This is a genomic window from Cytobacillus solani (assembly GCF_001420595.1).
In the GTDB taxonomy this organism is placed as follows: domain Bacteria; phylum Bacillota; class Bacilli; order Bacillales; family Cytobacillaceae; genus Cytobacillus; species Cytobacillus solani.
This window is the reverse complement of sequence record NZ_LJIX01000006.1, coordinates 4,843,794-4,884,401: the sequence shown is the minus strand read 5'-3', so window position 1 is coordinate 4,884,401 and position 40,608 is coordinate 4,843,794. Positions and strand designations below refer to the sequence as shown.

Genomic DNA, 40,608 nt, shown 5'->3' with positions numbered 1-40,608 from the left:
ATTTCGAGAATGTTGTTTTGGGGAAACAGCAAGTAAAAGAACGATTTCTCGACCAATTGCACATGAATTGTTGGAAGCAAATACTCAGAGGGCAAAAACTAGTGAATATAAAGCATTCCAAAAGCTCCGAAGAGTTTGGTGTGAAGGTTCCTTCGGAACATTGAAATCTAAGCATAACCTGTATAAAACATATAAGAGGGGCATTGAAAAAATTTCTGAACAATGCCTTTTTTCAGCGTTGGCATTAAATTTAAAAAGAATTATAAAGGTAATGAATTAAGACAAAAATTATAAAGAAAACTAATAAATATACTCTTAAAAAGAGAATGGGAAAGGAGCAAAGCTCTTTTCCCATTTTGTCAACAGCCCCAACTATTGAGAGGATTTTTTAATGAGTGATTAAGATCTGTCCTTCATTGGATTATGGATATAAGGTCCTTTAATAGATAGATTCATTAATTGAAAGGCAATTTCTTCCTCAGATAAATGCATCCCTTTTTCTATCCACCAAATGATTACTTCTAAAAAAGCAGATTCCACATATTTAATAATTAATTCTCGATTGGCTGTAAGATTTTGATCGTTAGGTTCCATTTGATTCATTCCTTCAGAAATAAACTCATGGATAAATGCTAATAGCCCTGAGGTCAAAGTAGGGATACGATTGGTTACGAGTAATGCTCTGTAGAAAGGGTAATTTTCACCTATTTGATGAAATAATTGTACAAAACTAGGATGAGGCTGATCTTCCAGGAAATCAAAATTACCTAGAAATGACACTTGTTTGCTCACCTTTTCATGTAAATCATTTAAGGTTTCATCTATACATTGGTTCATCAAATCAGTTTTGTCCTTATAATGAAGGTAGAAAGTCGCTCGTTTCACTGTTGCACGTTCCGAAATATCCGCAACAGTAATTTGTTCGAATTCCCTTTCTTCCATTAACTCAATAAAAGCGCGCTTCAATAAACTTTGTGTTCGAACCGCACGAGGGTCTTTTCTTTTTGTTGACATGGAATACTTTCCTTTACGAAAAAGTTTTGGATAAAATTCTTCATTAAGTTTATCATTAGTCTTTATAGATGGAAAGAACCGGAAAACTTTATTATAGAATTTGCCTTGTTAGGGTATATAAAGAATACAGATGTAAATGCAATTTTTACCGATAGAACCTATGCAGGCAAAAGAAATTACTCTGTGTAGTCGATAAAGACAGTGGTAATAGGGAAAGACGTGTATGAAGCCCAGTTGAATAAAATGAAAATATTGTCAAAATGACACCCCTCTCTATTTAGGCTATAATAATAAAGTTCTAATCACCTTTCAAACAGTGGAAAGGGGTTTTTTTATGATTCATTTACATAAGGTTAGTAAAAGTTTTTCACATTTTCAGGTCATTAAATCGGCATCTTTAACGATCGATAAAGGTGAGATATATGGAATTATTGGGGCAAGTGGAGCGGGAAAATCGACTTTGCTGCGGCTAATGAATTTATTGGAAACACCGGACGAAGGCCAAGTAGAAGTGAATGGTCAAGATTTGACCAAATTGAACAGCAAAAAACTTCGACAAGCTCGACAATCGATCGGGATGATCTTTCAACATTTCAATTTAGTGGCGAATAAAACGGTTTACGACAATGTGGCTATTCCTTTAGAACTAGCAAAAGTTCCAAGACAAGAACGCCGCAACCGAGTAGTTGAGTGTCTTCAATTTGTTGGATTGGAGAGTTTATTGGATAAATTTCCTGCTGAATTAAGCGGAGGACAAAAGCAGCGGGTGGCTATTGCACGGGCATTAGCGAATCACCCGCAAGTTTTGTTGTGTGATGAGCCCACCTCCTCTCTTGATCCTAATACAACGGCTGAAATATTAGGTGTATTAGAAAATGTAAATAAAAGTCTCGGTGTGACGATTGTTATTGTCAGCCATGAGATGGAAGTGATTAAAAGTATATGTAATCGCGTAACTGTCATGGCAAATGGTGAAATCTATGACACGGTATCCATTGAACCAGAGGGGATCAAACAATTAAGTAAACGTCCAAATTGGTTTATCGAACAATTAATAAAGGATGGTGAGAAAAGCCATGCCTGAGATTTTAGTTCAATATCAAGCCGAGATTTGGACGGCAATCATCGAAACGTTCGTAATGGTTGGTGTCTCTATTGTTGCTGCTGTCCTAATAGGACTCCCAGTTGGGACGCTGCTATTTCTTTGCAGGAAAGGAAAAATACTTGAAAATCCATTCGTTTTTTCAGTTTTAAATTTATTAGTAAATACAATCCGTTCCTTTCCTTTTTTACTGCTTGTTGTTTTTTTAATTCCATTTACAAGATTAATTATTGGAACGGCGATTGGTACAGCAGTTGCAACTGTACCATTATCGATTATTGCGATTGCTCATTATTCACGTTTAGTCGAACAATCTTTATTGGACGTACCTAAAGGTGTGATGGAAGCGGCCATTTCGATGGGGGCTTCTGTTAAAGATATTATTTTTAAATTCCTTTTTGTTGAGGCTCGTTCTGGCCTTGTTCTTGGGTTAACTACATCCATTATTAGCTTTATTTCTTATTCAACGATAATGGGCGTAGTCGGAGGCGGCGGGATAGGAGACTTCGCCATTCGATACGGTTACCAGCAATTCAAAACAGATTTAATGATCTATATGATCGTTATTATGGTAATATTAGTACAGCTTATTCAATTTACTGGTACAACTGTATCTAGAATAATTGATAAAAGATAATAGTAAGGAGAAAAGACAAATGAAAAAGGTAATATTACTAGTAACGTTGTTTCTAATTCTTTTAACTGGCTGTGGCCAAGGGAATGAAACAAAGGAAAAGGACAGTAAAAAAACTGCAGCAGATAACGAAGAAGTAACATTAAAGGTAGCGTCATTAATTCCGCCAATGACGGAAATTCTTGATCTTGTTAAACCAAAGCTAGCGGAGGAAGGCATTAATCTAGAAATGGTTGTATTAGGTGATAACGTGCAGCCCAATACAGCATTAGCTGCAAAAGAAGTAGATGCAAACTTCTTCCAGCATGTTCCGTATATGGAAGAATTCAATAGAAACAATGATGCAGAGCTCGTTCCAATTGTCCCTATTTATTTTGCTAACTATGGGGTTTATGCAAAAGACTACAAGTCAATGGACGAACTGCCAGAGGGTTCCGTTATTGCCATTGCGAATGATGTTTCGAATATTGATCGTTCCCTATCTTTGCTGGCTCAGCATGGGGTAATTACTTTAAAAGAAAAAACAGGTCCCTATTATACACAAGCAGACATTACGGACAATCCTAAGAATTATAAATTCGAAGAGGTAGACTTGTTAATGCTAGCTCGAATGTATGATGATGCAGACGCAGTTGTTATGACACCTGCCTATGCTGCACCGCTTGGATTGACACCTAAAAGTGATGCGCTCCTTACAGAAGGAGTAGAAAATAACTTTGCCATTACTCTCGTAGCACGAAAAGACAATGCTGACTCAGAGGCAATCCAAAAGCTCGCCGAAGCGATGACAAGTACAGAGGTACGTGAGTTTTTAGAAAAAAATTATGACGAGACGGCTATTCCAGCGTTTAAATAGGATTTTTAAGGACCATTCGAGTTGTTATCTACAACGAGAATGGTTCTTTTTTATAGGGTCAGACAGGTTTAAGGGAAAAGCTGAACTAAGTCCGAAGTCAACCTGAGTTCAGACAGGTTTAAGAAGAAATAGCTAAACCAAGTCCGAAGTCACCCCAGGTTCAGACAGGTAGAAGAGGAAAAAGCTGAACTAAGTCCGAAGTCAACACGAGTTCAGACAAGTTCAAGAGAAAAAAGCTGTACCGAGTCCGAAGTCCACCTGAGTTCAGACAGGTTTAAGTGAAAAAAGCTGAACTAAGTCCGAAGTCGATACGAGTTCAGACAAGTACAAGAGGAAAAAGCTGAACCGAGTCCGAAGTCGATACGAGTTCAGACAAGTACAAGAGGAAAAAGCTAAACCAAGTCCGAAGTCGACCCAGGTTCAGACAGGTACAAGAGGAAAAAGCTGAACCAAGTCCGAAGTCACCCCAGGTTCAGACAAGTACAAGAGAAAAAAAGCTAAACCAAGTCCGAAGTCCACCCGGTTTCAGACAAGCTCAAGAAAAAAGGTCTCAATCAGTTCTGAAGGATTATATATGGGATTACTCACAAACCAACCATGACAAGGTTCTTATTCAAAATAAGTATCACTGGTAATTCCAAATGCAGTATAGTTTTTCTTTAAAATCCTGCTGATTGTTCTTTTATTTAAATCAACCTTACACCACTCATAAATGTTTTGGGTAGTAACCCGGTGATCTGGAAATAGGAGCTTAAATTCCTCCACATTTCGTAAAATAGCTGAGTCAATCTTTTCGTGTTCTCCACACTTTTCGGCATACAAAGTGATATCTTTTTCTGCAGATCATGAAAGACTTACAACACCTACAATATATCCCCTTTTGAAGTTGCCCATAGGTATACTCTGGCAATTTCATAAATGGATTTATCGTTTGGTGTAACGAAACTAATCTTTGAGCTAGTTTTCTATGTCCATCATTCAGTTTAGAGGGTGTTTTATTTAAATCTTTTAAAAAACGATTTACCTGGGTTGGAAGAATAACCGGTTGGTCCATTGGGGCCTGATACAAAGTGAATTCAGAGTTCACAAAGATAACGGAGGCTTCAACGAGGTAATTTTGTTTGAGGTTTTGGAGTAATTGGCGGAAAAGAGTAGTACTTCTTTTTAACTGATCTACAGGGTTCTTATATTCACGTCTGGTTGTGATAGAATAAAGCTTGTCCGATTCGAAGTAACAATCCCCCTGATAATTTTTTATATCTAAAAAATGAATAACGCCCTGTGAAATAATCAAAGTATCAATTTGAAAATAGGAGTTGTTAACCTCAAGTAGTAAATCGTTTATGATATATCTTTCTTCTAGAAGGCTTTCGGCAAGCTGATCAAATATTGTCTCCCCTTCATATCCCCTTTCAAGATTTATATAGTAGAGCTTTTCCTTTTCAGTTAATTCCATTCTTGTGTTTAAATAGCGCAATATCATTAATTCATCTGATTCTCCTCGAGCCTTAATTAACATAAGACCACTCCCCTTTCTTAACGTTTCTTTAATTATATTAAAAAATAGTAAGATTCCCTTAAGAGTATATGATTATTCAGTTAACATTTGTTCGTTTCGCAGATCCATAAATGGTAAACTCTCTGCCGTAGTATAAGAAAGGATAAGTGATACCGCGATTTTTCACGTGCAAAAACTCTATATCGTGGATGAACGGTTAAGTTCGAGCAAACGGGTATTTTAAAAAAATAAAGCTGACGAGGCTATATCCCCTTTGTCAGCTTTTCCAATTTAAAGCGTAAAGCGGGAGACTTGTTCGTCACTGATAATCAGCCCATCTACCTCTTGGAAACCTACTTTTTCGTAAACACGTTTTGCATGTACATTCGTTGGTTCATAGGACAGTGTAATCGTTTTGTGATGCTCCTCTTTTATATTCCTTATATCATCTATAACTAGTTTGACCGCTTCCTTTCCATATCCCAGTCCTTGATATTTATGATCAATCATCATGCGATAAATCCAGTACTCATGATCGTCTTCATCAATGCCATATAACGCCAAACCAATCATTTCCTTGTCATGATAGATTCCTTTTGCATGGAAGTTTTCTAGAAAGTTTAATTGAGCAAGGGATACAGCATTTGATGCCACAAACTTCACTTGATCTTCTCGGACGCGGAGTGAAATGGCTGTAATCCAATTGTCTTTCGTAATCGTATCTAAATGCAGCATGCTTCATCTCTCCTTTCATTAATTATACATAATTGTTAGTTAATTTGGATTAGTTGAATTACATTTTTATCTATAGGTCTTCCTTTTCAATTTTCAGTGACATAGGCTTAAGCAAAAAGATGATCATGCTTAAATTTTAGTGAACTTTGCAAAGCTGGGAGGTAGAAATTTACAATTCCCGAACAATTCAGTTGGAGCAAGGAAAGGGAAAATTAGAGATGAATAAAGACAAAGCAGGGAAAAAGCCGTTCAAAAGATTATGAAAAGAGGTATGTTAGCTGCAGCAGTACTTGTAATAGCTATCTCTATTACCGTTGCTGCGGCCCATAATACGGATTATTTCAAGATGCTTTTTGGTGTGTGAAAGGGATGAGTAGTAATCCCACAGATCAAGTGACCATTGATTAAAATGAAGGTAGAAGAAAGTATAAGTGGAGGGAAAAGCGTGATTATTATGGCTTCCTTTGAGAGAGGACAGATCTGCTTTTCCTGAAGACGCAGTCATCGCCACTCTAGAATTATACGTGAAAAATGGAGCAAGTTACATGGTTGATTAGCAAGTAACGGAGGATGGCAAGAAGCTTATAGTCATGTTTGGTATGAAGTAAAAAGTACTTTTGGGAAAACAGCCTTCATTGTTAAGCATAGGAAAACTTAATAATTTTTATAAATAAAGACCACCTTTCATTGATAGGTGGTCTTTCCTTGTTAATTGTTGAAGTTATTAAGAACATTGAAGTTGGTGGGAAAAGGATCTTGTACCCTTGTCTCACAGTAATTAAAGTGCTCGCAGTACAGCGCGTACTGGGCTGGCGTCTGCGCCTTCAATGGCAAGCGGCAAGGCAATGAGTTCATAATCGGCCGGCTCAATATTGGTTAGGACGATATTCTCTAAGATATATACACCGTTCTGATTCAATGAGTGGTGTGCCGTCATTGATTTACTGTCGACTGCATCCACAGATGGCCCGTCCGTTCCAAGCAGGCGAATTCCTTTCTCTTTGAGGAAAGGTCCGATGTTTTCTTTAAAGACTGTGAAGCTTTCGGGGAATTGCTTTATATTCCTTTTCCCGCTTGTTTTTAGAAGGAGCCGTTCGATCCCCTCCAGATTATAAGACTCCAACTCCTCTTTTCCAATAGCTTCGAGGCCCGTTACATCGATGACCCGTGCTTTTCCAACATATATATTCACATCTAACTCATGCACTTTCTCTCCGTTCCCATCGAAGTGATAGGGGGCATCGATATGTGTCCCTGTATGAACACCAGTATGGATTTGGCCAATATTCACTGACCCTGTTTGTTCCTTTGTGAAGCTTAACTTGAATGTAAATGGCAGATCTCCTGGCCAAACAGCTATGTCATTTGTGAGAGGCTGTGTAATATCGATCCATTTTTCTTCTTTCATAAAAGCACCACCTTGAGTCATTTTTTTCGCAGATTAACAGAATGTAAAACCCACTTTTAAGTTAAATGATGCCGAGCGTATTCAGGAATACAACAATGATCGTAATGGGTGCCACACATATCATTAGAAAGCGCCAAGCGGGATATAGCTTTGGTGCTGCTGTGCTGTTTAATTCAAATTCATGCTTAACAAGTGACTTATCCGCGCTATAGATGATGAAGAATGAAATCAGCAGGCTGCCGAATGGAAGCAGGATATTACTGACAAGGAAATCTGTCGCATCAAAAATGCTTTTTCCAAAAATCATTAAGTCGCTTAGACTGCTTGAAGATAAAGCGGCTGGAATGGCTGCTAGGAAAATAATGAGCCCAGAGATCCATGTCACCTTGCTTCTTGATCTTTTTCCATTTGCTGTAAAAGCGGCTACAATGATTTCATACAAACTAAAGGAGGAGGTCAATGTAGCAAATAAGAATAATAATAAGAATAGGCTCAAGAATACTTCGCCAAATGGGAGCTGAGAAAAAACGGACGGCAATACCATAAACAGTAATCCAGGTCCCTCTGCTGGCTCATAGCCGAAAGCAAATACGACTGGGAAGATGGCAAGTCCAGCTAATAAGGAAACGAAAATATTCATGCCGACAACCGCACTGGCAGAAGACGTTAAGCTTACATCCTTTTTTAAATAAGAGCTGTAGGTAACCATACAGGAAAATCCGACCGCTAATGAGAAGAATGACTGTCCCAGCGCATATAGAATGGATTCACCAGTTATTTTTGAAAAGTCGGGCGAGAGGAAGAACTTTACTCCTTCCAGTGCGCCTTCAAGAGTCAAGGCACGCACAACTAAAATAATAAAAAAGATGAATAATAGCGGCATCATATATTTATTTGCTTTTTCAATTCCGTTTGAGACACCAAGCGAAATGACGAGAACATTAATTAAAGAAAAAATAAGCAAGCCAAGAATCGTAATCCATGGGGTCCCAATGATCGAACCAAATAAATCAGGATAGCTTGCCCCATCAGCAATAATATTTCCGGGAATAGACAAACCACTATAAACAAGAACCCATCCGCCAACGACACTGTAAAAGGATAGGAGCAAAAAACAGCCGAGGACTCCTAGTCGGCCAACCCACACCCACAGGCTGTTTGGTGCCAAGTTCTTATACGCGCTGACCGCTTCTTTGCCTGATCCCCTGCCAATAATAAATTCAGAAATAAGCAGAGGCAGGCCGATTAGCAATGTAAATGCGACGAATAGGAGAAAGAAAGCGCCCCCGCCGCTCATTCCTGTTACATACGGAAACTTCCATATGGCGCCAAGACCAATAGCCGCCCCAGCAGACGACAAAATAAATCCAATCTTGGATGTCCACTGATCCTTATTTACCTCCACTTCACATCACCCTTTTCTAAATTAACGAAATAAACGTTAAAAATAATCACCGGTCCGTCTCACAGACCGGCGATAGGAGTTCAATTTTATCATAGATTATCGGACCGTTCGCCTCCTATCTCAAAACTTTTAGACCGGAAATGAATGGTCTGTTTACGGCCGAACGTCTTACTAACATTCGGGAAGGATGAAAATCGACTAGGAACCTTGCTGAATAAAGCTTATAGTTCTGTTCGTAAATCCCAAAGCTCTGGGAAGAATCGGTGATCAAGCACCTGCTTCAAATAATTCACCCCTGAAGAACCGCCAGTTCCTACTTTGAACCCGATAATTCGTTCTACTGTCTTCATATGGCGGAACCGCCACTGCTGAAGCCAATCTTCTATATCAACAAGCTTTTCGGCCAATTCGTATAAATCCCAGTATTGGTCGACATTGCGGTAAACCTCACGCCAAGCTGCGGCTACACTTGGGTCTCCTGCATATACATTCGAAAAGTCCCGATCGAGCAATTCTGGATTAATGTCAAAGCCTGCACGGGCTAATGCTTTAATCGAGACATCATAAATGCTTGGCGCCTGAAATGCAGTCTGAAGTGCTGCATGAACAGCAGGATCCTTCTCATAGATTTTTAGAATATGAGTGGACTTATAGCCAAGAGCAAATTCGATGAGTCTGTATTGGTAAGACTGGAAGCCAGAAGCCTTTCCAAGTGTGTCGCGGAATTGCAAATACTCAGCAGGTGTTAAGGTGGACAAAACATCCCAAGCTTGAATGATTTGCGTCTGGGTTTTAGAGACACGGGCAAGCTTTTTAAAGGCAGAATGCAGCTCATCTTGTTCAATTTCTTTAATTGCTGAGGAAAGCTCATGCAAAATAAGTTTCATCCAAAGCTCGCTTACCTGGTGGATAATGATGAACAGCATTTCATCATGATGGTCTGATAGTCGCCGTTGGCTTGTAAGAATTTTATCAAGATGCAAGTATTCCCCATATGTCATATTCTCTTTGAAATCTGTATGAATTCCTTTTTCTTTTTCAAGATTTTTATAAAGATCTGAGATGGATTTTGACATTGTGTTCTCCCCCTTTGGAGTTGAGTATCATGTATCATGGCTACTAGCGGCTGATGGAATCTATCGAGTGATTCTATTCTATTTTACGCAACTACATCGCGCTTGTTCTCAAATTTCTTATACTGCTCTTCTTCCATGATTTTTTTCAAAATCTGCACAACTTCCCGTACTTCTTCAAATGTATTGTATAAAGCAACAGGAGCAAGTCGAATGCCATTCGGTGTACGGAAGTCAGGAATGACCCCGTTATCTTTCAAAGCTTTACAAATGCGAGCTGCCTCTTCATGTTCAAGAAATACATGGCCGCCCCTTCGGACTGCATCAAGCGGGTTTCCAATCTTGAACCCAAAACAGCTTAATTCAATGTTAATGAGATCAAGCATATAATCGGTTAACTTTAAAGATTTTGTGCGGATTTTTTCTATTCCTGCATCAGCAAACATCGATAGAGAACCTAATAGCGGTGCTGCACTCAGTAAATTAGGCGTGCCCATTTGCATAGCTCCTGCAGTTGGTGCCGGAGTTAAGTCATGCTCCATGTCAAATTGTTTGTCCTTATCCGAACTAAACCAGCCTGCAAGCCCGGGATTAGCCCCAAAGTGCGTCTCGTTTACATAGATGCCGGCTACAGCTCCTGGTCCGCCATTTAAATGCTTATATGAGCACCAGAAGGCAAAATCTACGCCCCACTCACTTAATGAATGTGGAATGGAGCCAATGGAATGGCATAAATCAAAGGCAACTATGATCCCTCTTTTGTGTGCTTCCTCGGTTATCCGCTTCATATCTAGTATTTGGCCACTGCGGTAAAGAACGCCTGCAAGGACAATCAGTGCCACTTCGTCTGTCATTGCCTCAATAATATCCTCTTCACGGATTGTTAGCCCATCCCTGCTTTTCACTTGCACTAAATGTTCATCTGGATTGAGTCCGCGAATGTTCAGCTGGCTTTTTAAAGCATAAATATCGGTTGGAAAATTCAACTCATCTGCAAGAATCTTTGTTTTTTTTTCTTCCGGCTGATAAAAGGTAGAAAGGATTTGATGTAAATTAATTGTCGTGGAACCGGTTACAATTACTTCTTCAGGCTTTGCACCGATAAGTGGTGCTGTCATCTCCCCAAGCTTTTCAGGGAGATAGAACCACGGATTTTCCCCCTTTAGCCAGCCGTCAATGCCATAAGTCTTCCATGATTCAAGTACGTTATGAAGTGCTTGCTCAGCCCTTCTCGAAAGAAGTCCAAGAGAGTTCCCGTCAAAGTAAATGGTTCCTGTCTGCAGGTAAAATTCGTTTCGATACTGTTTTAGTTCATCCTCAGAATCAAGCTTTTGGGCATAGGCCTTTGTTAAAAACTCCTTTTCACTCATATGGACCAGCTCCCTTTCTTATGGAATGTTCTTTATAAAAATAGAATGAAGTATTTAATTGATATTATGTCAATGATATAATATCAATTAACAGATTGTAAAGAAAATACTTAAAATTTAGAATATGTTAAAAATTGTTAAGACGAGGTGAAATGAGTGAATCATGAAGACGGTTTATCCAAGAGACAGCAGAAGGCACTGCAAACCCGATTAAATCTACTGAATGCCGGTAAAGTCATTTTTCTAAAAGAAGGCTTTCAAAAAGCAACGATGACGGAGATTAATAAACGGGCAAATACTGGCTATGGTACGGCCTATGTGTATTTCAAAAATAAAGATGAGCTATTTGCTGAGCTAATGGAAAATATAGTAGAGAAAATGTATGATGTTGCAAGCATGCCCTTTGAGCCCACGACAGTGGAAGAAGCGTATTCGCAAATAAAAGCGCAGGTAAGATTATTCATCCAGGCGGCATTAGATGAACAAGAGACGATGAAGGTTATAAAGGAGGCCATCGGAATTTCAGAAATGGTAGAAAGAAAGTGGAGTCAGATTCGTGCCCGATTTATTGCTGAGATAACAAAGGATATTACTTTCGTTCAGACGGCCGGAATGGCTAACAAGGATATAGAAGCTTCTTTGATTGCTAGAGGCTGGTATTATATGAATGAACAGCTGATGTGGGATATCGTGCTTGGGGAGGTTGTAGAAGACCTCACTATTGTAGCTGAAAATCTAGCTTTACTTTATACAAGGGGCCTCTACAAAGTTAGGTAATCTTCAAAAATCAAAATAGAGCCTTACCAGAGCTTTCTGATAAGGCTCTATTCCTTTAGAGATTACTTCCTCCCAGCCGTCCAATTCATCCCCCATTTATGGGCACGGTCCATTTGCTTATGTCCATCATAGTATTCTACAAGCCTTTTAACATTGAAGGATTTGTTTTGGACATTTTCAATCATGGCGATGGCACACATAATCTTGCCATTTCGATGTTCGTCCATTTTTACAACAATGTCTTGTCCGTTCTGATACTTAAGGGTTACCACGCCATCAACTAGATTCGCCCCTTTTTGTTAACTGAATCATTTGTACCACTCCTAATATTGAATTTTAATAGACTGGATGCATACATAATCTTTCTAAAGTAAGATTGTAAGTGGGTAAATCTGATGCGAAGGTCGTGGTGTTCTTAGTTACGAGGTGTAAGAAAATGTATTATCACGTAGTTACCCCCATTTTACAAAAAATGATAGAAAATATATACCTTCGTGTGAAAACTTCTCTAGTGACAGGAAAAGGTATATCATTGAAGGAAAGAATAACTTGAACGGATTTATGGAACAAAAAGTAAAAAAAGCAGGTGCTATATGAACACATTGTTATTTGTCGTCATCATCCTAACAGCTTCCATCCTTCAAACAAGTACAGGTTTTGGTTTTTCCATATTGGCTACTCCCTTTCTTCTACTGCTCTTTGAACCAACTGAAGCGATCCAAATGAACTTACTATTATCGCTAGTGATTTCTATTGCTTTAATAAGGAAGGTTAGAAAGGATATTGATTTTGGAATCGTGAAAAGATTTGTGATCGGAAGTGGAATAGGCCTGCCAATAGGAATCATCATCTTTATGCTAATAGACATCAATAAGTTAAAGTTAGTCATAAGCCTTATTATTTTGGCATTAACCATTTTGCTTATCCTTAAGTTTCGCATGAAACAGGGGAAGAAGAGAGACCTAGCTGTTGGCGGACTTTCAGGTGCTCTTACAACGAGTATAGGCATGCCTGGACCGCCATTGTTGTTATACTTTTCAGGAACAGATACGCAAAAGGAAAAGCTGCGAGGGACTACGCTGGCATTTTATATGTTTATTTATTTGATCAGTTTAGTTATCCAGGTTATTTTTGCTGGGACGAATAAAACAGTCTGGGTATCAAGCGCTGCTGCACTTCCATTAGTATTTATCGGTTTGTATGTGGGGCAGCTTTTATTTAAAAGAATTAACCAGCAAATTTTTCGTATCTTCACGTATATTATTTTATTGTTTACTGGTGTTTATTTGTTTATTGAAAGTTTGCTATAACTTAAATCAAGAAATGATTAAAGGCAGTTCCTATTTTCATAGGTGCTGCCTTTTTTGCATACAGTAATAATTTATTTAAACTTCATGGGTGGTTGGGCTGGAGAGAAAAGATTGTGAAAACAAAATGTAATCGAGCGTTTTACATAAAGTGAACCTTTGAAAAGCAGCAATGAAACAACAAGTGATACAGGAATGCTTAAAGCGATAGGAAGATCAATGCCATGCCAAATACTCATTTTTATTTGTTCGAAACCGATGGTTCGTAGTATCCCGGCTATTATGGAGATTAGTGCACTCAACATCATTCCTAGATAAAGGACAGAAAGGACAGGGATTGTTAACGACAATAAGAAGGAAAGGATCGTTTTTTTTATATTCATGGATTCTCACTCCGTATAATCTGTTGGACTTTAGCATTCGGAGAGATGGTACAGCTTTTTGTATAGGTAAGTGTTTGAATATTGCACTGGCTGCCAACATCCACAACATCCCCCTCAACGATTTCCGCATCTGTATAGGCAAGCTGCAATTGTCTTCCTTTAATAAACTGGCAGATTAGTTTTTTCTTTAATGAAATGGACTTTCTATCCTTTTCTATAAACGCTGTATCTGTAATTAATCGGTTGATCCTGCTCTCACCTGATAATTTTAGCTGAAAGTGTTTTGTGTGAATTTCTTTTACGGTAATCAGCCCAATGGAATCAAGGTGTTCTGAATGAAGCATTTGTTCAATGGTAAGCTTTCCTGAACTGGAAAGCTTCGCTGCACGCACATTTTTCATTTTTAAATTTCCGGCATTGATGATCTCTTTTACCTCGCAATTGCCTTTTATGACACATGATCCAGAGCTTTTTAACAGATCTGCTGCAACATGAGAATGAAAGGTACTAAAGCCATGAGTGGAGATCTCTTTGAGGTGGATTTCTTGGTGTAATGTAACAGAACCACGTATGTTCAATCGTTCGCAGTCTTTAGCTAATTCCTTGATATGACCGCTTGTCAGAGTGATGCTTCGGGGCTTTTGAGCCTTTTGGTTTTGCATTCCTTCACACCGCCTTATTTAATTAATATATATTTTAATAATTAAAATATATATTAATTAAAATACATTGATTGGTGATTTGTCAAGAAGGGATTAGATTAATCACCTATACTATCTGGTTGTATGAGGATATAAAAAGCTTTTTCCATAATTGGACAATAAAAAAAGGATTTCAATATAGATGAAATCCTTAAAAAATGGCACTCATTAATGAATTAACTTCTTTTAATATTTTTGCCATATCTGTTAGCTTCTCGGATGGGAATTTCAAAAAGATGGCATGGACTTTTTCTTCACCCATCCTCGTCAAGACCATTTTTACAACTCTGCGGTCTTCAGTTTCTCTTACACGCTGAACTACATTTAATTTTTCCAGTTTATCGCACATCGATGTAACAGCTCCAGGGGTTACATTAAAGAAATCAGCAATTTCAGTTGCTTTCATTCCATTATTGATTTTTAGCTGAAGCAGAAGTATAAGCTGATTCTGGGTGAGTGACTCCCCTTCTGATAGCAGGTTGACAAACATTTTAGACTTTTGTTGTATATCAAGCATTTCTTTCATAATGATTTCCACATTATGTATCTGTTCATTTTTTGCCATTGGATCACAGCCTAATATAGTATTTTACTTATTAAAATATATGGTAAGTATATAATTAATCTTTGCCAATGCCAATAGATCTTCCCAAGAGTACTACGTATAGATATTTATTTAACTGTCACTTTTTTCAATAAAGTAATCTTTTAGCTTTTGTTATTTACATACGATCTATTGACCTATAGATTATTCTGAAATAATTAATTCAGTGTTCGTATGTCTAAATTCATTAATTAAATCTTTATTAACGTTTTCATCCGTAATAATGTAATTAATTTGCTCAATAGGAGCTATTGCAATAGTGACATCTTTTCCGAACTTTGTACTATCGGCAGCAACGTATATTTCTTTGGAGCGTTCAATGATTTTTTTCCGGGTAAGAGCTTCTTCAACATTATAGTCGGAAATACCTCTTTCAAGCGTAATGCCGCTTGTACAAATAAATGCTTTCAATATATTTAATTCATTAAAATTAAATAAATAGTCAAAGGTTACAACAGATTGCTCATTTTTCCTTATCTTTCCGCCAATGATGATTAGTTCAACATCCGTATTCATCAGCTCGGTTATTACAGGAATGGAATTTGTTACGACAGTTAAGTTTTTCTTGTTTTTAATGTATTTTGCAATTTGATAAGTTGTTGAGCCGCTATCAATAAATATACAATCCCCGTCGTTAATCCATTCACTGCATGTTCTCGCAATGCTCTCTTTTTCTTCTAAGTGGCTAATCATCCGTTCATCGATCGCAGATTCACCAAATTTTGATTCTACTATCTTAACCCCACCATAAATCTTTTCAATTTTCCCTTGTTTCGTAAGGAGATTTAAATCTCTGCGAAGTGTATCAACGGAAACGTTTAGTTTATCCGTTAGTTCAGATATTTTAAGGACTTTTTTTATCGTTAATAAATCAATAATTTTTTTTTGCCTTTCAAGTGGAAACATATTTTCACCCATTTAAATTTAATTAGATGCAGCTATAGTAATTCCAGTTTACTGATAAATCTCGGCGTACTCAATAGATTTATATAAATGACAATAAGGAAAACAGCGAAAGTTAGTAACGATTTGGTATTAAGTTAGTAAAGATATAGGCAAAATTTACATAAACTATACAAAAATCTTTATTCAAATTTACATATCATTTTTATACTGAAGTTGTATTTAGGGAGGTGAGCCGTTTGCTGAAATTGCAAAATATAAGCAAACAATTCGATCAAAAGATCGTTTTAGAAAATATAAATCTTGAAATAAACACTGGCGAGATTGTTTCCCTACTAGGTCCAAGCGGAAGCGGAAAAACAACATTATTAAATATCATTCTCGGATTAACAAAAATGGATGAAGGAAAAATCATTTTTAATGGGCGGGATGTAAGCAATGTACCAATGAAGGACCGGGAATTTAATATTGTTTTCCAAGACTATGCACTTTTTCCTCATTTAAATGCCTATGAAAATATTGTTTATGGGTTAAGAAATAAGAAGGGAATGGATTCTGAAAAGGAGCTTCAGGAATATATCGATTTCTTAGAATTAAAGCCGCATTTAACAAAGAAAATAGGGGAATTATCAGGCGGGCAAAAACAAAGAGTTGCTCTTGCAAGAACACTGGTTACAAAGCCGAAAATATTGCTATTAGATGAGCCGCTGAGCGCACTGGACGGGGTAATAAAGGAATCAATTAAACAGCGTATTCAATCCATTGCAAAAGAGTATAAGCTTACAACAATTATTGTTACGCATGATCCGGAAGAAGCTTTAACACTGTCTGATAAGGTATTAATTATTAATCGGGGGAATATTTCGCAGTTTGGTACTTCTAGGGAGATTATCAATCAGCCAAGTAATGATTTTGTAAAGGATTTTATTTTAAAACAGCTACAAATAAAGCGGCAAAATATATTCAATTTATTTGGTGAGAAGTATGCCTAATGTAAGACCAGAAATGCGCATCGTTTATTTCCTGTTAGCATTATTATTTGCTGGTTTTCTCCTATTGCCTCTGTCCGTGTTATTTATTCGATCCTTTGAAACGAGCAGCGGGTTTGATCTTTCCAATTATCTTTCGGTTCTGTCGAATAAAGAGATAATAGAGTCAATTGGAAATAGTTTCAAAGTTTCAAGTGCGACAGCGGTGATAACGACTATTCTAGCATTTACATTGGCTTATTCGATTAACTGTACGAGAATCTATCAGCCACTAAAAAGAGTGATTGGAACGGTAATTATTCTCCCGATGCTCCTGCCTACGATTACATATGGATTTGCTATTATGTATTCATTTGGAAACCAAGGGTTAATAACAAAGATAATCGGCCATGGATTTTTTGACATATACGGCTTTAATGGTTTATTAATCGGCTATGTGATCTATACATTGCCAGCTTCCTTTCTTCTTATTAATAATTCCTTTAAATATGTTGATAAGAAATTTATCATCGTTTCCAAGTTAATGGGTGATGGGACGTTAAGAAGCTTTTCGAATACGATTGTTCGTCCATTAATCGGAACCTTAGGCGGTGCCTTTGTTCTTTCCTTTATTTTAAGCTTTACAGATTTCGGAATCCCTGCATCAGTTGGGGGAACGTACTCTGTTGTTTCAACCCAACTGTATCAAGTAATGCTAGGGTCCATTCCTGACTTTAATCATGGGGCTGTCATTGCCGTTCTTATGTTATTACCAGCAGTGCTAGGCGTTTTTCTGTTATACTTCCTTGAAAAATTTAACTTTCAATACGAAAAGATTACCGACATAGAGTGGACGCAAAATAAATATCGGGATACTTTTCTAGCAATGATTTCATCGATCTTTTTATTAGGGATGCTGTCTATTTTTGCCGTTATGTTTATTGCGCCATTTCTTAATAGTTTTCCTTATAATCTATCGTTTACCTTTAAGCATATTTTGAATGTGTTTCAATCGGGTGATTTAGTAGCTGTTTATAAAAATTCATTTGTAGTTTCTATTTTAACAGCCATTATTGGCACTGTTATTGCCTACAGTTCTGCAATTCTAAATGTACGCACACAATTAAAAGGAAGAACAGCAATCGATATCGTTTCAATGATTACAAATACTGTTCCAGGTATGGTGCTTGGCTTATCGTATTTGCTTCTTTTTAATGGCAGTAGTTTAAAAGGAACATTTATCATCATCATCCTATGTAATATTGTTCACTATTTTACTACTCCCTATTTAATGGCCAAAAACTCTTTATCTAAAATGAATCGATCTTGGGAAACGACGGGAGAGTTACTTGGAGATAGCTGGATTAAGACCATTTATCGGGTCATTCTGCCAAACTCAGTATCTACTGTTATTGAGATGTTTAGTTACTATTTTATCAACTCAATGGTAACGATTAGTGGAATTATCTTTCTAGTTACAGCTCAAACTTCATTAGTTGCGAGCAAAATTAAAGAACTGCAGCATTTTGCAAAATTCAATGAAATATTTGTTTTATCTTTACTCATCTTTTTTACTAATCTATTAATCAAATTCCTTTGTGATTATTTGCAGAAAAGGCAAGTAGTAAATGGTAAAAAAATATATAGAAAAAGTGAGGCGGCATAATGATGAAAAAAATGATCCTGATTCTATTCGCTTTAGGTTTTGTGATTGCGTTAGCAGGTTGTAACAGTCAAAAAGAAGAGGAAGTCGTTATTTATACGAATGGGGATGAAGAAGCTGTTGCGGCAATGGAAAATGCCTTAAATAAGGCTGGCTATGAGGGAGAGTATGTTTTTCAATCGTTAGGAACGTCTGAATTAGGCGGGAAGTTAATAGCAGAGGGTAAGGAAATCGAAGCTGATTTAGTGACAATGAGTTCTTATTTTCTTGAAAGCTCACAAGAGGAGCATTCGATGTTTAAAGATTTAGCTTTTGATGCGAAGGCATTAGAGGAATATCCATCCTTCTATACGCCGATTTTATCCAATTCAGGTGCCATTTTTGTCAATACGGAAGTACTGAAGGAAAAAGGGCTGGAAGCACCAACATCTATTAAAGACTTAACAAAACCAGAATTTAAAGGATTAGTGTCTATTCCGAATATCGTTGATTCTTCAACAGGCTGGCTGTTAATCCAAGCGATTATAAGTGAGTACGGGGAACAAGAAGGAAAAACGATTCTTCACGAGTTGATTGCTAATGTGGGCCCACACTTAGAAAGCTCTGGCTCAGGTCCAATTAAAAAAGTCCAGGCTGGAGAAGTGGCGGCAGGTTTTGGACTTCGCCATCAAGCGGTCCAAGCAAAGGAATCAGGTGCACCGATTGATTATGTCGATCCAGTGGAAGGCAACTTTTCTCTTACCGAATCGATTGCTGTTATTGATAAAGAGGGTGAAACAACAGATTTAGCTATGAAGATGGCAGAGGTAATTATTAGCGATGCAAGGAAGGAATTATTGTCATCCTATCCGGTTGCTCTTTACAAAGGGGAGACAGTTGATGAGGTGAACAAGCCAGCTCATTCGATGACATTCGCCCAACCGTTAACAGTAAAGTTATTGGAACAGCACCAAGCATTTTTTAATTCAGCAAAATAATAATTGGAGTGTGAAGGAACATGCATAATTATAAGCTTTTGACACCGGGTCCGCTGACAACTTCTCGTACAGTGAAAGAGGAAATGCTTTATGACCGCTGCACTTGGGATGATGATTATAAAGGAATTACGCAAAAGATTCGTATACAGCTGCTTGAATTAGCTGGTGTATCGCAGCAAGATTACTCGGTTGTGCTTATGCAAGGAAGCGGGACATTTGCGGTTGAATCTGTGATGACATCAGCCGTTTCGGATGAAGATAAGGTTCTCATTGTGACGAACGGTGCTTATGGAGAGCGGATTGTAAAAATCGCACACTATATAGGGCTTAATTACCGTGAATATCGTGCCGCCTATAATGAGTACCCAAATGAAGATGAAATTAAAGAGATTTTAGAAGAAGATCAAGCGATTACCCATTTGGTTATGGTTCATTGTGAAACAACGACAGGCATTTTAAATCCGATGGAGATGATATCGAGATTATCAAAGGAATACGACAAAACGTTAATCATCGATGCAATGAGTAGTTTTGGAGGGATAGATATAAATATTCCTGAACTTGGAATTGATTATCTAATTAGCAGTGCGAATAAATGTATTCAAGGGGTTCCGGGATTTGGCTTTGTTATTGCCAAACGGGATAAACTTGCAGCTTGTGAAGGAAATGCTCGGAGCTTATCATTAGATCTATTTGATCAATGGAAGGAAATGGACAAGGACGGGAAATGGCGATTTACATCCCCAACGCATGTTGTAGCTGCCTTTTCGAAAGCTATTGATGAATTGCTTGCAGAAGGCAGGATCCCAGCCAGACATCACCGCTACCAAAATAATAACCAAATTTTGCGGGATAGACTTGAAAGGATTGGCATTCACACGTATATTACAGCAGAAAAACAGTCACCGATCATTACAACCTTTCTTTTCCCAAGCGAACAATTCTGCTTTGAAGATTTCTATTTGTATGTGAAAGAACGAGGATTTGTCCTTTATCCAGGAAAGCTGACAGATGTGGATACATTCCGAATTGGCAATATTGGGGAAATTTATGAAGAAGATATAGAGGCATTATGTAATATTATTGAGGAATATCTGGAGGGATGCCAGCATGCATAAAGTTGAAGGGGTTATCTTAGATTGGGCTGGAACAACTGTTGATTTTGGATGTTTTGCTCCTGTAAATGTATTTATTGATATTTTTAAACATGCAGGCATTGATGTAACGATGGAAGAGGCAAGAGCACCCATGGGCATGCTAAAGATTGATCATATTCGTGAAATGCTAATGATGCCAAGGGTTTCCGGATTATGGGAAGCTAAGTTTGGGAGAAGATTCAATGAGCAAGATGTAGAGGATTTATATGCCGAATTTGAGCCTGCATTAATGTCCTCCTTAAAAGAATATACGGATCCCATTCCTAGGGTGGTAGAGACAGTACAAAAGTTGAAGGAGATGGGGCTGAAAGTTGGTTCGACAACAGGGTATACCCAATCAATGATGGATGTTGTTGTTCCTCATGCAGCTAGTAAAAGCTATAGTCCTGATTTCTATATAACTCCTGATGGAACAAATTCTCTTGGAAGACCGTATCCTTATATGATTTATCGTAATATGGAGGCATTGAAACTTTCTGCTGTGTGTAAGGTTATCAAAGTGGGTGATACGGTTTCAGATATTAAAGAAGGGGTTAATGCAGGGGTTTGGTCAGTTGGTGTCATTATAGGAAGCTCTGAACTAGGTTTAAGCTTAGATGAATTTAATGCTTTATCAAAGATAGACCAAGAAACAGCTATCGCTAAAACCGAACAAACCTTTATCCAAAATGGGGCCGATTTTACAATGAAATCAATAAGTGAATTGCCGCAGTTAGTCGAGAGGATTAACCACCTTATTGCAGAAGGGAAAAGACCATATACAAGAGTTGAAAAGATCGAGTAGATTTAGCATAGTACATTACATAAATTTCTATTTGACGTTTTCCGCTGCATTCTATATTATATTGAAAAGATACCCGAACTTGATCGGGAGAGGTTCATAGCTTATACCCTCTATAAAAAACTATGGATACATGACAATACGCCATGTCCATAATAGGACATGGCTTTTTTTGTTTTATCCTATTTGTTTGCAATAGAATGGTTGAACGAGCCTCTTTTGAAAAGTGTTGGGAAACATTTTACAAGGAGGCTTTTTTATGTCTGGACGCAAGCTGGAAGAAGGATTAAAGGATTTAACACTCTTAGGCAATCAGCAAACACAATATCGATCTGATTATGCACCTGAGGTATTGGAGGCGGTCGATAGCCTGCATTCTAATCGGGATTATTTTGTAAAATTTAACTGCCCGGAATTTACAAGCTTATGCCCCATAACAGGTCAGCCTGATTTTGCAACGATGTACATCTCGTACATCCCAGATAAGAAAATTGTGGAAAGTAAGTCTCTGAAGCTCTATTTATTCAGTTTCAGAAATCATGGTGATTTTCATGAGGATTGCGTCAACATTATCATGAACGATTTAATTAAATTACTAGATCCACGGTATATTGAGGTTTGGGGAAAATTCACACCGCGCGGGGGCATATCGATTGATCCATGGTGCAATTATGGGAGACCCGGCACGAAATATGAAGAGATGGCGAATCATCGGCTGATGAACCATGATCTCTATCCTGAAAAAGTAGATAATCGATAAGGCAGGTAAAGGACATGATTTTATATTTAAATGGTATATATGTCGGGCTTTTAATTTTGGCTAATATTGTGGCTGTTAAGCTATTTAGTATTGGGGACTTTGCGATCTTGCCAGCAGCTGTTATTATCTATATTTTTACGTATCCAATTATCGATGTGATTGTCGAGGTTTATGGAAAAAAGGAAGGGCAGAAGACAGTTCATGCTGGTTTGATCATGCAAGTTCTAGCCGTTCTATTTATTACAATTGCGATTCATTTGCCAGCAGCTCCCGTATTTAAAAACCAGGAGTCCTTCGAAACAATCCTAAACGGAAGCTTTCGAGTGATTATCGCGAGTCTAATTTCTTATGCGATTAGTCAAAATCTAGATGTTTTTGTATTTAATCGATTAAAGAGCAAGCATGGACAGAAAAAACTTTGGCTTCGTAATAATGCCTCCACCATGCTGAGTCAATTGGTCGATACAACTATTTTTATTACGATTGCTTTCTATGGAACAATGCCTGTTGCTATCCTAGGAAGCCTAATTCTAACCCAATATGTTTTTAAGTTTTTTGCATCGATTTTTGTTACTCCGCTTGTTTATTTATTGGTTCATCTTATTAGGAGACAAGAAACAACATCTATCGTTCAAAAGGAAATTTAATATTTTTGAGTGAAAAAATTAGTAGAAATAGTCCATTCCATATTGAACTGCACCCCCATTGCTAGATACATCTAAACGATTGGAGGTGCAGTTTTTCTATGACTAAATATTCATTTGAATTAAACCTAGAGGCTGTAATATCCTATTTAGAAGGGAACCGACGCTGCGTTTTATGCAGGAATCTGTCTTGCTTTTACCTGGGACAGTAAACCTGTCCACATGTCCCTACCATTCTGTATGAAAGATCCCTTCTCTGTCATTTCTTTCATAAGTGTGGGCACCGAAGTAGTCGCGTTGTGCCTGTAATAAGCTGGCATTAGATGTGCCTGTGCGATAGCTGTCATAGTAAGTGAGTGAGGCACTTAAGCAAGGGAATGAGACCCCAGAGTTAATGCCCTCGCAAAGTACTTTACGCAAGCCTGATTGATATGCCTTTGCTTTTTTAGCAAAATACGGTGCAATTAACAAATTCGCCAAATTTGGCTGAGACTGATATGTTTCACTAATGACATTGAGAAATTCTGCACGAATAATGCAGCCGCCACGGAAAATGAGGGCGATATCCTTTAAAGGTAAATCCCAGCCATACAGTTCAGAAGTCATTTTATATTGTGTAAACCCTTGTGTGTAGGCACAAACCTTTCCCATGTATAACGCTTGTCTAACATACTCAATCCAAACCTCTTTATCTAATGGCTGCTGATTCATATTTGGGTCAGCTAGGATGCTTTCTGCAGTCAATCGTTCTTCTTTTAAAGAGGATAGATATCTTGAAAATAATGATTCCGTAATAATAGAAGAAGGGATTCCGTTATTAATCGCTTGAACACTTGTCCATTTTCCTGTTCCTTTTTGTCCTACTCTATCAAGAATGACATGGATGAGGGGCAATCCTGTTAATTCGTCTTTTTTTCTTAAAATGTCTGCAGTGATTTGGATTAAATAACTATTTAGTTCTCCTTGGTTCCATGTGTCGAAAATGTCTGCAATTTCATGAACGCTCAAATGGAGTCTGTCTTTTAAAAATGTATACGCTTCTGTAATTAATTGCATATCTGCATACTCGATCCCGTTATGTACCATTTTTACAAAGTGACCAGACCCTTTTGGACCAATATAAACACAGCATGGGGTGTTGTCCACTTGTGCTGCTATTTTTGTAAGAATGGGAGCCACTTTCTCATATACTTCTTTATCCCCGCCTGGCATGATAGAAGGTCCCTTTAAAGCACCGACTTCGCCACCGGAAATCCCAATTCCTAAATAGTCAATTCCTTTAGACTTCAGCTCATCGTATCTGCGTTCTGTATCGTCGTAATGAGAGTTCCCGCCGTCCATAATGATATCGCCTGCTTCAAGAACAGGCATTAATGAACGAATCACTGAATCAATCGGTTTGCCTGCTGTAACCATAAGAAAGATTTTTCTTGGCGTTTTTAATGACTGAACAAAGTCTTGGATTTCGTAGTATGGATGGATTCCCTGTCCTTCACTTTTTTGAACAAGCTGATCGGTTAAATCCCTCGTATAGTTATAAACGGCTACTTGTTCTCCTTTACTAGCCATGTTTAAAGCGAGATTACTGCCCATTACGCCTAAACCAATAATACCGATTGTATTGAACATTCTTCTGAGCTCCTTTTAACTTAGATTAATAGGCAGTAAAACTCCGATTTCAATCGAGAGGTTTTACTGCCTAGAAAGGATAAATTTATATTGCCTTTAGAAAAAAATTATACGAATAAGCTTAGGAGTAGAATGAATCCTAATCCAGCTACAGAAATAATCGTCTCAAGTAATGTCCATGTGGCAAACGTTTCCTTCATGCTTAATCCAAAATATTCTTTAAACATCCAGAAACCTGCATCGTTTACGTGGGAAGCAATTAAACTGCCCGCGCCTGTTGCAAGTACAACTAAAGCAAGGTTAGCATCAGATTGTCCTAACATTGGAATAACTAAACCAGCAGTTGTTAAAGCAGCAACTGTTGCAGAACCTAAGGAAATCCGTAAGATGGCTGCGATGATCCAAGCGAGTAAAATGGGTGATAGGGAAGTACCACCGAATAATTCAGCCACATAGTCACCTACACCGCCATCTATTAATACTTGTTTGAAGGCACCGCCGCCCCCAATAATTAACAGCATCATCCCAATTTGTGTAATAGCTGTGGTACATGATTCCATAACCGTTTTTATAGGAATTTTTCTTGCCAGACCCATTGTATAAACGGCAACTAATAAGGAAATCAGCATGGCGGTACCAGCTTCGCCAATAAACCGGATCGCAGCTAGAAAACTATTGTCTTCAAAGCCCATTGTCTTTTGAAGAAGAGTAATAATGGTTGAGATCGACATGAGGATAACTGGAAGTATAGCAGTAAAAACACTAATGCCAAATCCAGGAGTATCCTCCAGTTTGAACGTTTTTTGCTCTCCTAAGGAAGCAATATTACCTGTTTTTGTAAATGATGCAGGGACTATTTTTTTAGCAATTTTCGTAAAAATAGGTCCAGCTAAAATAACTGTTGGAAGAGCAATAATAAAACCGTAAAGCAATACTTCACCAATGTTTGCACTGTATTCACCAGCAATAACGGTTGGTCCCGGATGCGGCGGCAAGAAACCATGGGTGACAGATAAAGCGGCAGTCATCGGTATTCCAAGATACAAAATGGATACCTTTAATTCTCTTGAAATGGCAAAAACGATTGGAATTAATAAAACTAATCCCACTTCGAAAAATAATGCTACCCCAATAATGAATGAGGCAACAACGACAGCCCACTGAATATTTTTTTCTCCAAATTTGTTGACGAGGGTCATCGCAATTCGTTGGGCTCCTCCAGAATCAGCGATTAATTTCCCTAACATGGCCCCGAGTCCAAAGATTAATGCTAAATGGCCAAGCGTTCCTCCTAATCCTGCTTCAATCGTTTTAACAATTTCCTCTAGTGGCATTCCAAGGGCTAAAGCAACGCCAAAAGATACGATTATTAATGAAATAAAGGTGTTTAATTTTAGTCCCATTATTAAAATCAGTAATGCAATGATCCCAATGGCTACAATGAATAATGGCATGTTCGCCCCTCCTAATTATTTATTTGTGTCTATTAAGCCGCGTTGATAGCTGGCAATTTGTGTATATTCATTTGCTAATGCTCGAGAAAGGTTGATGAAAATCGGCAGTAATTGTCGATATTCTTTAACAGCTTCCTCATTTGGTGTGTGCTTAAAAGTGCTGCCAATCATTTCAGTTGCTACTTCAAATGACTGGATTGTGCCTGTCGCATAAAGCCCCAAAATGCAAGCACCTAAACAAGAGCTTTCATAGCTTTCAGGAACGACTACTTCAGATTCAAAGATATCAGACATCATCTGTCTCCAAACCTCAGATCTAGCAAAGCCGCCAGTTGCTTGAATTCGGGTAACAGGGCTATTCATACATTCCATTAAAGCCAAAAATACGGTATATAAATTGTAAATGACACCCTCTAATGCTGCACGTATCATATGTTCTTTCTTATGTGAAAGTGTGAGACCGAAAAATGAACCTCTCACATTCGGATTCCAAAGTGGTGCGCGTTCACCTGCAAGGTAAGGGTGAAATAATAATCCATCAGCACCTGGTCTAACACGCTGAGCGATCTTCGTTAATACCTCATAAGGATCAATACCTAGTCTTTTTGCTGTTTCAATTTCTGAAGAGGCAAATTCATCCCTTATCCAGCGGAGGATCATCCCCCCATTATTAACTGGTCCGCCAATTACCCAATGCTTTTCGGTGAGGCAATAGCAAAATATTCTGCCCTTTTCATCTGTTTGCGGCTTGTCAATAATCGTTCGAATGGCACCGCTTGTCCCTATTGTTACCGCAATCTCGCCTTTTCTTATTGCATTTACCCCTAGATTAGAAAGCACACCATCGCTTGCACCAATAATAAATGGGGTTTGCGGATTGATCCCAATCTGCTTTGCTAAATGAGGGTGACAGTTCTGAAATATTTTGGTTGTCGGTACAAGCATAGATAATTGGGCACGTGTTACACCAGCAATTGCGAGAGCTTCCTCATCCCAATCCAGTGTTTTGAGATTCATCATGCCCATCGCTGAAGCAAGAGAGTAATCGACAACATATTGATCAAAGAACTTTTTAAAGATGTATTCTTTAATTCCAATATACTTTTTAACTTTGACAGCGATTTCAGGATGCTCATTCACAAGCCAAGCAATTTTTGTTAATGGTGACATGGGATGATTGGGTGTGCCTGTCCGTTTATATATTTCATGTCCATTCAACTCATCTTTTATTTTATGTGCCCATGCTTCGCTGCGATTATCTGCCCAAGTAATACAAGGGGTCAGTGGATGGTCATGTTCATCCATCGCAATGACACTATGCATGGCACTGCTAAATGAAATAAACGATAGCTTTTTTTGCGGATGCTTCTTCGTTATATTCGAAATAGCTTGTAAGAAAGCTTTGAAAATCTCTTCAGGGTCTTGTTCAGCTGTAGAAATATCCGGTGTGTAAAGGGGATAACCAATATTCTCTTGTTGAATGACCTCTCCCTTTTCAGTAAATAGAACAGCTTTCGTACTTGTCGTGCCGATGTCTATACCTAACATATAGTTACTCATCTTCTAGCTCGGCTCCTTTAGATAGCATTTGTTGAGACATCCATAAATCCTCTATCTTTCCTTGGACATCATCAAAGTTTTGGTGCAGGGATTTAATCATCAGCGTTCGATCTCTCGTTTTTATTGCTTCAATATACAGCTCATGATTTTCCAAAATCCGTGGGAAGTCTTCGTATTTTTCCTTAAAGCGAGCACGCATCGATAAAAGAATGAGGGATTCCATAACGGGTTTTAAATTATTCCAGATCATCAGCATATAGGAATGATTAATGGCACGAATAATTGTTTCATGGAATAAGACATCTTGATAAGAAAATTCATCAGCGTCTTGGAATTTGATGGCTACTTTCATCATTTCATGGATTTTGCTGAGCTCATTTACTAACTCATGAATATCCATTTTGACAAGTCGTTCAAACACAAACGTTTCTATTAGTAAACGTACATCGTAAATTTCTTCAATTTCTTTTTCTGTTAAGCCGATAACGACGGCACCCATTCTTTCTAATCGAATCATATTTTCCGAAGCAAGTATTTTTAATGCTTCACGAATGGGTGAGCGGCTCACAGCAAAATCAGCTGCTAATTTATTTTCAGAAAGGATGGTACCGCTTTCAATTAAGCCGGAAATAATTTGCATTCGAAGCTCACATGCTACACGATCACCAGCCGAAGCTTTAGAAAGCCATTTTCCTGGATAGAGAAATTCTTTGGGTTCAGTCATAAAATCACCTTCTTATTTTTAAGGTATACTTGTATACAAGTATTATAACTGAGATTTATAATTGTGCAAACGCTTTTAATTCGTCTGCTTCTATGCATATTTTGGAAATTTAATTGTTATATGTAATGAATAATGTAGAATTCCTGCCTGACGTTTTCCTTCATATTCTATGTTATATTGGCGAAAATACTCGAACTTGATCAAGAAAGGCTTATAGCTGATACCCTATAAAAAAACATGAAAACATGACAATACGCCTTGTCCATATTGGACACGGCGTATTGTCATGTTTTATTCTCTTTGTTTTCAATTGATGGTTATGATTGATTAGAATAGGAGAGGAGCAATTTAAGGAGTTCTTTTCCTTGTTTTTGTTTGCAAAATGAATGTAATATGAACATAATTTTCATTTCTTATTAAAACATGTACGATCAAAATTCTTCCTCTTACTTTTTCTGAACAGCAATAAATACATCAATTTCATTATCGGAATCATCTGGCTTGTATCGTTCATCCCATCGTTCCATATCATATCTAATGGGTGCGTAGCCGTTTTCCCTTAGCCATTTCCCGTATAAGTAATCATAAGTTTTATACAATTCTGCTTCAGGTCCTTGATGAGTATAAGTGACATAGAAATTCTCCGGAATGGTGTGGAGAATGGCTCCTTCAGGGACATCAATTGCATTAGATACCTCATAGCCAATGATTTGAGTGAATTTATCCTCAAAGGCATTAAAGTCTTCCTTCATAGGATATAGCTGAACTAAATAGACGTGATTGCCGCATTTATTCAGAATGCTTCCGGCATTTTCTTGTAATCTAGCCAATGTTTTCTTTCCTAGATCTCCTTCTTCTATTCCCCGCAGATTTGCTTCAAATTGATAACCAATTACATGAAATGCTTCCTTTTTCATTACTTTTGGTTCCATCATGTGAAACTCTCCTTTCTCATTTACTATGATTCATTCTAAATAGCCGTACATATCTGTGATTTCAATTCTGCAAAAAGGGATTCGTATGTGGGGTCTAAGAGGTGAAAGGTAAAAAGCAGTTCCTATAAGATTAAATTTCTCTTTCTTTTTTTCTTTTCCTTCTATAAATGGGAAATATTGATTTTATAATTCTTTCAAATGTAACTATGAGGGATACCTTAAGGTCAGAGTCAAGGTTTGTTAATAAGGAATATTTAAGAGAAAATAGAGATGATATAATGATTAAAAAAAGTGCAATCAGGAGATTTCAATGGCTTTTTCAAAAAAATATGTAAGTAAGCATTTTTATCAAACGGATGGATTTATAGTAGCTATTATTGCTTTACTGACGTCAATTCTAAGTGAAGTGAAGGTAGTGCCCTTCGATGGAGAGGTTTTTCGTTTTGGTCTTGGAAGCATCACCTTTTTTCTGCTTATTCTTATTTGGCCTCCGGTTTCACTTATACGTACAGGGATTGTCACAGGGATAACCGTTGTTGGCTTTCGTTTAATCGAGGATTATTTTTTAAGTGATATATCTTTTTCGGTAAGTTTCCTTAGTCATTTGCCGGCCCTACTATTTTATTTTGTATTTGCACTTGGTTTACATACAATTAAAATCGAACGGTATAAAACATTTCCGCTTATTTTGGGAGCCTGGGCTTCCCTGTTTGAATTGATCGGAAACGTTTTAGAATACATCATGCGACATGGGCTGCTGCATCAAACGAATGATTTCAGGGATTGGATACTATTATTTGGAGTGGCATTGTTCCGCAGCTATTTTGCTGTAGGATTATACAGCTCCATTACGGTTTCAGAACAAAAGAAAAGAATGCAAGAGATGCTTGAGGTCGGATCTGAATTATATGGAGAAGTGCTCTACTTGCAGAAATCAATGAACCATATTGAGCAAATAACTGCTGAGAGCTTTGATTTATATCGAAAATTAAAAAAGCTTGAGCAGCACCCATTAAGTGTTCAGGCTCTTCGCATTGCGCAAGAAATCCATGAAGTGAAAAAGGATTCACAAAGGATTTTAGCCGGGCTTACGAAAGTAACGGGAAGAAAAAATAGTGACACTCTTTTTCTAGCAGATGTGCTGAACCTTGTCGTGATGGCAAATGAAAAATATAGTGAAATGTTAAAGAAAAAGATCACCTTTTATGTGAATTTATCTGCTGATTTTGAGACCAGTCAGCTTATTCCGCTTCTTGCTTTATTAAATAATCTGACTGCCAATGCGGTCGAATCGATAACGGAGACCGGGGAAATTCATTTTGATATAAAGGATGAGTCGACACATATTTGTTTTGTTATTAAAGATACAGGCAAAGGAATTGCGGAAGAGGATGTATCCATTATTTTTGAACCGGGGTATACAACAAAATTTGATGATGATGGTGTTGCTGCAACAGGGATTGGACTATCCCATGTCAGCGAAATTGTTCAAAAGTTAGAAGGGCAAATCCAAGTGGAGACTTCTACTAAGGGAACGGTTTTTCAAATTCGCATTCCAATAAAAAATGTACGAAAGTGAGTTGAATGATTCTGCGTTATTTCATTGTAGATGATGATCCAGCAAGCCGAACAATGCTGAAAAATATAATTATAGATGGAGATTTGGGAGTTGTCATAGGTGAAGCAGAAAGCGGTGCCTCTGGACTTCAAACCATCCTTACAATTAACCCGGATGTTGTTTTAATCGACTTACTAATGCCGGAGTTGGATGGAATTGAAACGATTGAGCTTTTGGGAAAGAAAGGGTTTAAGGGCCAATTTATTATGATTTCCCAGATTGAAAACAAAGAAATGGTAGGGGAGGCATATGAAAAAGGAATAGAGTTTTTTATTCATAAGCCAATCAATCGTGTGGAAGTGCAAAGTATCTTAAAGAAAACAGCAGAACAATTTCGGCTAAGAGGTTCGCTGCTAACGATTCAGGAATCATTAGCCAATATCGGATTGGTGAATCAAATGAAAAGGCAGCCAAGTGTAAAGGAAATTGTCTTAACGATTTTAAATGACATGGGAATCATTGGGGAAGCGGGAAGTGATGATATTATAGCGATCATTGAGTTTCTGATGAGCCAGGAACACAAGGTTTCTCAATTGCCGCCTTTAAAAGATTTATATGAGGCTGTATCTAAAAAACAAGGATTTGCTGATTCAGATATAAATAAAGAAAGTAAAGCAATGGAACAGCGAATTCGCAGAACACTTCTTACAGCAACGAATAATTTGGCTTCATTAGGGGCTATTGATTATACGAATCATGAGTTTGAATATTATGCCCCACGATACTTTGACTTTCAGGAAATAAGAAAACAAATGATATTTATCCAGGAAGGAAAAGAGGAGGTAGTAAGGATAAAAATTAATAGCAAAAAATTTCTTCAAGTGCTTTATCTTGAAACACTGGAAAAATACAACCAGAATTAGTTAAATAATGGCTCATTTTAAAATTATTAAAAAATATAATTGTCGGATTTTGTAGGATTGAGTAAGTCGCCCATAAAATTATTTTAATAAGCTATCTCAGCTAGAGAAAGCGTTTTCATTCGTATAAAAGGGGTGACTTCTTGATGAAGAAAAAGTTTAAATTTTCTTTGGCATATCAAATACTTACCGGTCTGGTACTGGGGATTATTATTGGAGCCATTTTCTACGGAAATCCTGCAGTAGAAACGTATTTACAGCCTATTGGTACGATTTTCCTTAATATGATCAAGATGATTGTTGTGCCAATCATTATTTCTACTTTAATTCTAGGTGTTGCTGGAACTGGAGATATCAAACAGCTAGGGAAGCTTGGCGGGAAAACACTGATCTATTTTGAAGTTGTTACAACGATTGCCATTATTGTTGGTGTATTGGCAGCAAATATTTTTCAGCCTGGTCATGGGATAGACATGTCGTCTCTTTCAAAGGGGAACATTGACCAATATGTTGAAACGACAGAAGAAGTACAAAGTGAAAGCCACGGGGTTTTGGATATCCTTGTCGACATCGTTCCAAGTAACGTGATTAAATCGATGTCTGAAGGCGATATGCTGCCGATTATTTTCTTTTCCGTGTTATTCGGTTTAGGGATTGCAGCCATTGGTGAAAAGGGGAAACCAGTGCTTGCATTCTTTGAGGGAATGGCAGAGGCGATGTTCTGGGTGACAAACATGATTATGAAGTTTGCCCCATTTGGCGTATTTGCTTTAATTGGTGTAACGGTTTCTAAATTCGGATTGGAATCCTTACTTCCATTAGGAAAATTAATGATTCTCGTTTATGTAACGATGGCATTCTTCATTGTTGTTGTACTTGGCGGGATTGCGAAGCTGGTCGGCATTAATATTTTCCATCTGATCAAAGTATTGAAGGATGAGCTGTTATTAGCTTATTCAACTTCTAGTTCGGAAACTGTATTGCCTAAAGTCATTCAGAAGATGGAAAAATTCGGATGTCCGAAAGATATTGTTTCTTTTGTTGTTCCAACAGGTTATTCCTTTAACCTGGATGGGTCTACGCTATATCAGGCGCTAGCGGCACTGTTTATTGCGCAAATGTATAATATTGATTTAAGTATTACGCAGCAAATTACATTAATATTAGTATTGATGGTTACATCTAAAGGAATCGCTGGTGTACCAGGAGTATCTTTTGTTGTTTTACTAGCAACACTGGGAACAGTAGGAATTCCTTTAGAAGGTCTTGCATTTATTGCGGGAATTGACAGACTTCTTGATATGGCACGCACAGTCGTAAATGTGATCGGCAATGCACTGGCTACTGTTGTCATGTCTAAATGGGAAGGCCGATTTGACTCTAAGAAAAAGGTAGAGTACTACTCATCTATTAATCAACCAGAGGAAACGGTTCAAGCGTAGCTAAATTAACTCTTATAACTATAGGATTCTATTTAATTGTATAAACATAGTGAAAAGCTGATATTGACAATAAAGTAGTTTCCTGCAATAATAAAGTCAATTAAATATTGGTACCTTTAATTCAGTCCAGAGAGGCTGACAAGGACAGCGGAAGTTAACAATCATTCATGGGATGCGTATATATAGGCAGCCTGTGTTTATTGTGAACGAAAGGGGTTTATTGTCAGATATGGCGATAAACCCTTTTTTGTTTTGTCCGAGCTTATTCGAGGACCAATTTCAACACAAAATTGGAGGAATATGCATGGAAAAGATAGATTTAGAGTTTTCACTACAGCCTGTACCAAAGGAACATCGAACGGGGTTTTGGAAGATTCTCGCTGTTATGCTTGGCTTTACATTCTTCTCAGCAAGTATGTGGTCTGGCGGAACGCTAGGGAACGGTCTATCATTTATCAATTTTATCTGGATTGTACTAGCAGGTAATTTAATTCTTGGAATCTATACAGGTGCATTAGCGCACATTGCGGCGAAAACTGGATTATCGACTCATTTGCTGACTAAATATGCTTTTGGTGAAAAAGGTTCCTATTTATCCTCTCTTTTGCTAGGTGTTACACAAGTCGGCTGGTTTGGTGTAGGAGTCGCCATGTTTGCCGTGCCGGTTCAAAAGGCAACAGGGCTTAATGTTTACTTTTTGATTATCGTTTCAGGAATTTTAATGACAATCACAGCGATATATGGAATTAAAGCACTAGCTATATTAGGAGTTGTTGCTGTACCTTCTATAGCTATTTTAGGAAGCTACTCTGTTTTAGAAGCTACAGAGACAGCTGGTGGAATTCAAGGTCTATTGGATTATCAGCCACTTGAAGCAATGGGACTGGCAACGGCTATAACCATTTGCATCGGCTCATTTATCAGTGGTGGGACACTTACTCCCGATTTTGCCCGGTTTGCAAAGACTGCACGCTCTGGGGTAGTTTCAACAGTTATTGCTTTCTTTCTCGGAAATTCATTAATGTTCTTATTTGGTGCAGTAGGAGCGATTGTCTATAATAAATCGGATATATCCGATGTGATGTTTTTACAAGGATTAATTATACCAGCTATTATTGTACTCGGCTTAAATATTTGGACGACAAATGAAAATGCTTTATATGCTTCAAGTTTAGGATTCGCCAATATCACAAAAATCTCTAAAAAGAAGATCGTTGTATTTAACGGGACAGTTGGGACAATCACAGCGATGTGGCTATATAATCACTTTGTTGGCTTTTTAACTATACTAGGATCTACCTTGCCTTCCATTGGAGCGATCGTATTAGTCGACTATTTCTTGTTAAAGCGTGGAAAGTATAAGCCGTTTAATGAAATGAAATTTAAAGCGGTGAATTGGCTTGCGATTATTGCATGGGTAGGCGGAGTGGCTGCAGCGAACTTGATTCCGGGCATCCCGCCGATTAATGGACTTTTAGGTACGGCGATTCTTTATGCTGTTTTAATGAAGTGTATCCCACAACATGAAGAAGTTGTGAACCATTTGGATATTAGAAAAGGCGGGGAAATAAATGATTATTAAACAAGCAAAGCTTAGAGGAAAAGATGGATTATGGAATATTGTTGTCCAAGACGGAAAGATAAGCAACGTGGCACAAACCTTGGAAGAGGTTTCTGGTCATGAAATCCTTGATGTAGAGGGAGCTCTTGTTCTTCCTCCTTTTATTGAACCACATATCCATTTAGATACAACTTTAACGGCAGGTGAGCCGGAGTGGAATCAAAGCGGTACTTTGTTTGAGGGGATCCAAAGATGGTCACAAAGAAAAGAAACATTAACATTTGAAGATGTTAAGAAAAGATCGAAAACTGCGTTGAAATGGCAGATCGCTCAAGGAATACAGCATGTCCGTACACATGTAGATGTAACAGATCCAAAGCTTACAGCATTGAAAGCCATGCTTGAAGTGAAAGAGGAGATGGCTCCTTATATAGATATTCAATTAGTTGCTTTTCCGCAGGAGGGCATTCTTTCTTACCCAAACGGAGTTGAACTGCTAGAAGAGTCGTTGAAGATGGGAGCAGATGTAGTTGGAGGCATCCCTCATTTTGAATTTACTCGCGAATATGGAGTGGAATCATTAAAAAAGGCATTTGACCTAGCAGAAAAATATGATCGATTAGTGGATATTCATTGTGATGAAATCGATGATGAACAATCGCGTTTTGTTGAAGTGGTAGCAAAAGAGGCATATGAGCGTGGAATAGGTGCTCGTACAACAGCAAGCCATACAACAGCAATGGGTTCATATAATGATGCATACACATATAAGCTATTTAGATTATTAAAGCTATCGTCTATTAACTTTGTATCGAATCCACTTGTCAATATTCATCTACAAGGGCGATTTGATACGTATCCGAAAAGAAGAGGCCTGACAAGAGTCAAAGAGCTTCAAGAGGCAGGGCTAAATATTTGTTTTGGTCATGATGATATTTTTGATCCATGGTATCCGCTTGGAACAGGCAATATGCTCCAAGTATTGCATATGGGGATTCATGCTTCACAATTAATGGGCTACGAACAAATTGTAAATTCGATTGATTTAATCACAAGTAATAGTGCGAAAACACTGCAAATCGAAGAAGTCTACGGAATAGAAGAAGGAAAACCAGCGAACTTTATCGTGCTATCTGCAGAAAACGAATATGAAGCAATTCGCAAGCAGGCTTCAGTAAGATATTCCTTCAGAAACGGAAAAATAATCGCAGAAACAAAACCAAGTGAAACAAGCATAACACTCAACCAGTCAAAAGAAAGCGTAAATTTTAATAGATAATGGGACAGATGGACAGGTTCATTGTCCCAGCTGATTTTATAGAAACAAGGAATCTGTCAGAAAAATATTAAAGTAGCACATTTTTTACTTAATATATAACCCCCCAACCTAGTAATAGCTTGATTACCGGGTTGGGGGGCTTTTTTTCTATTTGTCTTAGGTTTCTTTTGAAATTATTTTAATCTAAATTTTAATAGTTTTACCTGCTACAAAGGATAAAATGATAGCAAAAAAATAATTATACAGAACTTAATGAAGCTATGCCTATCCAAAATAAAAATTTCATAGCAATTGCAACAACACCCAAAATAATCGATGCTATCGACATGCCTCTCTTTACTGACTTCATCATCCCTACACCACCAAAAATAATGGCTAATGCCCCTAGGATGTAAGGTAAAAATGGAATTATATTTAATACGACTCCGATAATACCTAACACTAATCCAGCAACGGCTAAACCATTACCTTCAGCCTTTTGCACTATAACTGTGTGTGTTTGTTCATTATTCATAATTTTCACTCCCTCCCGTTTTTAGAAATAAATATCTATATAGGGAAATTTTACTATATATATTATAAATCTAAAGATATTATGGATATATGTCAATAGAATTTAGAAAATTTAAAAATTACATACTATAATTAATATTACTTTATTATTTTTAAAGATGTTAGTTTAATAAAATTAGATAAATTTCTTTTAGAAAATTAGCTGCCATTCTCTCAATCTAGCACGATAATAAAATCCCCTCATTTTTTGCCCCAAATAATAACCTCTCATAATTCTATAAAAACTCATTATGAAGACTGGGAAATTAAAAGAATTTAGTGTAGAGTTTTTTTCCTAGCTCAGACCATAAGAGCAAGAATGAGGATGAAATGATTGCTGCCACATTGATAAAATGAAATACACAATAGTATCCTCTATAATTCCTCCTCTTTACCTAAGTGAGACAAATGTAATAAGCTTGAATTAGTCATGCTTTAGAGCGGGAGAGGATGTGAAGGGTTCTTCATATTGCCCATAATGGGAAAGGAGATCAATCGGTGGCTATTATCTGTCTTTCATTCGATGAAATGTGGGAGAAAATTATCGCCTGTGACCGAAAATATGACGGATTATTTTATACAGCCGTGAAAACGACCAAGATTTATTGCCGTCCTTCATGCAGATCTAGAAAACCAAAGAAAACGAATGTTTCCTTTTATTTGGATATCAATGAGGTTGAGCAAGCTGGTTTTCGTGCATGCAAGAGATGTCAGCCAGAAGTAGAGCATTCTCCGCATATTGGGCTGGTAAGAAAAACAATTACTTTTTTAGTGAATCATTATAAACAACAGCTTGTATTACAGGATATTGCCGATCATGTAGGTGTCAGTCCTTATTATCTTGAACGGCTATTTAAGCAGGAAACAGCTGAAACACCAAGAACCTATTTGGAAAAAATTCGAGTGGATAAAGCAGCGTATCTACTTATAAGCACAGATCAAACAAATCTAGAAATTTGCTATGAGGTTGGATTCCAAAGTCCATCTAATTTTTATCGGGTTTTTCGGCGGTTAAAAAGTTGTTCACCAAGTGAATATCGAGACCTTGATAGGTAAAGGAGACCGAATAAGTGAATTGGATGGACCATGAATACTATATTGAAATATATCCGCCACTTGAATTTAACTATAAAGAATGTTTAGTGTTTTTGTGCAGGTCAGATCAAGAGGTGCTGTACAGGGTGATGAATGGATTTTTATATAAGCTTATTAAAGTAGGAGAGGAATCCATTTTATTAAAAATAGGGTATGATCAACATGTGCTGTATGTTGAATTTCCGATAAGTCATCCATCTGAAAGTGCACGTAAAGAAGCAGCTATGTATGTATGGGAATGGTTTGATCTTGAACAGGATTTATCATCTTTTTATGAGGTAGCTTGTAAAAGTGAGGTTTTGCAGCCGCTTGTTCAAAAATATGCTGGGCTTCGGGTGGTATGTATGCCTGATTTGTTTGAAGCTCTTGCTTGGGCAATTATTGGACAGCAAATTAATTTACCCTTTGCTTATTCTTTAAAGAAACGGTTTGTAGAATCCTTTGGTGAAGGACTGTCATTTGAAGGCGAGCGATTTTGGTTATTTCCCTCATTTGAAAAAGTTGCAGAAATAGATGTTGAGGAATTGAAGAAGCTTCAATTTACTACTAGGAAGGCTGAGTATATCATTGGTGTTGCAAAGGCGATGTCAAATGGAGAAATAACAAAGGAAAGCATGCTAAAGAAACAAGATTTTCAGCAAGCGAAACAATCATTAATGGTGATTAGAGGCGTAGGAGCATGGACAGCAGACTATGTGCTGATGAAGTGCTTACACTATACGTGTGCCTTTCCAATCGCAGATGTCGGTCTGCATAATGCACTAAAGGAGCAAATGGGGCTTGAAAGAAAGCCGACAATAGAAGAAATTAATCAAATAGCAACAAATTGGGAAGGCTGGCAAGCATACGCAACATTTTACCTATGGAGGTCCTTATATGAATAATCAGCAAATGGAACGGAGGGACAGGTCCCTGAGTCCCGCTTTATATACACTAGACTACGAATCTCCGGTTGGAGTACTTGAAATAATAGGCAGTGACGAAGCAATTTATTCTATTTTGTTTTCTGATTCGGAGACACTAGTGAATTTCAAGAAAGCCGATACACCTAAAGTGTTGCTGGATTGCTATGAGCAGCTTGATGAATATTTTAACGGGAAGCGCCATGATTTTACTTTTCCTTATGTATTTGAGGGAACAGCCTTCCAAAAGGATGTTTGGAATGCGTTAACAACTATATCCTATGGGAAAACAGGCTCTTATAAAGATATAGCGGTTGCAATCGGAAATGAAAAAGCAATCAGAGCAGTTGGAAGTGCAAATGGAAAAAACAAATTAAGCATTGTCATCCCGTGTCATCGCATTATCGGCTCCAATGGAAAATTGACCGGCTATGCAGGCGGGTTATGGAGAAAAGAATGGCTGCTCCAGCATGAAAAATCTTTTAAGAAAGAATAATGTGGGTCAGAGGGGCAGGTCTCGTGTCCTAATTAAAATAGGAAGAGACAGTAAACCTGTCCCCATGTCCCTTATGCTGTGAAGTTTCCATCATAGCTTAGCATAATGGCTGATTTAACACCTTTCATGTCGGAAATATTATTGATGAAGCTTGTAGTTTATTTTATTTAGTATCAAAGGTTCATTCGTTTGCCATTATGGTAAAATAGTAAAATTGAAAATGATATTGAAGGTTTAAACGAATGAAAGGCGGGAGCATCATTGGACATTAAACATATGCAGTATTTTATGGAGGTTACGCGTACTGGCAGCTTTACGAAAGCAGCAGAAAACCTGTACATTACTCAGCCCGCCCTGAGCAGAATTATCAAATCTTTGGAGGATGATGTGGGTGCGCACCTTTTCATCCGTTCCCGGAAAAAGCTGATGTTAACGGATGCTGGAAATGTTCTATTTAGACATGCACAAGTGATTGAAAAGCAGCTGCAGCTTTTGGAAACGGAGCTTGCTAGTATGATTAAATTAAGAAAAGGTCATATTCGTATAGGTCTGCCTACGATCGTCAACTCCTTCTTTTTTTCCAAGCTCATTGCGAGCTTTCATCAGGAGTATCCTGAAATTACATTCCAATTAGAAGAGGATGGATCCAAGCGGATTGAAGAAAAGATTATGAGTGGCACACTGGATTTTGGCGTCATTGTTTTGTCTGATAAAAATGATCGGCTAGATGATTATACATTTGTTAATGAGAAACTTACACTTGTTGTTCCTTCATCCCATCATTTAGTTGAGAAAAAGGAGGTAGCCTTGCATGAATTAAAAGATGAAGCGTTTATTATGTTTAACCAAGACTTTGAACTGAGAAATCTGATTCTTAAGGCATGCAAGGAGGCTAATTTCCAACCGAGAATTATATCAGAAACCTCGCAATTAGATTTTATTGAAGAATTGGTTGCCTCTAATTTGGGCATTACACTTCTGCCAGAAAGTACAAGCAAGGAACTGACAGCAGACGTCCAAACCATTGCGGTAACGAATCCAGTGATTGAATGGAATCTTGCTATTATTTGGAAAACGGATGAATATTTATCCCAAATAAATAAGGAATTTATTCATTTTGCAAAAGATAAACTATCCCACATCAAGAACAACATATGATGGTCGAATGATCGCCTTCTCCCATTTTGGAGAGGGCTTTTTTGTTTGGGGAAATGTACACGTTTACATAACATTTTCTTATAATTGGCATGTATGATTGGCATTGTACTTCGATTGAACACGGGTACTATAATGGTTTCTGTGATTAAAATGAATGCACAAAGGCTCATTCTTCAAATATGCAAGGATAGACAAGGAGATGGATATATGGAGCCAAAAAAGATTAAAGAAACACGCGTTGTTCAAACAGATCAGGTACTTATTAATGATTTAAATAATTATCATACATTATTCGGCGGCGTTCTTATGAAAAAGATGGATGCCTGTGCAACTCTTTCTGCCCGAAGACATTCGAGAGTGAAGGAATGTGTAACGGCATCAACAGACTCCGTACACTTTATTGAACCAATTCGGCAAAGTGATTCCGTTTGTATTGAATCATTTGTTACTCATACTGGAAAAAGCTCGATGGAAATTTTCTGCAAAGTAATTGCTGAGGATCTAGATACAGGTATTCGTAGATTGGCAGCCACTGCCTTCCTTACCTTTGTTGCTTTGGACGAAAACAAAAGACCAGTGGAAGTGGCGAAAGTCGTGCCGGAATCTGAAGAAGAAAGGTATCT

The 40,608-nt window shown here is 37.7% G+C and carries 41 protein-coding genes and 1 riboswitch (1 of these 42 cut by a window edge); of the genes, 23 read left to right on the top strand and 18 right to left on the bottom strand.

From position 1 onward, the window contains the following. Positions 1–280, top strand: a 280-nt coding sequence (locus AN957_RS27265; RefSeq protein WP_218970984.1) for a transposase, incomplete at its 5' end; no start/stop codon positions are given. A 119-nt stretch (positions 281–399) separates the two neighbouring features. On the opposite strand, the gene AN957_RS26035 is transcribed toward AN957_RS27265, so the two are convergent. Continuing rightward, on the bottom strand, positions 400–1,014 hold the full coding sequence (locus tag AN957_RS26035) for a TetR/AcrR family transcriptional regulator (RefSeq protein ID WP_056686949.1): 615 nt from the start codon (positions 1,012–1,014) through the stop codon (positions 400–402). 334 nt (positions 1,015–1,348) lie between these two features. On the opposite strand from AN957_RS26035, the gene AN957_RS26030 reads away from it, so the two are divergent. The 3 genes from AN957_RS26030 to AN957_RS26020 are packed head-to-tail and all read left to right on the top strand — an operon-like array spanning position 1,349 to position 3,606. Then, positions 1,349–2,098: a methionine ABC transporter ATP-binding protein gene (locus AN957_RS26030; protein WP_056686945.1), complete on the top strand. Its 750-nt coding sequence runs from the start codon at positions 1,349–1,351 to the stop codon at positions 2,096–2,098. After that, on the top strand, positions 2,091–2,753 hold the full coding sequence (locus AN957_RS26025) for a methionine ABC transporter permease (protein WP_056686943.1): 663 nt from the start codon (positions 2,091–2,093) through the stop codon (positions 2,751–2,753). Before AN957_RS26030 ends, AN957_RS26025 begins: the two co-directional genes overlap by 8 nt. A 19-nt stretch (positions 2,754–2,772) precedes the next feature. Next, positions 2,773–3,606 carry a MetQ/NlpA family ABC transporter substrate-binding protein gene (locus AN957_RS26020; protein WP_053478379.1) on the top strand — a complete coding sequence of 278 codons (834 nt, stop codon included), beginning with the start codon at positions 2,773–2,775 and terminating at the stop codon, positions 3,604–3,606. 784 nt (positions 3,607–4,390) lie between these two features. Here the strand turns inward: AN957_RS26020 and AN957_RS26015 are convergent. From AN957_RS26015 to kynU, 6 genes are all read right to left on the bottom strand, one after another. After that, the gene (locus AN957_RS26015; RefSeq protein ID WP_321172081.1) at positions 4,391–5,125 is read right to left on the bottom strand and encodes a nuclease-related domain-containing protein; all 735 of its coding nucleotides are present in this window, start codon (positions 5,123–5,125) and stop codon (positions 4,391–4,393) included. 270 nt (positions 5,126–5,395) lie between these two features. After that, entirely contained in the window at positions 5,396–5,839 is a 444-nt protein-coding gene (locus AN957_RS26010; protein ID WP_053478380.1) for a GNAT family N-acetyltransferase, read from the bottom strand. Positions 5,840–6,617: 778 nt separating this feature from the next. Then, complete coding sequence (kynB, locus tag AN957_RS26005) at positions 6,618–7,247, bottom strand: arylformamidase (RefSeq protein WP_053478381.1); 630 nt, start codon at positions 7,245–7,247, stop codon at positions 6,618–6,620. 61 nt (positions 7,248–7,308) lie between these two features. Continuing rightward, positions 7,309–8,652: a sodium-dependent transporter gene (locus AN957_RS26000; RefSeq protein WP_053478382.1), complete on the bottom strand. Its 1,344-nt coding sequence runs from the start codon at positions 8,650–8,652 to the stop codon at positions 7,309–7,311. A gap of 221 nt (positions 8,653–8,873) precedes the next feature. Further along, positions 8,874–9,728, bottom strand: coding sequence for a tryptophan 2,3-dioxygenase (gene kynA, locus AN957_RS25995; protein ID WP_053478383.1), 855 nt, complete (start codon positions 9,726–9,728; stop codon positions 8,874–8,876). Between the two features lie 83 nt (positions 9,729–9,811). Beyond that, the gene (gene kynU / locus AN957_RS25990; RefSeq protein WP_053478384.1) at positions 9,812–11,095 is read right to left on the bottom strand and encodes a kynureninase; all 1,284 of its coding nucleotides are present in this window, start codon (positions 11,093–11,095) and stop codon (positions 9,812–9,814) included. A 156-nt stretch (positions 11,096–11,251) separates the two neighbouring features. Here kynU and AN957_RS25985 point away from each other — a divergent pair, with 156 nt between their 5' ends. Further along, entirely contained in the window at positions 11,252–11,872 is a 621-nt protein-coding gene (locus AN957_RS25985) for a TetR/AcrR family transcriptional regulator (protein ID WP_053478385.1), read from the top strand. Positions 11,873–11,934: 62 nt separating this feature from the next. On the opposite strand, the gene AN957_RS25980 is transcribed toward AN957_RS25985, so the two are convergent. Next, on the bottom strand, positions 11,935–12,144 hold the full coding sequence (locus tag AN957_RS25980; protein ID WP_053478386.1) for a hypothetical protein: 210 nt from the start codon (positions 12,142–12,144) through the stop codon (positions 11,935–11,937). A gap of 321 nt (positions 12,145–12,465) precedes the next feature. On the opposite strand from AN957_RS25980, the gene AN957_RS25975 reads away from it, so the two are divergent. Beyond that, complete coding sequence (locus AN957_RS25975) at positions 12,466–13,182, top strand: sulfite exporter TauE/SafE family protein (RefSeq protein WP_053478387.1); 717 nt, start codon at positions 12,466–12,468, stop codon at positions 13,180–13,182. Positions 13,183–13,253: 71 nt separating this feature from the next. Here AN957_RS25975 and AN957_RS25970 read toward each other — a convergent pair whose 3' ends face one another. The 4 genes from AN957_RS25970 to AN957_RS25955 all read right to left on the bottom strand — a co-directional run bounded on the left by AN957_RS25970 (position 13,254) and on the right by AN957_RS25955 (position 15,773). Continuing rightward, positions 13,254–13,562, bottom strand: coding sequence for a hypothetical protein (locus tag AN957_RS25970; protein WP_053478388.1), 309 nt, complete (start codon positions 13,560–13,562; stop codon positions 13,254–13,256). After that, positions 13,559–14,224, bottom strand: a complete 666-nt coding sequence (locus AN957_RS25965; protein WP_056686941.1) for a hypothetical protein — start codon at positions 14,222–14,224, stop codon at positions 13,559–13,561. Before AN957_RS25965 ends, AN957_RS25970 begins: the two co-directional genes overlap by 4 nt. Positions 14,225–14,414: 190 nt before the next feature. Continuing rightward, positions 14,415–14,828: a MarR family winged helix-turn-helix transcriptional regulator gene (locus tag AN957_RS25960; RefSeq protein ID WP_053478390.1), complete on the bottom strand. Its 414-nt coding sequence runs from the start codon at positions 14,826–14,828 to the stop codon at positions 14,415–14,417. A gap of 183 nt (positions 14,829–15,011) precedes the next feature. Next, complete coding sequence (locus AN957_RS25955) at positions 15,012–15,773, bottom strand: DeoR/GlpR family DNA-binding transcription regulator (RefSeq protein WP_053478391.1); 762 nt, start codon at positions 15,771–15,773, stop codon at positions 15,012–15,014. Between the two features lie 236 nt (positions 15,774–16,009). Here AN957_RS25955 and AN957_RS25950 point away from each other — a divergent pair, with 236 nt between their 5' ends. The 7 genes from AN957_RS25950 (at position 16,010) to AN957_RS25920 (ending at position 22,723) form a co-directional block, all read left to right on the top strand. Continuing rightward, complete coding sequence (locus AN957_RS25950) at positions 16,010–16,762, top strand: ABC transporter ATP-binding protein (protein WP_056686938.1); 753 nt, start codon at positions 16,010–16,012, stop codon at positions 16,760–16,762. Beyond that, a complete protein-coding gene (locus AN957_RS25945; RefSeq protein WP_053478393.1) occupies positions 16,755–18,404 on the top strand; it encodes an ABC transporter permease subunit in 1,650 nt (549 codons plus the stop codon). Before AN957_RS25950 ends, AN957_RS25945 begins: the two co-directional genes overlap by 8 nt. Further along, the gene (locus AN957_RS25940; RefSeq protein ID WP_053478394.1) at positions 18,404–19,378 is read left to right on the top strand and encodes an extracellular solute-binding protein; all 975 of its coding nucleotides are present in this window, start codon (positions 18,404–18,406) and stop codon (positions 19,376–19,378) included. The genes AN957_RS25945 and AN957_RS25940 overlap by 1 nt, the downstream gene beginning before the upstream one ends. 20 nt (positions 19,379–19,398) lie before the next feature. Continuing rightward, positions 19,399–20,496 (top strand): 2-aminoethylphosphonate--pyruvate transaminase, encoded by a 1,098-nt coding sequence (locus tag AN957_RS25935; RefSeq protein ID WP_056686936.1) that lies wholly within the window; start codon positions 19,399–19,401, stop codon positions 20,494–20,496. Beyond that, positions 20,489–21,319 (top strand): phosphonoacetaldehyde hydrolase, encoded by an 831-nt coding sequence (gene phnX / locus AN957_RS25930; RefSeq protein WP_056686933.1) that lies wholly within the window; start codon positions 20,489–20,491, stop codon positions 21,317–21,319. Before AN957_RS25935 ends, phnX begins: the two co-directional genes overlap by 8 nt. 83 nt (positions 21,320–21,402) lie before the next feature. Further along, a riboswitch (PreQ1 riboswitch) is annotated at positions 21,403–21,449 on the top strand. A 126-nt stretch (positions 21,450–21,575) separates the two neighbouring features. Continuing rightward, positions 21,576–22,076 (top strand): preQ(1) synthase, encoded by a 501-nt coding sequence (gene queF, locus AN957_RS25925; protein WP_053478397.1) that lies wholly within the window; start codon positions 21,576–21,578, stop codon positions 22,074–22,076. Between the two features lie 14 nt (positions 22,077–22,090). Continuing rightward, positions 22,091–22,723, top strand: coding sequence for a queuosine precursor transporter (locus AN957_RS25920; RefSeq protein WP_056686932.1), 633 nt, complete (start codon positions 22,091–22,093; stop codon positions 22,721–22,723). 225 nt (positions 22,724–22,948) lie between these two features. On the opposite strand, the gene gnd is transcribed toward AN957_RS25920, so the two are convergent. The 5 genes from gnd to AN957_RS25895 all read right to left on the bottom strand — a co-directional run bounded on the left by gnd (position 22,949) and on the right by AN957_RS25895 (position 29,022). Next, the gene (gene gnd / locus AN957_RS25915) at positions 22,949–24,349 is read right to left on the bottom strand and encodes a decarboxylating NADP(+)-dependent phosphogluconate dehydrogenase (RefSeq protein WP_056686929.1); all 1,401 of its coding nucleotides are present in this window, start codon (positions 24,347–24,349) and stop codon (positions 22,949–22,951) included. A 107-nt stretch (positions 24,350–24,456) separates the two neighbouring features. Beyond that, the gene (locus AN957_RS25910; protein ID WP_053478400.1) at positions 24,457–25,803 is read right to left on the bottom strand and encodes a GntP family permease; all 1,347 of its coding nucleotides are present in this window, start codon (positions 25,801–25,803) and stop codon (positions 24,457–24,459) included. A 15-nt stretch (positions 25,804–25,818) separates the two neighbouring features. Then, positions 25,819–27,363, bottom strand: a complete 1,545-nt coding sequence (gene gntK / locus AN957_RS25905) for a gluconokinase (RefSeq protein ID WP_053478401.1) — start codon at positions 27,361–27,363, stop codon at positions 25,819–25,821. Next, positions 27,356–28,087, bottom strand: a complete 732-nt coding sequence (locus AN957_RS25900; RefSeq protein WP_056686928.1) for a GntR family transcriptional regulator — start codon at positions 28,085–28,087, stop codon at positions 27,356–27,358. Before AN957_RS25900 ends, gntK begins: the two co-directional genes overlap by 8 nt. Positions 28,088–28,533: 446 nt before the next feature. Then, positions 28,534–29,022, bottom strand: a complete 489-nt coding sequence (locus tag AN957_RS25895; protein ID WP_056686925.1) for a GyrI-like domain-containing protein — start codon at positions 29,020–29,022, stop codon at positions 28,534–28,536. Positions 29,023–29,332: 310 nt separating this feature from the next. On the opposite strand from AN957_RS25895, the gene AN957_RS25890 reads away from it, so the two are divergent. From AN957_RS25890 to AN957_RS25870, 5 genes are all read left to right on the top strand, one after another. After that, entirely contained in the window at positions 29,333–30,601 is a 1,269-nt protein-coding gene (locus tag AN957_RS25890; protein WP_053478403.1) for an ATP-binding protein, read from the top strand. A gap of 11 nt (positions 30,602–30,612) precedes the next feature. Continuing rightward, positions 30,613–31,503 carry a response regulator gene (locus tag AN957_RS25885; RefSeq protein WP_053478831.1) on the top strand — a complete coding sequence of 297 codons (891 nt, stop codon included), beginning with the start codon at positions 30,613–30,615 and terminating at the stop codon, positions 31,501–31,503. A 143-nt stretch (positions 31,504–31,646) separates the two neighbouring features. Then, positions 31,647–32,942: a glutamate/aspartate:proton symporter GltP gene (gltP, locus tag AN957_RS25880; RefSeq protein ID WP_053478404.1), complete on the top strand. Its 1,296-nt coding sequence runs from the start codon at positions 31,647–31,649 to the stop codon at positions 32,940–32,942. Positions 32,943–33,246: 304 nt separating this feature from the next. Further along, a complete protein-coding gene (codB, locus tag AN957_RS25875) occupies positions 33,247–34,524 on the top strand; it encodes a cytosine permease (RefSeq protein WP_053478405.1) in 1,278 nt (425 codons plus the stop codon). After that, positions 34,514–35,782: a cytosine deaminase gene (locus tag AN957_RS25870; protein WP_056686922.1), complete on the top strand. Its 1,269-nt coding sequence runs from the start codon at positions 34,514–34,516 to the stop codon at positions 35,780–35,782. The genes codB and AN957_RS25870 overlap by 11 nt, the downstream gene beginning before the upstream one ends. Before the next feature lie 238 nt (positions 35,783–36,020). On the opposite strand, the gene AN957_RS25865 is transcribed toward AN957_RS25870, so the two are convergent. Next, positions 36,021–36,296, bottom strand: coding sequence for a hypothetical protein (locus AN957_RS25865; protein WP_053478407.1), 276 nt, complete (start codon positions 36,294–36,296; stop codon positions 36,021–36,023). A 566-nt stretch (positions 36,297–36,862) separates the two neighbouring features. Here AN957_RS25865 and AN957_RS25860 point away from each other — a divergent pair. From AN957_RS25860 to AN957_RS25840, 5 genes are all read left to right on the top strand, one after another. Further along, entirely contained in the window at positions 36,863–37,390 is a 528-nt protein-coding gene (locus AN957_RS25860; RefSeq protein WP_053478832.1) for a bifunctional transcriptional activator/DNA repair enzyme AdaA, read from the top strand. A 14-nt stretch (positions 37,391–37,404) separates the two neighbouring features. Beyond that, a complete protein-coding gene (locus tag AN957_RS25855; protein ID WP_379999706.1) occupies positions 37,405–38,313 on the top strand; it encodes a DNA-3-methyladenine glycosylase family protein in 909 nt (302 codons plus the stop codon). After that, positions 38,306–38,827, top strand: a complete 522-nt coding sequence (locus AN957_RS25850) for a methylated-DNA--[protein]-cysteine S-methyltransferase (RefSeq protein ID WP_245637817.1) — start codon at positions 38,306–38,308, stop codon at positions 38,825–38,827. The genes AN957_RS25855 and AN957_RS25850 overlap by 8 nt, the downstream gene beginning before the upstream one ends. A 261-nt stretch (positions 38,828–39,088) precedes the next feature. Beyond that, positions 39,089–39,985, top strand: coding sequence for a LysR family transcriptional regulator (locus AN957_RS25845; RefSeq protein WP_053478408.1), 897 nt, complete (start codon positions 39,089–39,091; stop codon positions 39,983–39,985). 207 nt (positions 39,986–40,192) lie between these two features. Further along, on the top strand, positions 40,193–40,608 hold the 5' portion of the coding sequence (locus AN957_RS25840; protein WP_053478409.1) for an acyl-CoA thioesterase. It continues 100 nt past the right edge of the window; the window shows 416 of its 516 coding nt (coding positions 1–416); the start codon lies at positions 40,193–40,195; the stop codon falls past the right edge of the window.

Bases quoted from the DNA above. Each gene is read 5' to 3' on its own strand.
- AN957_RS26035 (WP_056686949.1), bottom strand. From the start codon at position 1,014: ATGTCAACAAAAAGAAAAGACCCTCGTGCGGTTCGAACACAAAGTTTA.
- AN957_RS26030 (WP_056686945.1), top strand. From the start codon at position 1,349: ATGATTCATTTACATAAGGTTAGTAAAAGTTTTTCACATTTTCAGGTC.
- AN957_RS26025 (WP_056686943.1), top strand. From the start codon at position 2,091: ATGCCTGAGATTTTAGTTCAATATCAAGCCGAGATTTGGACGGCAATC.
- AN957_RS26020 (WP_053478379.1), top strand. From the start codon at position 2,773: ATGAAAAAGGTAATATTACTAGTAACGTTGTTTCTAATTCTTTTAACT.
- AN957_RS26015 (WP_321172081.1), bottom strand. From the start codon at position 5,125: ATGTTAATTAAGGCTCGAGGAGAATCAGATGAATTAATGATATTGCGC.
- AN957_RS26010 (WP_053478380.1), bottom strand. From the start codon at position 5,839: ATGCTGCATTTAGATACGATTACGAAAGACAATTGGATTACAGCCATT.
- kynB (WP_053478381.1), bottom strand. From the start codon at position 7,247: ATGAAAGAAGAAAAATGGATCGATATTACACAGCCTCTCACAAATGAC.
- kynA (WP_053478383.1), bottom strand. From the start codon at position 9,728: ATGTCAAAATCCATCTCAGATCTTTATAAAAATCTTGAAAAAGAAAAA.
- kynU (WP_053478384.1), bottom strand. From the start codon at position 11,095: ATGAGTGAAAAGGAGTTTTTAACAAAGGCCTATGCCCAAAAGCTTGAT.
- AN957_RS25975 (WP_053478387.1), top strand. From the start codon at position 12,466: ATGAACACATTGTTATTTGTCGTCATCATCCTAACAGCTTCCATCCTT.
- AN957_RS25970 (WP_053478388.1), bottom strand. From the start codon at position 13,562: ATGAATATAAAAAAAACGATCCTTTCCTTCTTATTGTCGTTAACAATC.
- AN957_RS25965 (WP_056686941.1), bottom strand. From the start codon at position 14,224: ATGCAAAACCAAAAGGCTCAAAAGCCCCGAAGCATCACTCTGACAAGC.
- AN957_RS25960 (WP_053478390.1), bottom strand. From the start codon at position 14,828: ATGGCAAAAAATGAACAGATACATAATGTGGAAATCATTATGAAAGAA.
- AN957_RS25955 (WP_053478391.1), bottom strand. From the start codon at position 15,773: ATGTTTCCACTTGAAAGGCAAAAAAAAATTATTGATTTATTAACGATA.
- AN957_RS25945 (WP_053478393.1), top strand. From the start codon at position 16,755: ATGCCTAATGTAAGACCAGAAATGCGCATCGTTTATTTCCTGTTAGCA.
- AN957_RS25940 (WP_053478394.1), top strand. From the start codon at position 18,404: ATGATGAAAAAAATGATCCTGATTCTATTCGCTTTAGGTTTTGTGATT.
- AN957_RS25935 (WP_056686936.1), top strand. From the start codon at position 19,399: ATGCATAATTATAAGCTTTTGACACCGGGTCCGCTGACAACTTCTCGT.
- phnX (WP_056686933.1), top strand. From the start codon at position 20,489: ATGCATAAAGTTGAAGGGGTTATCTTAGATTGGGCTGGAACAACTGTT.
- queF (WP_053478397.1), top strand. From the start codon at position 21,576: ATGTCTGGACGCAAGCTGGAAGAAGGATTAAAGGATTTAACACTCTTA.
- AN957_RS25920 (WP_056686932.1), top strand. From the start codon at position 22,091: ATGATTTTATATTTAAATGGTATATATGTCGGGCTTTTAATTTTGGCT.
- gnd (WP_056686929.1), bottom strand. From the start codon at position 24,349: ATGTTCAATACAATCGGTATTATTGGTTTAGGCGTAATGGGCAGTAAT.
- AN957_RS25910 (WP_053478400.1), bottom strand. From the start codon at position 25,803: ATGCCATTATTCATTGTAGCCATTGGGATCATTGCATTACTGATTTTA.
- gntK (WP_053478401.1), bottom strand. From the start codon at position 27,363: ATGAGTAACTATATGTTAGGTATAGACATCGGCACGACAAGTACGAAA.
- AN957_RS25900 (WP_056686928.1), bottom strand. From the start codon at position 28,087: ATGACTGAACCCAAAGAATTTCTCTATCCAGGAAAATGGCTTTCTAAA.
- AN957_RS25895 (WP_056686925.1), bottom strand. From the start codon at position 29,022: ATGATGGAACCAAAAGTAATGAAAAAGGAAGCATTTCATGTAATTGGT.
- AN957_RS25890 (WP_053478403.1), top strand. From the start codon at position 29,333: ATGGCTTTTTCAAAAAAATATGTAAGTAAGCATTTTTATCAAACGGAT.
- gltP (WP_053478404.1), top strand. From the start codon at position 31,647: ATGAAGAAAAAGTTTAAATTTTCTTTGGCATATCAAATACTTACCGGT.
- codB (WP_053478405.1), top strand. From the start codon at position 33,247: ATGGAAAAGATAGATTTAGAGTTTTCACTACAGCCTGTACCAAAGGAA.
- AN957_RS25870 (WP_056686922.1), top strand. From the start codon at position 34,514: ATGATTATTAAACAAGCAAAGCTTAGAGGAAAAGATGGATTATGGAAT.
- AN957_RS25865 (WP_053478407.1), bottom strand. From the start codon at position 36,296: ATGAATAATGAACAAACACACACAGTTATAGTGCAAAAGGCTGAAGGT.
- AN957_RS25860 (WP_053478832.1), top strand. From the start codon at position 36,863: ATGTGGGAGAAAATTATCGCCTGTGACCGAAAATATGACGGATTATTT.
- AN957_RS25850 (WP_245637817.1), top strand. From the start codon at position 38,306: ATGAATAATCAGCAAATGGAACGGAGGGACAGGTCCCTGAGTCCCGCT.